This is a genomic window from Nocardioides panacisoli (assembly GCF_039537325.1).
Classification (GTDB): Bacteria; Actinomycetota; Actinomycetes; order Propionibacteriales; family Nocardioidaceae; genus Nocardioides; species Nocardioides panacisoli.
In genome coordinates this window covers 54,728-111,180 of sequence record NZ_BAABAH010000011.1, presented here as the reverse complement: position 1 = coordinate 111,180, position 56,453 = coordinate 54,728, and the positions used below count along the sequence as shown (strand labels likewise).

Annotated in this window: 53 protein-coding genes (2 of these 53 running past the window's edge); 36 read left to right on the top strand and 17 right to left on the bottom strand. The window is 71.4% G+C overall.

All coding sequences use genetic code 11. The annotated features are described in order from the left end of the window. Positions 1-1,374: the 5' portion of an aminopeptidase P family protein gene (locus tag ABD709_RS15100; protein ID WP_344776848.1), read on the bottom strand. Its footprint begins 42 nt before the window's first position; the window shows 1,374 of its 1,416 coding nt (coding positions 1-1,374); it begins with the start codon at positions 1,372-1,374; its stop codon lies off the left edge, out of view. 70 nt (positions 1,375-1,444) lie between these two features. Between ABD709_RS15100 and ABD709_RS15095 the strand changes: the two genes are divergently transcribed. From ABD709_RS15095 to ettA, 5 genes are all read left to right on the top strand, one after another. Beyond that, entirely contained in the window at positions 1,445-2,566 is a 1,122-nt protein-coding gene (locus tag ABD709_RS15095) for a PrsW family intramembrane metalloprotease (protein ID WP_344776846.1), read from the top strand. Then, entirely contained in the window at positions 2,563-4,293 is a 1,731-nt protein-coding gene (locus ABD709_RS15090) for a dynamin family protein (protein WP_344776844.1), read from the top strand. Before ABD709_RS15095 ends, ABD709_RS15090 begins: the two co-directional genes overlap by 4 nt. An 11-nt stretch (positions 4,294-4,304) precedes the next feature. Then, positions 4,305-5,918 (top strand): GTPase, encoded by a 1,614-nt coding sequence (locus tag ABD709_RS15085; RefSeq protein ID WP_344776842.1) that lies wholly within the window; start codon positions 4,305-4,307, stop codon positions 5,916-5,918. A 163-nt stretch (positions 5,919-6,081) separates the two neighbouring features. Continuing rightward, positions 6,082-6,582, top strand: coding sequence for a single-stranded DNA-binding protein (locus tag ABD709_RS15080; RefSeq protein WP_344776840.1), 501 nt, complete (start codon positions 6,082-6,084; stop codon positions 6,580-6,582). Between the two features lie 69 nt (positions 6,583-6,651). Next, complete coding sequence (gene ettA / locus ABD709_RS15075) at positions 6,652-8,334, top strand: energy-dependent translational throttle protein EttA (RefSeq protein ID WP_344776838.1); 1,683 nt, start codon at positions 6,652-6,654, stop codon at positions 8,332-8,334. Between the two features lie 3 nt (positions 8,335-8,337). On the opposite strand, the gene ABD709_RS15070 is transcribed toward ettA, so the two are convergent. Both ABD709_RS15070 and ABD709_RS15065 read right to left on the bottom strand, forming a co-directional pair. Then, positions 8,338-8,856, bottom strand: coding sequence for a MarR family winged helix-turn-helix transcriptional regulator (locus tag ABD709_RS15070; protein ID WP_344776836.1), 519 nt, complete (start codon positions 8,854-8,856; stop codon positions 8,338-8,340). A 16-nt stretch (positions 8,857-8,872) separates the two neighbouring features. Continuing rightward, positions 8,873-10,090, bottom strand: a complete 1,218-nt coding sequence (locus ABD709_RS15065) for an acetyl-CoA C-acetyltransferase (protein WP_344776834.1) — start codon at positions 10,088-10,090, stop codon at positions 8,873-8,875. A gap of 103 nt (positions 10,091-10,193) precedes the next feature. Between ABD709_RS15065 and ABD709_RS15060 the strand changes: the two genes are divergently transcribed. After that, the gene (locus ABD709_RS15060; protein WP_344776832.1) at positions 10,194-11,105 is read left to right on the top strand and encodes an acyl-CoA thioesterase; all 912 of its coding nucleotides are present in this window, start codon (positions 10,194-10,196) and stop codon (positions 11,103-11,105) included. 190 nt (positions 11,106-11,295) lie between these two features. Here ABD709_RS15060 and ABD709_RS15055 read toward each other — a convergent pair whose 3' ends face one another. Both ABD709_RS15055 and ABD709_RS15050 read right to left on the bottom strand, forming a co-directional pair. Beyond that, on the bottom strand, positions 11,296-11,679 hold the full coding sequence (locus ABD709_RS15055; protein WP_344776830.1) for a globin: 384 nt from the start codon (positions 11,677-11,679) through the stop codon (positions 11,296-11,298). Between the two features lie 7 nt (positions 11,680-11,686). After that, the gene (locus tag ABD709_RS15050) at positions 11,687-12,670 is read right to left on the bottom strand and encodes a mechanosensitive ion channel family protein (protein WP_344776828.1); all 984 of its coding nucleotides are present in this window, start codon (positions 12,668-12,670) and stop codon (positions 11,687-11,689) included. Positions 12,671-12,755: 85 nt separating this feature from the next. On the opposite strand from ABD709_RS15050, the gene ABD709_RS15045 reads away from it, so the two are divergent. Further along, entirely contained in the window at positions 12,756-13,112 is a 357-nt protein-coding gene (locus tag ABD709_RS15045; RefSeq protein ID WP_344776826.1) for a hypothetical protein, read from the top strand. Between the two features lie 27 nt (positions 13,113-13,139). Then, positions 13,140-13,493 carry a DUF5130 family protein gene (locus ABD709_RS15040; protein ID WP_344776915.1) on the top strand — a complete coding sequence of 118 codons (354 nt, stop codon included), beginning with the start codon at positions 13,140-13,142 and terminating at the stop codon, positions 13,491-13,493. A 106-nt stretch (positions 13,494-13,599) separates the two neighbouring features. On the opposite strand, the gene pepN is transcribed toward ABD709_RS15040, so the two are convergent. Then, positions 13,600-16,170, bottom strand: a complete 2,571-nt coding sequence (gene pepN / locus ABD709_RS15035) for an aminopeptidase N (RefSeq protein ID WP_344776824.1) — start codon at positions 16,168-16,170, stop codon at positions 13,600-13,602. A 164-nt stretch (positions 16,171-16,334) separates the two neighbouring features. Between pepN and ABD709_RS15030 the strand changes: the two genes are divergently transcribed. The 7 genes from ABD709_RS15030 (at position 16,335) to ABD709_RS15000 (ending at position 23,909) form a co-directional block, all read left to right on the top strand. Beyond that, the gene (locus ABD709_RS15030) at positions 16,335-17,990 is read left to right on the top strand and encodes a CHAP domain-containing protein (protein WP_344776822.1); all 1,656 of its coding nucleotides are present in this window, start codon (positions 16,335-16,337) and stop codon (positions 17,988-17,990) included. Between the two features lie 53 nt (positions 17,991-18,043). Beyond that, a complete protein-coding gene (locus tag ABD709_RS15025) occupies positions 18,044-18,679 on the top strand; it encodes a mycothiol-dependent nitroreductase Rv2466c family protein (RefSeq protein WP_344776820.1) in 636 nt (211 codons plus the stop codon). A 38-nt stretch (positions 18,680-18,717) separates the two neighbouring features. Then, positions 18,718-19,251 (top strand): TIGR03086 family metal-binding protein, encoded by a 534-nt coding sequence (locus ABD709_RS15020; RefSeq protein ID WP_344776818.1) that lies wholly within the window; start codon positions 18,718-18,720, stop codon positions 19,249-19,251. Between the two features lie 39 nt (positions 19,252-19,290). Next, positions 19,291-20,457, top strand: coding sequence for a peptidoglycan recognition protein family protein (locus ABD709_RS15015; protein WP_344776816.1), 1,167 nt, complete (start codon positions 19,291-19,293; stop codon positions 20,455-20,457). 55 nt (positions 20,458-20,512) lie between these two features. Beyond that, positions 20,513-22,309 carry a methionine--tRNA ligase gene (gene metG, locus ABD709_RS15010; RefSeq protein WP_344776815.1) on the top strand — a complete coding sequence of 599 codons (1,797 nt, stop codon included), beginning with the start codon at positions 20,513-20,515 and terminating at the stop codon, positions 22,307-22,309. A 14-nt stretch (positions 22,310-22,323) separates the two neighbouring features. Continuing rightward, positions 22,324-22,974 (top strand): ion channel, encoded by a 651-nt coding sequence (locus tag ABD709_RS15005; RefSeq protein WP_344776813.1) that lies wholly within the window; start codon positions 22,324-22,326, stop codon positions 22,972-22,974. Between the two features lie 83 nt (positions 22,975-23,057). Then, positions 23,058-23,909: a GNAT family N-acetyltransferase gene (locus ABD709_RS15000; RefSeq protein WP_344776811.1), complete on the top strand. Its 852-nt coding sequence runs from the start codon at positions 23,058-23,060 to the stop codon at positions 23,907-23,909. Here ABD709_RS15000 and ABD709_RS14995 read toward each other — a convergent pair. Then, positions 23,884-24,318 carry a DUF2000 family protein gene (locus ABD709_RS14995; RefSeq protein ID WP_344776809.1) on the bottom strand — a complete coding sequence of 145 codons (435 nt, stop codon included), beginning with the start codon at positions 24,316-24,318 and terminating at the stop codon, positions 23,884-23,886. The two genes, ABD709_RS15000 and ABD709_RS14995, sit on opposite strands and share 26 nt — an antisense overlap. 49 nt (positions 24,319-24,367) lie before the next feature. On the opposite strand from ABD709_RS14995, the gene ABD709_RS14990 reads away from it, so the two are divergent. From ABD709_RS14990 to secA, 4 genes are read left to right on the top strand one after another with little or no spacing between them, the layout of a single operon-like run. After that, positions 24,368-25,165: a helix-turn-helix transcriptional regulator gene (locus tag ABD709_RS14990; RefSeq protein ID WP_344776807.1), complete on the top strand. Its 798-nt coding sequence runs from the start codon at positions 24,368-24,370 to the stop codon at positions 25,163-25,165. Positions 25,166-25,192: 27 nt separating this feature from the next. Beyond that, positions 25,193-26,545 (top strand): bifunctional tetrahydrofolate synthase/dihydrofolate synthase, encoded by a 1,353-nt coding sequence (gene folC, locus ABD709_RS14985; protein ID WP_344776805.1) that lies wholly within the window; start codon positions 25,193-25,195, stop codon positions 26,543-26,545. Then, positions 26,542-26,907, top strand: a complete 366-nt coding sequence (locus tag ABD709_RS14980; protein ID WP_344776803.1) for a DUF4233 domain-containing protein — start codon at positions 26,542-26,544, stop codon at positions 26,905-26,907. Before folC ends, ABD709_RS14980 begins: the two co-directional genes overlap by 4 nt. Before the next feature lie 39 nt (positions 26,908-26,946). Then, positions 26,947-29,826, top strand: coding sequence for a preprotein translocase subunit SecA (secA, locus tag ABD709_RS14975; protein ID WP_344776801.1), 2,880 nt, complete (start codon positions 26,947-26,949; stop codon positions 29,824-29,826). Positions 29,827-29,923: 97 nt separating this feature from the next. Here the strand turns inward: secA and ABD709_RS14970 are convergent, their stop codons facing one another. The 3 genes from ABD709_RS14970 to ABD709_RS14960 are packed head-to-tail and all read right to left on the bottom strand — an operon-like array spanning position 29,924 to position 32,318. Beyond that, complete coding sequence (locus ABD709_RS14970; RefSeq protein WP_344776799.1) at positions 29,924-31,135, bottom strand: SGNH/GDSL hydrolase family protein; 1,212 nt, start codon at positions 31,133-31,135, stop codon at positions 29,924-29,926. Positions 31,136-31,191: 56 nt separating this feature from the next. Continuing rightward, the gene (locus tag ABD709_RS14965) at positions 31,192-31,683 is read right to left on the bottom strand and encodes an Rv3235 family protein (protein WP_344776797.1); all 492 of its coding nucleotides are present in this window, start codon (positions 31,681-31,683) and stop codon (positions 31,192-31,194) included. 2 nt (positions 31,684-31,685) lie between these two features. After that, on the bottom strand, positions 31,686-32,318 hold the full coding sequence (locus ABD709_RS14960; protein ID WP_344776795.1) for a LysM peptidoglycan-binding domain-containing protein: 633 nt from the start codon (positions 32,316-32,318) through the stop codon (positions 31,686-31,688). Positions 32,319-32,442: 124 nt separating this feature from the next. On the opposite strand from ABD709_RS14960, the gene ABD709_RS14955 reads away from it, so the two are divergent. Together ABD709_RS14955 and ABD709_RS14950 are read left to right on the top strand one after the other, a co-directional pair. Then, complete coding sequence (locus tag ABD709_RS14955; protein WP_344776793.1) at positions 32,443-32,979, top strand: hypothetical protein; 537 nt, start codon at positions 32,443-32,445, stop codon at positions 32,977-32,979. A gap of 41 nt (positions 32,980-33,020) precedes the next feature. Continuing rightward, a complete protein-coding gene (locus ABD709_RS14950) occupies positions 33,021-34,520 on the top strand; it encodes a sulfatase-like hydrolase/transferase (RefSeq protein WP_344776791.1) in 1,500 nt (499 codons plus the stop codon). A 1-nt stretch (position 34,521) separates the two neighbouring features. On the opposite strand, the gene ABD709_RS14945 is transcribed toward ABD709_RS14950, so the two are convergent. From ABD709_RS14945 to ABD709_RS14930, 4 genes are read right to left on the bottom strand one after another with little or no spacing between them, the layout of a single operon-like run. Then, positions 34,522-34,857: a sec-independent translocase gene (locus tag ABD709_RS14945; RefSeq protein ID WP_344776789.1), complete on the bottom strand. Its 336-nt coding sequence runs from the start codon at positions 34,855-34,857 to the stop codon at positions 34,522-34,524. Between the two features lie 34 nt (positions 34,858-34,891). Then, positions 34,892-36,067 carry an Mrp/NBP35 family ATP-binding protein gene (locus ABD709_RS14940; RefSeq protein WP_344776787.1) on the bottom strand — a complete coding sequence of 392 codons (1,176 nt, stop codon included), beginning with the start codon at positions 36,065-36,067 and terminating at the stop codon, positions 34,892-34,894. Positions 36,068-36,076: 9 nt separating this feature from the next. After that, positions 36,077-36,643 (bottom strand): DUF1003 domain-containing protein, encoded by a 567-nt coding sequence (locus ABD709_RS14935; RefSeq protein ID WP_344776785.1) that lies wholly within the window; start codon positions 36,641-36,643, stop codon positions 36,077-36,079. Beyond that, a complete protein-coding gene (locus ABD709_RS14930; RefSeq protein ID WP_344776783.1) occupies positions 36,636-37,907 on the bottom strand; it encodes a magnesium transporter MgtE N-terminal domain-containing protein in 1,272 nt (423 codons plus the stop codon). The genes ABD709_RS14935 and ABD709_RS14930 overlap by 8 nt, the downstream gene beginning before the upstream one ends. A gap of 31 nt (positions 37,908-37,938) precedes the next feature. On the opposite strand from ABD709_RS14930, the gene ABD709_RS14925 reads away from it, so the two are divergent. The 9 genes from ABD709_RS14925 to ABD709_RS14885 all read left to right on the top strand — a co-directional run bounded on the left by ABD709_RS14925 (position 37,939) and on the right by ABD709_RS14885 (position 47,850). Next, positions 37,939-38,325: a hypothetical protein gene (locus tag ABD709_RS14925; RefSeq protein WP_344776781.1), complete on the top strand. Its 387-nt coding sequence runs from the start codon at positions 37,939-37,941 to the stop codon at positions 38,323-38,325. Positions 38,326-38,428: 103 nt separating this feature from the next. Further along, positions 38,429-39,784 carry a phospholipase D-like domain-containing protein gene (locus ABD709_RS14920; RefSeq protein WP_344776779.1) on the top strand — a complete coding sequence of 452 codons (1,356 nt, stop codon included), beginning with the start codon at positions 38,429-38,431 and terminating at the stop codon, positions 39,782-39,784. Positions 39,785-39,971: 187 nt separating this feature from the next. Further along, positions 39,972-41,834 carry a hypothetical protein gene (locus tag ABD709_RS14915; RefSeq protein ID WP_344776777.1) on the top strand — a complete coding sequence of 621 codons (1,863 nt, stop codon included), beginning with the start codon at positions 39,972-39,974 and terminating at the stop codon, positions 41,832-41,834. Between the two features lie 5 nt (positions 41,835-41,839). Then, positions 41,840-42,898: a hypothetical protein gene (locus tag ABD709_RS14910; protein WP_344776775.1), complete on the top strand. Its 1,059-nt coding sequence runs from the start codon at positions 41,840-41,842 to the stop codon at positions 42,896-42,898. Beyond that, positions 42,895-43,845, top strand: a complete 951-nt coding sequence (locus tag ABD709_RS14905) for a glycosyltransferase family 2 protein (RefSeq protein WP_344776773.1) — start codon at positions 42,895-42,897, stop codon at positions 43,843-43,845. The genes ABD709_RS14910 and ABD709_RS14905 overlap by 4 nt, the downstream gene beginning before the upstream one ends. Before the next feature lie 14 nt (positions 43,846-43,859). After that, on the top strand, positions 43,860-45,443 hold the full coding sequence (locus tag ABD709_RS14900; RefSeq protein WP_344776771.1) for a LicD family protein: 1,584 nt from the start codon (positions 43,860-43,862) through the stop codon (positions 45,441-45,443). Between the two features lie 38 nt (positions 45,444-45,481). Then, complete coding sequence (locus tag ABD709_RS14895) at positions 45,482-45,745, top strand: DUF6752 domain-containing protein (RefSeq protein WP_344776769.1); 264 nt, start codon at positions 45,482-45,484, stop codon at positions 45,743-45,745. 12 nt (positions 45,746-45,757) lie between these two features. Further along, complete coding sequence (locus ABD709_RS14890) at positions 45,758-46,864, top strand: type 1 glutamine amidotransferase family protein (protein ID WP_344776767.1); 1,107 nt, start codon at positions 45,758-45,760, stop codon at positions 46,862-46,864. Then, positions 46,861-47,850, top strand: a complete 990-nt coding sequence (locus ABD709_RS14885) for an endonuclease/exonuclease/phosphatase family protein (RefSeq protein WP_344776765.1) — start codon at positions 46,861-46,863, stop codon at positions 47,848-47,850. The genes ABD709_RS14890 and ABD709_RS14885 overlap by 4 nt, the downstream gene beginning before the upstream one ends. A gap of 32 nt (positions 47,851-47,882) precedes the next feature. Here the strand turns inward: ABD709_RS14885 and ABD709_RS14880 are convergent, their stop codons facing one another. Together ABD709_RS14880 and ABD709_RS14875 are read right to left on the bottom strand one after the other, a co-directional pair. After that, complete coding sequence (locus ABD709_RS14880; protein ID WP_344776764.1) at positions 47,883-48,899, bottom strand: hypothetical protein; 1,017 nt, start codon at positions 48,897-48,899, stop codon at positions 47,883-47,885. 18 nt (positions 48,900-48,917) lie between these two features. Further along, positions 48,918-50,117 (bottom strand): acyl-CoA dehydrogenase family protein, encoded by a 1,200-nt coding sequence (locus ABD709_RS14875; protein ID WP_344776762.1) that lies wholly within the window; start codon positions 50,115-50,117, stop codon positions 48,918-48,920. Between the two features lie 141 nt (positions 50,118-50,258). Between ABD709_RS14875 and ABD709_RS14870 the strand changes: the two genes are divergently transcribed. From ABD709_RS14870 to ABD709_RS14855, 4 genes are read left to right on the top strand one after another with little or no spacing between them, the layout of a single operon-like run. After that, entirely contained in the window at positions 50,259-51,017 is a 759-nt protein-coding gene (locus tag ABD709_RS14870) for an ABC transporter ATP-binding protein (RefSeq protein WP_344776760.1), read from the top strand. Further along, complete coding sequence (locus ABD709_RS14865) at positions 51,014-51,775, top strand: ABC transporter permease (protein ID WP_344776758.1); 762 nt, start codon at positions 51,014-51,016, stop codon at positions 51,773-51,775. The genes ABD709_RS14870 and ABD709_RS14865 overlap by 4 nt, the downstream gene beginning before the upstream one ends. 14 nt (positions 51,776-51,789) lie before the next feature. Then, positions 51,790-52,551 carry a MerR family transcriptional regulator gene (locus tag ABD709_RS14860; protein WP_344776756.1) on the top strand — a complete coding sequence of 254 codons (762 nt, stop codon included), beginning with the start codon at positions 51,790-51,792 and terminating at the stop codon, positions 52,549-52,551. A 6-nt stretch (positions 52,552-52,557) separates the two neighbouring features. After that, positions 52,558-53,601, top strand: a complete 1,044-nt coding sequence (locus tag ABD709_RS14855) for a MaoC family dehydratase (protein WP_344776754.1) — start codon at positions 52,558-52,560, stop codon at positions 53,599-53,601. Here the strand turns inward: ABD709_RS14855 and ABD709_RS14850 are convergent. Further along, positions 53,588-54,061: a DUF6174 domain-containing protein gene (locus tag ABD709_RS14850; RefSeq protein ID WP_344776752.1), complete on the bottom strand. Its 474-nt coding sequence runs from the start codon at positions 54,059-54,061 to the stop codon at positions 53,588-53,590. The two genes, ABD709_RS14855 and ABD709_RS14850, sit on opposite strands and share 14 nt — an antisense overlap. 50 nt (positions 54,062-54,111) lie before the next feature. On the opposite strand from ABD709_RS14850, the gene ABD709_RS14845 reads away from it, so the two are divergent. Together ABD709_RS14845 and ABD709_RS14840 are read left to right on the top strand one after the other, a co-directional pair. Further along, positions 54,112-54,681, top strand: a complete 570-nt coding sequence (locus ABD709_RS14845; RefSeq protein WP_344776750.1) for a histidine phosphatase family protein — start codon at positions 54,112-54,114, stop codon at positions 54,679-54,681. A gap of 80 nt (positions 54,682-54,761) precedes the next feature. Beyond that, positions 54,762-56,453, top strand: the 5' portion of a protein-coding gene (locus tag ABD709_RS14840; protein WP_344776748.1) for a CASTOR/POLLUX-related putative ion channel. The gene runs 273 nt beyond the window's last position; the window shows 1,692 of its 1,965 coding nt (coding positions 1-1,692); its start codon is at positions 54,762-54,764; its stop codon lies beyond the right edge, outside the window.

The following is a 56,453-nucleotide window of genomic DNA, read 5'->3' as shown; positions in this document are numbered from 1 at the left end:
GCGGGGGAGTCCGGCGGAGAGGTTGCGCACGCCGTCGGCGGTGACGACGACGTCGTCCTCGATCCTGATGCCGATGCCGCGCAGCTCCTCGGGGACGAGCAGGTCGTCCTCCTGGAAGTAGAGGCCCGGCTCGACGGTGAGCACCATGCCCTCGGCGAGGGTGCCGTCGCGGTAGGAGGCCGGCGCGGCGCGGCCGCAGTCGTGGACGTCCATGCCGAGCATGTGGCTGGTGCCGTGCAGGGTCCAGCGGGCGTAGACCTTGGAGTCGGGGGAGAGCGCCTCGTCGACCGAGACCGGCAGCAGGCCCAGGTCGGACAGGCCCTCGGCAAGGACCGCCATGGCAGCGTCGTGGCCGGCGAGGAACCGCTCGCCGGGGCCGAGGGCGGCCATCCCGGCCTCCTGGGCCCGCAGGACGAGGGAGTAGAGGTCGCGCTGGACCGGCGTGTAGGTGCCGCTCACGGGGAGCGTCCGGGTGACGTCGGCGGTGTAGAGGTTGCGGCCCTCGACACCCATGTCGAGCAGCACCAGCTCGCCGGGCGTGATCGGGCCGGTGTTGTCGATCCAGTGCAGGGTGGTGGCGTGGGCGCCGCCGGCGACGATCGAGTCGTAGCCGAGGTCGTTGCCCATGGCCCGTGCCCGACGGAAGAAGGTGCCCTCGAGCCAGCGCTCGCCGTACTCGAGGACGCGGTCCCACTCGCGGACCGAGTCCTCGAAGCCGAGCGTGGTCGCGTCGCACGCGGCCTGCAGCTCGGCCAGCTCCCACTCGTCCTTGACCAGCCGCATCTCCGAGGCGACCCGGGCCAGCTCCTCGTCGCGGTTCTCGTCCTCGGCCACCATCCGGTCGACCTCGGCCGACAGGCCGCGGTGGACCCGGGTCTTCGCCGTGGTCTCCAGGACGGCGGCGAGCTCGTCGACGTGGTGCACGGGCAGGCCGAGCGCGGCCTCGAGCTCCTCCAGGGACGGCCGGGGGCCGACCCACAGGGCGCCGTACTGCCGGTCGCGGAAGAACTCGTCGCTGTCGCGGCCGGCACGCGGGCGGGCGTACAGCGCGGCCTCGCCGTCGGGCTCGACGACGAGCACGGCGTCGCTGGTCTGGTTGCCGCTGAAGTAGGTGTGCGCGGTGTCGGGGCGGAACCGGTAGTCGGTGTCGGCGGCCCGGACCTTGAAGCCGCCTGCCGGGAGCACCAGCCGCTCGCCCGGGAAGGTGGCCGCCAGCCGGGCGCGGCGCTCGGCCGCGCGGGGCGCGATCGGGTGCCGCGGGACGTCCCTCGTGCGCTCCGCCCAGCCGGTGCGCATGAACGCGGCGTACGCCTCGGGCACCGAGGGGTCGTGGACCTCGGTCTTGGGCTGGTTCGAGGGCGAGTTCTCGTTCACCACATCACTCTAACTTCCGCGGGCAGCGGGCAGAACCGGGCAAAGGAGAGCGTCCCGATAGGCTTCGGCCATGCCCCCGGTACGCCGCGACAGCGTTGCCTTCACGGTCGTGGTGACCGTGACGGTGGTGCTCTGCGCTGCCGTGATGCTGTTCCTGCTCGGGTTCGCGGGCGCGCCCGGGACCGTGCTCCTCGCCACGGGCTTCGCCGCGGTACCCGTCGGGCCGGTGGTGGCGGCGTACATGTGGCTCGACCGCTACGAGCCAGAGCCGAAGTCGCTGCTGGTCATGGCGCTGCTCTGGGGGGCGTTCGTCGCGACCGCCACGGCCGTGGTGATCGACGGCGTCGGTGGCGTCCTCGCGGGCCTGAGCGACAACGCGTCGCTCGCGGTCGTCGCCCCGCTGACCGAGGAGGCGACCAAGGGTCTGTTCCTGTTCCTCCTGCTGTGGTGGCGACGCGCAGAGGTCGACGGCATCCTCGACGGCCTCGTCTACGCCGGGATGGTCGGCATCGGCTTCGCGTTCACCGAGAACATCCTCTACCTCGCGGCGGCGTACAACGGGACGGACGGCACGGCGCCCGGCGGTCTCGCGGGCGTGACCGGGACCTTCGTCATCCGCTGCCTGTTCAGCCCGTTCGCGCACCCCCTGTTCACCTCGTTCACCGGGATCGGCATCGGCATCGCCATCGGCTCGCGGAGGCCGGCGGTCAGGGTGCTCGCGCCGCTCGGCGGCTACCTGTGCGCGGCACTCGCGCACGGCGTCTGGAACTCGTCCACGATCTACGGCTTCGGGAGCTTCGTGCTCGTCTACCTCGTCCTCATGCTGCCCGTCTTCGTCGGCTTGGTGTCGATGGCGATCTGGGCGCGCAACTGGGAGCGGCGGATGCTCACCGAGAGCCTGCAGGACGCAGCGGCCCGCGGTCTGATCCCGGCCACCGACATCGGGTGGGTCGTCGACCTGCGTGCTCGCCGGCTCGCCCGGCGACACGCTCGGGGCGCGGGCGGCCGCGACGCGGAGCGCGCCGTGGCGGACTACCAGCAGGCGGCGGTCGAGCTCGGGTTCCTGCACAGCCGGCTGCTGCGCGGGACCGCGCCGCGCGACTGGCAGGCACGAGGCCAGGACTTCGTGGCGCGCATCGCCGCGGTCCGGCCGCGGTTCGCCTTCCCCGGACAGGTGGTGCCGCAGCGATGAAGCACACCAAGGACGTCCTCTCCGACGGGAAGATGCTCACCGAGACGGTGCGGCTGCGCGGCGCCCTCCAGGCCGCGCCGCTGCCGCTCGACCTCCCGGGGGCCGCACCGCTGCGAGAGGCGCGGGCGATGATCATCGACCAGCTCGAGGACTACGTGATCCCGCGGCTGATGTCGCTGGAGGCGCCGCTGCTGGCGGTCGTGGGCGGCTCGACCGGAGCCGGCAAGTCGACGCTGGTCAACTCGCTCGTGGGCCACCGCGTGACCGCGCCCGGCGTGCTCCGCCCGACGACGCGATCGCCCGTGCTCGTGCACCACCCCGACGACGGCGCGTGGTTCGGCCCCGACCGGCTGCTGCCCGAGCTCAAGCGCGTCGACCACGCGACCGACGACCCCGACTCGATCCAGCTGGTGGCGACCGACGCCATCCCTGCCGGGCTCGCCATCCTCGACGCGCCCGACGTCGACTCGGTGGAGGAGCGGAACCGGATCCTGGCCGGGCAGCTGCTCGCCGCCGCCGACCTCTGGCTGTTCGTCACCTCGGCCGCGCGCTACTCCGACCAGGTCCCGTGGGAGTACCTCAAGCAGGCGGCCGAGCGGTCGACCGCCGTGGCGATGGTGCTCGACCGGACGCCCGCGGACGCCGTGCAGACCGTCTCCACGCACCTGGCGCGGATGATGTCGGCGCGCGGCCTCAAGGACTCGCCCCTGTTCGGCGTCGCGGAGGGCCCGGTCGACGACGACGGCCTGCTGCCGGCCGGCCACGTCGCCGAGATCCGGACCTGGCTCGAGGCGCTCGCCCACGACGCCGCGGCGCGGCAGGCGATCGTGAACCAGACGGTCGAGGGCGCGATCCGCACCATCACCTACCGGGTCTACCCGATCGCCGACGCGGCGACCGAGCAGGTCGGGGCCGTCGGCGGACTGCTGCGCCTGGCCGACGAGCAGTACGACGTCGCCGTCCGCGAGCTCGCCCACGCGACCACCGACGGCACCCTCCTCAACGGCGACCTGCTGGTGCGCTGGAGGGAGTACGTCGGCAGCGGCGAGCTGCTCAGCTCCCTGGAGGCCAAGGTCGGCTTCGTGCGCGACCGGCTGGTCAACGCCATCAAGGGCAAGCCGCAGCAGGCCGAGCGGGTCGCGGTCGCGGTCGAGACCGGGCTGGAGACGCTGATCGTCGAGCGCGCCGAGCGCGCCGCCGCGGCGGCCGCGAAGGCCTGGGAGACGACCGACTACGGCGCTGCGCTCGTCGCGCCGGGCGGACCGTGCGCGCAGCTCACCCGCGCCTCGCGGGACCTGCGTCGCCGTACCTCCCTGGAGGTGACCGCCTGGGTCGAGGAGCTGCAGGAGCTGGTCCGGGTCGCGAGCGGCGACGTGCGGAACACCGCGCGGTTCCTGGCCTTCGGCGTGCGTGGGCTGGGCGTGACGGTCGCCGTCCTGGCGCTGGCGGGAGACGACCCGGCCGAGGACTCGGTGCGCCGGGGTCGCGAGATCCTGGCGACGCTCGTGGGCCAGCAGGCGACCAGCGAGCTGGTGGCGACCGCCCGCGACCGGCTGCGGCCGCGGCTCGAGGCTTTGCTCGCGGGGGAGCGCGCTCGATACCTTGCCCCTGCCGACCAGTGGGAGCTGAAGCCCGAGGCCGGCGAGAACCTACGCGAGGCGGCCCGCCGCGTCGACGACCTGCGGTTCGCTGCTGCGAGGCGAACCGGTCCTGGAGGACATCTGTGAGCAGTACCAGCGTGCCTGGAGCCGACGCCGACGTGGCGGCCCAGGAGCAGACGCAGGTGCGCCGGATGGCGACCGCGGGCACCGTCATCGGCAACCGGATCAGCGGGCTGGAGTCGGCGCTCGCCGCCGCCCGCGGCCGCCTGGACCCGGCGCTGCTCGACGACATCGAGACCGGCTCCACCCGCGCGGCCGACCGGCTGCGGCTCTCGGCGCGGCACACCGTCGTCGCCATCGCGGGCGCGACCGGTTCGGGCAAGTCGTCGACGTACAACGCGCTCACCGGCCTCGAGCTGTCGTCGACCGGCGTTCGGCGGCCCACGACCTCGTGGGCGACCGCGTGCGTGTTCGGCACCGAGGGAGCGCAGGAGGTCCTCGACTGGCTCGGCATCCCGCCGCGGCACCAGACGATGCGCGACTCGATGCTCGACACCCGGCAGGACGACCGGGTGCTCGACGGCGTGGTCCTCATGGACCTGCCCGACCACGACTCCACCGAGCTCTCCCACCACCTCGAGGTGGACCGGCTGGTCGTCCTCGCGGACCTGCTCGTCTGGATCCTGGACCCGCAGAAGTACGCCGACGCGGCGATCCACGACCGCTACTTCGCGCCGTTCACCACCCATCAGGACGTCATGCTGGTCGTCCTCAACCACATCGACACCGTCCCGGAGGACCGGCGGCAGGCGATGGTCGACGACGTACGCCGCCTGCTCGCGGCCGACGGGCTCCCGGACGTGAAGGTGATCCCGATCAGCGCCCGCGCCGGCCTCGGCGTCGAGGACCTGCGCGCCGAGATCGTGGCCCGGGTCGACGCCAAGCGGAGCACGACGGCGCGTGCCGAGGCCGACCTCGCGAACGCCGCCCGGCGGCTGGAGGAGGCCGGTGGCACGGCGCCCACGCGCGAGCTCAGCGCGCGGCGCGTGCAGCAGCTCGAGGCATCGGTCGGCGAGGCTGCCGGGGTGCCGGCCGCGACCGCGGGTGTCGAGCGGAACGTCCGTGCCCGCGCCGGCCGGGCCACCACGTGGCCGCCGCTGGCGCCGTTCTGGGGGAGCACGCCGCCCCGGCCGTCGGTCGAGGGTGTGCAGCGGTCCGTCGTCGACACCGAGGTGCGCAGCCTCGCCGACGAGGTCAGCGAGGGGCTCACCGCACCGTGGGCGCACGCGGTGACCGGGGCCGCGACCGCGCGGCTCCCCGAGCTCGGCGACCAGCTCGACGCCAGCCTGTCCGGCGTCGACCTCGGGCTCGACCGCGTGCCGGCCTGGGTGCCGCTGCTGCGGGTGGTCCAGTGGGTGCTGCTGCTCGTCGCCGTCGTCGCCGGCGCGTGGTGGGCGGTGACCGGGCTCGACCTCGTCGAGCTCTCGGGCGATCTCGGCTCCCCGCCCGACGTCGCGGGCGTCCCGCTGCCCGGCTTCGCGTTCGCGGCCGCCCTCCTGCTGGGGCTGCTGCTCGCCCTCGTCGCGCGGCTGCTGGTCACGCGCCTGGCCCACGCCCGCTCCGCGGAGGCCGCCGACCGGCTCCAGGACGTGGTGTCGAAGGCCCTCGAGCCGACGGTCGTCCGGCCGGTCGACCAGGAGCTGCGGGCCTACACCGCCTTCCGGACCGGCGTCGGCGCCGCGCTGCGCTGACCCGCACCTCCCCGGGCACCGACGGAGCCACCAACCGTCCACAGGTGGCGCCCGCGAGCACGTTCTCCACAGGGCCGGCCGCGGCCGGCTCCGCAGTGTCGGACTCCCGCAGTGGACTCCTCGGCGACCGGTCGCGCCCGCGACCGCAGCGAGAGGAGTCCACATGTCCAGCGACGCGATCGTCACCATCCAGGGTTGGGTCGGCACCGACCCGCAGACCTACCCGGCCGGCGACGGCTCGGTCACCCGGTTCCGGGTGGCCCACACGCCCCGCCGCTACAAGCGAGCGACCGGGGAGTGGATCGACGGTGAGTCCCAGTGGTTCGGGGTGTCCGCCTGGCGGCAGCTGGGCGCGCACTGCCAGCGCTCGGTCCACAAGGGCGACCCGGTCCTGGTCCACGGCCGGCTCAGCCAGCGCACGTTCACCAACCGCGACGGGATCGAGGTGACGTCGCTGGAGCTGGAGGCCTTCGCCGTCGGTCACGACCTCAACCTCGGCATCACCTCGTTCAGCCGGACCGTCGGGGCGGTCCAGCCGCGCAACGAGTCGCGCCGGGAGGAGCCGAGCGAGGCCGACATCCCGTCGTCGTGGGGAGTTCCGGGCGCGGAACGGGCGGGCAGCGAGCCGGAGCCGGAGCGGCAGCGCGAGGAGCCTGCCGCCTGAGGTCCGTGGCCGGGTGGGCGGTCATCCCCGAAGCGGGGGAACCGGCCGCCCGCCACTAGGCTCGTGGGCATGGCTGAGTACGTGTTCACCCTGCGCAACGTGCGCAAGGCCCATGGCGACAAGGTCGTCCTCGACAACGTGACCCTCTCGTTCCTGCACGGGGCGAAGATCGGTGTCGTCGGACCCAACGGGGCGGGCAAGTCCTCGCTGCTCAAGATCATGGCCGGGCTCGACCAGCCCAACAACGGCGACGCCATCCTCGACCCCGGCGCGACGGTCGGCATGCTCCAGCAGGAGCCGCCGCTGACCGAGGGCAAGACGGTGCTCGAGAACGTCGAGGAGGCCGTCGGCGAGATCAAGTCGAAGATGAAGCGGCTCGAGGACGCCTACATGGAGATGGGCGAGCCCGACGCCGACCAGGACGCCCTGATGGCGGAGACCGGCGAGCTGCAGACCTTCCTCGACAACTCCAACGCCTGGGACATCGACAGCCGGCTCGAGCAGGCGATGGACGCGCTGCGCTGCCCGCCGTCGGACGCGCTGGTCGACAACCTCTCCGGTGGCGAGCGCCGCCGGGTCGCGCTCTGCAAGCTGCTGCTCCAGCAGCCCGACCTGCTGCTCCTCGACGAGCCCACCAACCACCTCGACGCCGAGTCGGTGCAGTGGCTCGAGGGCCACCTCAAGTCCTACCCCGGCGCCGTGCTCGCCGTCACCCACGACCGCTACTTCCTCGACAACGTCGCCGAGTGGATCGCCGAGGTCGACCGCGGCCAGATCCACGGCTACGAGGGCAACTACTCCACCTACCTGGAGACCAAGAAGGACCGCCTGAAGATCGAGGGGCAGAAGGACGCCAAGCGCGCCAAGATGCTCGAGAAGGAGCTGGAGTGGGTCCGCTCCAACGCCAAGGCGCGGCAGACCAAGAGCCGCTCCCGCCTCGCGCGCTACGAGGAGCTCGCCGCCGAGGCCGACCGCGCCCGCAAGATCGACACCGCCGACATCAACATCCCGCCCGGCCCGCGTCTCGGTGACGTCGTCCTCGAGGTGAAGGGGCTCACCAAGGGCTTCGAGGGCCGCACGCTGTGGGACGACGTGTCGTTCACGCTGCCGCGCGCCGGCATCGTCGGCATCATCGGCCCCAACGGCGTCGGCAAGACCACGCTGTTCCGGATGATCACCGGCAGCGAGGAGCCGGACTCGGGCGAGCTCAACGTCGGCCAGACGGTCAAGATCTCCTACGTCGACCAGAGCCGCGGCGGCATCGACCCCAACAAGAACGTCTGGGAGGTCGTCTCCGACGGGCTCGACCACATCAAGGTCGCGAACTTCGAGATGAACTCACGCGCCTACGTCGCGTCGTTCGGGTTCAAGGGGCCGGACCAGCAGAAGAAGGCCGGCGTGCTGTCGGGCGGTGAGCGCAACCGTCTGAACCTCGCGCTCACGCTCAAGCAGGGCGGCAACATGCTGATCCTCGACGAGCCCACCAACGACCTCGACGTCGAGACCCTGTCCTCGCTCGAGGACGCGCTGCTCGACTTCCCGGGCTGTGCGGTGGTCACCTCGCACGACCGGTGGTTCCTCGACCGGGTCGCGACCCACATCCTCGCGTGGGAGGGCGACGACGAGAACGAGGCGAAGTGGTTCTGGTTCGAGGGGAACTTCGCGTCCTACGAGGAGAACAAGGTCGAGCGGCTCGGTGCCGACGCGGCCCGCCCGCACCGGGTCACCCACCGGCGCCTGACCAGAGACTGATCGCTAGCGCAGCTCGCGCTCGGGGTGGTCGCCGATGAGGTGGTCGCTCACGGCGTCCATGACGCGGCCGACGGCGGCGAAGTCGTCGGGGTCGACGAGGTCCACCAGGTAGGCGCGCACGCTGGCGACGTGGCTGGGGGCCACGTTGCGGAGCAGCAGGTCGCCACGGTCGGTCAGCTGGCAGAGGACGCCGCGGCCGTCGTCGGGGGAGTCGCAGCGCGACACGAGGCCGCTGGCCTCCATCCGCTTCACGGTGTGGGTGACCCGGCTGCGGCTGTGGGCAAGCGAGTCGGCGAGGCGCGCCATCCGGAGCTCGCCGCCGGACTCCGAGAGGCGGACCAGGATCTCGTACTCGGCCATCGAGATGCCGTGCTGACGGCGCAGGTCCTCGTCGAGCCGGTCGAGCAGCAGGGTCGTGCCGAGCAGGAGGGCGCGCCAGCAGTGCTGCTGCTCGGCATCGAGCCAGCGCGGCTCGCGCTCCGTCCAGGCGTCGCGTGTCGACTCCCGAGCCTGCCCGTCCATCCGGGCAGTGTACGACTCAGCCGAGCCGCTCCAGGATCAGCGCCATGCCCTGCCCGCCGCCGACGCACATCGTGATCAGCCCGGTGGTCTTGTCGTGCCAGTCCAGCGAGTTGAGCATCGTGTTCTGGAGCCGGGCGCCGGTCATGCCGAACGGGTGGCCCACCGCGATCGCGCCGCCGTTGACGTTGAGCCGGTCGAGGTCGATGCCGAGGTCCTGGTAGGACGGCACCACCTGCGCAGCGAAGGCCTCGTTGATCTCGACCAGGTCGATGTCGCCGATGCTCATGCCGGCGTGGGCCAGCGCACGCTTGGTGGCCTCGACCGGACCGAGACCCATGATCTCGGGGGACAGGCCGCTGACGCCCGTGGAGACGATCCGGGCGAGCGGGGTGAGGCCGAGCTCGGCGGCCTTGGTGTCGGACATGATCACGACCGCCGCGGCGCCGTCGTTGAGCGGGCAGCAGTTGCCGGCGGTGACCACGCCACCCGGGCGGAACACCGGGTCGAGCCCGGCGATCTTCTCGTAGGTGACGCCGGCGCGGGGGCCGTCGTCGGCGGAGACGACCGTGCCGTCGGGGGCGGTGACCGGCGTGATCTCGCGGGCCCAGAAGCCGTCCGCGATGGCCTTCTCGGCGAGGTTCTGTGACCGGACGGCGAACTCGTCGAGCTCCTTGCGGTCCAGACCGCGCATCGTGGCGACGTTCTCGGCGGTCTGGCCCATGGCGATGTAGGCGTCAGGGAGGACCCCGTCCTCGCGCGGGTCGTGCCACTTCTCGTTGGTCTCGGCCGTCTTCTCGGTGCGCGCCTTGGCCTCGTCGAAGAGGTGGTTGTGGGTGTCCGGCCAGTGGTCGGAGGTGCCCTTGGCGAACCGCGAGACCGTCTCCACCCCGGCGCTGATGAAGACGTCGCCCTCGCCTGCCTTGATGGCGTGGAACGCCATCCGCGTGGTCTGGACCGAGGAGGCGCAGTAGCGGGTGATCGTCGCGCCCGGCACCAGGTCCATGTCGTTGATCGTGTTGACGATCTTGGCCATGTTGTTGCCGGACTCGCCGCCCGGCAGGCCGCAGCCGAGGTAGAGGTCGTCGACGCTGTTGGGGTCGAGCGCCGGGACCTTGTCCAGCGCGGCCCTCACGATCGTCGCTGCGAGGTCGTCGGGCCGGAAGTCCTTCAACGAGCCCTTGTTGGCGCGTCCGATGGCGGACCGGGCGGCGGCGACGATGACGGCCTCGGGCATGAGGAGCTCCTTGCGATCGCGGAGGCGGACGGCGGTCAGCCTAGTGGCAGTGGAACCGGTTGCAGTGGCCGGTCCACGTGAGGTGTCTGACACCATGCCTCGCGTGCGGCACCGTTATGTCTGCCCCCTGCGCTGGGCCGATCTGGACCTGCTCGGCCACGTCAACAACGTCCGGTACGTCGACTACCTGCAGGAGGCGCGGCTCGACCTCCTCCGTGCCCACCGCGAGGCGAGCGGCGCCACCGGGCCGGGCGACGACCCCGCGGACGGCATCATCGTGATCCGGCACGAGGTCACCTACCTGGCCCCGCTCGGCTTCCGCCTGCGCCCGGTGCTGATCGAGTGCTGGGTCACCCGGGTCCGCCACGGGTCCTTCTCGATGTCCTACGAGGTGTTCCACGAGGCCGCCGACGGCACCCGCACCGTCTACCTGCGGGCGACGACGCTGCTGGCGCCCTACCGCCTCGACGAGGAGCGGCCACGACGGCTCAGCGAGGAGGAGCGCGCGGCGCTGTCGGCGTACGTCGAGCCGGCCGACCCGGTCGAGCGGCCGGAGCCGTTCCGGGTGGCACGCACACCCGAGGGCCACTACCCGGTGCACGTGCGGTTCTCCGACGTCGACGTCTACCGGCACGTCAACAACGTCGTGTACTTCGAGTACTTCCAGGAGGCGCGGATCCGGCTGTTCAGCGCCCTCGGCCGGGGCCTGACCGACGTGCCGCCCATCCAGGTGGTCGTCGCGCAGGCCGACGTGGACTACCTCGCGCCGATCCTGCTCCGTGCCGAGCCCTACGACTGCTGGACCCAGATCGCCCGGGTGGGCAACCGCTCGCTCACGGTGGAGTCGGAGATCCTCGACGACGAGCGGGTGCTCGCGCGGGCGCGGGTGGCGCTGGTCTTCTTCGACGGTGCCAGCCAGCGGGCCGTCGAGCCGCCGGCGGCGTACCGGGAGCGGCTGCTCAGCGCGGTGCCCGGGGCCGGGGAAGCCTCGTCAGCACCCGCCGGGCGACCCTGAGCACCACCGGTCCTTCGTGGCGTCCGGCGACCCCGGGGACAGGGGGGTCGCCGGACGCAGGGGAGGCGTCGGAATGTGGGGTGTCCGGCGCCTCACACCTGCTACCTGTCGCGGGGCGGGGCGGTCGTTACCTGCGCTCGCAGATTCGCCGAGCGGTCTAGACCGCCGTCCCGGGAAGCCGGGACCGTGCTCAACCCGGCGTGTTCACCATGAAGGTCGCGGCGTGCGTGACGTACTCCCAGAACTGGGCGTCCTGCTCCGGGGTCAGCCCGACCGAGTCGAGCGCCTCGCGGAAGTGCATCAGCCAGTGCTCCCGCGCCTTGCTGTCCACCGCGAACGGAGCGTGCCGCATCCGCAGGCGCGGGTGCCCGCGCCGCTCGGAGTACGTCGTCGGGCCACCCCAGTACTGCACGAGGAAGTGCAGGAACCGCTCCTCCGCCGGGCCGAGGTCCTCCTCGGGGTAGAGGGGTCGCAGCACCTCGTCCTCGGCCACGCCCTCGTAGAACCTCGCGACGATCCGCCGGAAGGTCTCGAAGCCGCCGATCTCCTCGTAGAACGTCTGCTCCCCGGTCACCGGTCCATCATCCCGGGTCGGTGGTGGCCTCGGCCTCGGCACCCCCGCTGTCGTCCCGCTGCCAGATCACCCGCTGGGTGAACGGCACCTCGATGCCCTCGTGGTCGAACCGGGACTTGATCCGCTGGCGCAGCGCGCGGGCGACCGCCCACTGCTGCAGCGGTGCGGTCTTGACCAGCACCCGCACCGTGATGCCGTCGGGGGACATCGTCTCCACGCCGGTCACCTCCGGCTCCTCGATGATCACGTCGCGGTAGTCCTCGTCCTCCCACAGGTCGTGGGCGATCTCGCGCAGTACCCGTTGCACGCGCACCAGGTCGGCGCCGTACCCGACGCCGACGTCCACGACGGCGCGCGCCCAGTTCTGGCTCTTGTTGCCGACCCGCAGGATCTCGCCGTTCGGGACGTACCAGACCGTGCCGTCGAGGTCGCGCAGCCGGGTCATCCGCAGGGTCACCACCTCGACCGTGCCGGACGCCTCTCCGACGTCGACGACGTCACCGACGCCGTACTGGTCCTCGAGGAAGATGAAGATGCCGGCGAGGAAGTCCTTCACGAGCGACTGGGCGCCGAAGCCGAGGGCCAGGCCGATGATGCCGGCACTGGCGATGATCGGCGCGATGTTCACGCCCAGCTGGTCGAGGATCATCGTGCCGATCACCGCGAGCAGCACGACCGTGATGATGCTGTTCAGCACCCCGGCCATCGTCTTCGCCCGCTGCCGGCGCCGTGCGGTCGCCGGGCTGTCCGAGCGCTCCGGCAGTACGCCGTGCTCCGCGCGGCGGGCGATCCGGTCCACGATGCGCTGCAGGACCCAGCGGATCAGCAGGCCCAGCAGGACCAGCGCCAGGATCGCCAGCGGCTTCCCGATCAGGACGTCGGCCCAGTCCGCGAGGTCTGCGTTGCCGGTCCAGTCGTAGAAGAGCCTGCAGACACGCTGGCCTTCGGCACAGGTCGAGGTCAGGGGGAGGGACAGCAGGGTCGTCGGCACGGCCCCAGTGAACCAAAGCGGTCGCCGCGGACGCGGGGACGGGCCGAGGTGCCGGACGGCGCGCGGGACCGATAGCCTTTGCCCCGTGACCAGTCACGCCGTTCGCCGCGCAATCGCCGCTGTCAGTGCCATCTCGGCCGGCCTCGTGGTCCCCGTGCTGCTTGCCGGGCCGGCCTCCGCCGACCCGCCCACCAGCTGGCCGACGGCCCCGTCGGTCGACTTCCTGCAGGTGCTGCTGCTGTTCGTCGGCATCCCGGTGCTGATGATGATCGTGATCGGCGCGATGGTGATGGGTCCGTCCCTCGCCCGCGGCGAGTCGCTGTCGCCGCACGGCGCCGAGGAGGAGGCCCAGTGGCTGGGCGGCCCCCGCAAGGCGGCCGGCGAGCTGGCTGCGCCCGACTCCGAGGGCTCCCAGGCCGGCGGCGCCGGCGGCACCTGGTAGTCAGGCCGGAGGGGAGCAGGCGTGGCGATGAGCCTGAGCGCGAAGGACCGCGCCGCCCTGGACGCGACGATCCGCGCCGCCGAGCAGGCGTGTCGCGCCGAGATCTCCGTCTACGTCGGCCCCGTCGACGGCGGCGACACCCGGGCGTTCGCGACCAGCCTGCACAACACGCTGGTCGCGCCTGCGCGCAGCATCCTGATCATGGTCGATCCCGAGCGCAAGGCGCTCGAGGTCGTCACCGGCGGCTACGTCCGCCGCAACCTCACCGACGACGAGTCGTCACTCGCGGTCGAGGAGATGTCGCGGTCGTTCGCCGACGGCGACCTCGCGGGCGGTCTCACCCGCGGCATCCGCCTCCTGGCCGACCACGCCCGCTCCTGATCCATCGTCGAGTGGGCCCCGACGCCCGGTCGAGTGGGCCCCACTCAACCGAGCCGGACCCCCTTCTCGACCGGGCCGGGGCCCCTTCTCGGTCGGGCGGAGGGGCCTACTCGGCGTCCTTCTGCTGGGCGGCGAGGGCCCGGGCGACGTCGGAGCGGGCCTCGCGGACGTAGCGGACCGCGCCGGGGTTGAGGCCGTCGGTGCCGGCGGCGAGCCAGGCGTCGACCTTGTCCAGCGTCTCCTGGGTGGCGAGCACGCGCGGGAAGATGAACTCGAGGGCCTTCTGCGCCCGGTGGGCGCCGAGCCGGTCCCAGATGCCGGGGACGGCCTCGAGGTAGCGGTCGACGTACGGCGCCAGCACGTCCTCCTGCCCGATGCGCGGGAAGGACATCACCACGGCGAGCGCCGTCTCGTTCGGCGTCGCGCCGTCGAGCATCGCCAGTCGCCAGCCCTCGGCCTTCGCCTCCGCGGTCGGCCGCGCGGCGCGGGCACCGGCCGCCTTCTCCTGGCCCATGATCGTGTTGTCGCGCTCGAGCTCGGCCGCGATCCGGTCCTCGTCCTCGCCGAGGCGCGCGAGGTTGTTGATCAGCAGCCACCGGAGGTCCTGGTCGACGGCCAGGCCGTCGATCTCCAGGGTCCCGTCGAGGAGCCCGCGCAGGTCGGCGACCGCCTCAGGGGAGTGGGCGATGCCCGCGAAGGCCCGGGCGAGGCTCAGCTGCTGCTCGCTCGCCGGCTCGGCACCGCCCAGCAGCTCGCGCACGCCGCGCTCCCAGCGGGTGCGCAGCGCGGCGCGGTGCTCCGGCGCGCTGTACTGGTTGACGGCCTGGAACGCGAACGCCGGCAGCATGCTGATCGCCCAGGCGTCGGTCTCGGCCGCGAAGTTCGCCAGCACCAGCTCGACGTACTCGGTCGCGGACATCTCGGCGTCGCGGGTCATGTCCCACGCGGCGCCCCACACCAGAGCGCGGGCAAGGGAGTCCTCGAGCCGGGAGAGGCTGGCGACGGCGGTCCGCAGGGACTGCTCGTCGAGCCGGATCTTCGCGAAGGTCAGGTCGCCGTCGTTGAGCAGCAACAGGTCGGGCCGGCGCTTGCCGACCAGCTCGGGCAGCTCGGTCCGCTCGCCGGCGATGTCGACCTCGACGTACTCGCGGCGCACCGGCCGGCCCTCGCCGTCCAGGTCGTAGAGGCCGATGCCGATGCGGTGCCGGCGCAGCGTCGGGTGCTCCGCCGGCGCCGACTGCCGTACGGCGAACGCGCCGTAGGTGCCGTCCTCGGCGACGTCGAACTCCGGCGCCAGCGTGTTGGTGCCGGCGGTGCGGAGCCACTCCTGGGCCCAGCCGCTCAGCTCCCGGCCGGACGCCTTCTCCAGCGCGTCGAGCAGGTCGTCGAAGACGGTGTTGCCCCACGCGTGGTCACGGAAGTAGCCCCGCAGGCCCTCGAAGAACGGCTCCTGGCCCACCCACGCGACGAGCTGCTTGAGGACCGACGCGCCCTTGGCGTAGGTGACCATGTCGAAGTTCGTCTCGATCGCGTGCAGGTCGGGGATCTCCGCGGCGATCGGGTGGGTGCTCGGCAGCTGGTCCTCGCGGTAGCCGCGCTGCTTGCGCGCGTTGGCGAAGCCGGTCCAGGCGTCGGTGTAGGACGTCGACTCGGCGATGCTGTGGTAGCAGGCCCACTCGGCGAACGACTCGTTGAGCCACAGGTCGTTCCACCACTTCATGGTGACCAGGTCGCCGAACCACATGTGCGCCATCTCGTGGTGGATCAGCGAGGCGCGGAACTCATAGATCGACTTCGCCATCCGCGAGCGCGGGATGTACTCGTCCTTGATGGTGATCGCCCCGGCGTTCTCCATCGCGCCCATATTGTACTCCGGCACGTAGAGCTGGTCGTACTTGCCGAACGGGTAGGGCGAGTCGAAGGCGTCCTCGAAGAAGGCGAAGCCCTGCTGGGTCAGCAGCACGATCTCCTCGCGGTGCGCGTCGAGCGCCTCCTTGAGCGACTGCCGCGCGTAGTGACCGAGCGGGATGTCCCCGTGCTTGCCGCGGTAGACGTCCTGCACCTCGTAGTAGTCGCCCGCCACCACGCAGGTGATGTACGTCGACATCCGCTTGGTCTCCGGGAAGCTCCAGACCGCGAAGCCCGTCTCGGCCGCGGGCACCGGCTCGGGCGTGGCGGCGTTGGAGACGACCTTCCAGTGCGCCGGCGCGGTGACGTTGAACGTGAACACCGACTTGAGGTCGGGCTGCTCGAACGTCGTGAACACGCGGCGGGCGTCCGGCACCTCGAACTGCGAGTAGAGGTAGACGCGGCCGTCGGCCGGGTCGACGAAGTGGTGCAGCCCCTCACCGGTGTGCGAGTAGGCGCAGGTGGCGCGGACCACCAGCTCGTTCTCGGCCTCCAGGCCGGCGAGCGTGATCCGGCTGTCGGCGTAGACCTGGGACGGGTCGAGCGCGACACCGTTGAGGGTGATCTCCTCGATGGTCGCGTCGACCAGGTCGGCGAACGTCTCGGCCCCCGGCTCGCGGCAGGTGAAGCGCAGCGTGGTGGTGGAGCCGAAGGTCTCGACGCCGTCGCGCTCGGCCTGGGTGAGGTCGAGGTCGACGGTGTAGGAGGTCACGTCGATCAGCGCGGCTCGGGCGGTGGCCTCTTCGCGCGTCAGGTTCGTTCCGGGCATGCCGATCATCCTTGCACCGCCCGCCAGATTGTCTGACATCGGTTGCAGCGGGCGCGAATCACAACGGTGTAAGTACTGAAAGTCAAGCGCGACACGCCGATACGGGTGATGTTTCTAGTGGTTTTTGTTGCGATATGTGACTGATGTGCCCCAAGGTGGAGTCCATGCGTCGAGTGAGTCGGATCCTCGGATACGGGTGTGCGCTGGTCACCAGCGCCCTGGTCGGAACCCTCCTGGTGGTCCTGGGGGTCACGCACCAGCAGGCCCCCGAAGCGACCCACCCCACAGCGTCGAGCTCCTACTACTTGTGCACCGGCTACGCCGGCTGCCGGGCCGACGGCTACTCCGACGCCGGGTACGGCGCGCACAGCGGCACCATGTACTGGCGGATGTACTCCGGCCACAACTGCACGAACTACGCGGCGTACCGGATGGTCAAGGCCGGCATGCCGAACGTGCGGCCGTGGACCGGTGGCGGCAACGCCAGCGAGTGGGGCCTGGAGATGAAGAAGATCACCGACCAGCGGCCCGCGGTCGGAGCGATCGCCTGGTACGCCCGCTACGACGGCGGCGTCGGCTCGGCCGGCCACGTCGCGTACGTCGAGAAGGTGATCTCCTCGACCGAGATCGTCATCTCCGAGGACAGCTGGGGCGGCGACTTCCACTGGCAGCAGATCACCAAGGACAGCGGCCACTGGCCGACCGGGTTCATCCACTTCACCGACGCCAAGAGCCTCTCCAACACCGCGGCCCCCTCGATCGAGGGCACGCCGCAGGTCGGCGCCGAGCTGACCGCCCAGAAGGGCAGCTGGTCGCCGGCCCCGGACTCGTTCACCTACCAGTGGCGCGCCGACGGTGACCCGATCAGCGGCGCGACGTCGTCCACGTACACCCCGACGGTGGACGACAAGGGCAAGACCCTCACCGTCGCGGTCACCGCGAAGAAGAGCGACTACGCCGCCGCGACCACGACCTCCGCGCCGACCGAGAAGGTGGCCCGCGGCGAGTTCCAGGTCGAGGCGCCGCCGACCGTGAGCGGCGACCCGATGGTGGACGAGACGCTGACCGCGACGCCGGCCTCCTGGTCGCCCGCCCCGGACACGACGGTCTACCGCTGGCTCCTCGACGGGCAGGTCCTCGACGGCGCCGACGGCCCGACGCTGACCCTCACCCAGGACATGGTGGGCAAGAAGATCCAGGTCACCACCGCCGCACGCAGCGCGGGCTACGTGAACCGTCCGGTCCGCTCGGAGGCAGTCGGCCCCGTCGCGGTCGGCGAGATCACCGTCGACCAGCCCTACGCGGTCGCCGGTCAGACGCGGGTCGGCCAGCAGCTGCGGGTCACGCCCGGCTCCTTCACGCCGGCGGACGCGGCGCCGGCCTACCAGTGGCTGCGGGACGGCGAGGAGATCGCCGGCGCCACCGCGCCGACCTACACCGTCACCGGCGACGACCTCGGCGCCCGCCTGAAGGTCCGCGTGACGCTGACCCGGCGCAACTACCTGCCCTACACCGAGGACCTCGCGTTCGACGACGCCGTGACGACCCGTCCGACGGTGGACGTCGTCCCGGTCGGCCGGCCCGAGCGGGCCGTGGTCAAGGTGCACGTCACGGCACCGGGCGTCGACGCTGCGGACGGCCAGGTCGTCGTCACGGTGGCCAAGCAGCAGCAGACGGTGCAGCTGGTGGACGGCAGGGCACGGGTGGTCCTCACCGGCGTCGCGCCGGGCAAGCGCACCGTGTGGGTGCGCTACGCGGGCACCTCGACGATCGAGCCCGGCCGGGCCCAGGCGACGGTGCGGGTTCTGCGCCGCCCGTAGCAAAACGCCGGTCGCCGGGAACAAGTCCTCCGCGGTGGGTGGTTGAACCCTGCATGACCTCTGCTCGGGAGCGCAATCGCGCTGACTTCTGGTTCGACCCGCTGTGCCCGTTCGCCTGGATCACCTCGCGCTGGATGCTCGAGGTGGAGAAGGTCCGCGACGTCGACGTCGCCTGGCACGTGATGAGCCTGGCCTACCTCAACCAGGACAAGGACATCTCCGACGACTACCGGGCGATGCTGGATCCGGCCTGGGGCCCGGTGCGGGTCCTCGTCGCCGCCCAGCACAAGCACGGTGACGACATCCTGCTGCCGATGTACAACGCCTTCGGGCAGCGGCTGCACCTCGAGGGCCGCACGCTGCACGAGCAGGAGGACCGGGGCCGGGCCCTCATCGAGGAGGTCCTCGCCGAGGTGGGTATCGAGACCGACCTGGTGGAGGCGATGGACGACTCGTCGCTCGACGACGCGGTCGCCCGCTCGCACCACGAGGGCATGGACCAGGTCGGCAACGAGGTCGGTACGCCGACCATCGCCGTCAACGGCACGGCGTTCTTCGGCCCGGTGCTCTCGAAGATCCCGCGCGGGGAGGACGCCGGCCGCCTCTGGGACGGTTGTGTCGCCGTCGCGTCGTTCCCCTACTTCTACGAGCTGAAGCGGTCGCGGACGGGCGAGCTGGACTTCTCCTGAGGGTTCACCCGCCATCGCGCTCCGCCTAACGTGGGGCCATGTCCACAAGTGACGACGTACGCGTGCTGGTGCACGCCCTCGACCAGGCCGCCGACGAGCTCGACCACGTCCACGCCGACCAGCTGACCGGGCCGACGCCCTGCGGGGACTGGGACGTGGCCGCGCTCGCCGACCACCTGGTCGCCGCGCCGGCGAAGTTCCTCACGATGATGCGGGGGGAGCAGCCCGACTGGGCGGCGCCGCCGCCGCACGTGCGGGAGGGCTGGGGTGCGGAGTTCCGGGTGCACGCCGACGACCTGAGCCACGCCTGGCACGAGCTCGAGGGCGACCCGCCGACGCCAGCGGCGTGGCAGGTCGCCGAGATCGCGGTGCACACCTGGGACCTGGTCTCGGCGCTCGGCCGGCCCACCGACCGGCTCGACCCGGAGGTCGCCCAGGTTGCCCTGAACTTCATGCGCGCGAGCCTCGAGCCGGAGAAGCGCGGCCCTGCGTTCGGCCCCGAGCAGACCCCGGCGCCGGACGCCGGGCCCTACGAGACCCTTGCCGCTTTCGCGGGACGCGCCGCCGGGTGAGTCGATTTCGGCGGCTCATGAATTGCATCCTCGTTGATCATGGGTATCTCGGATTCGTCTCTTCCCCGTCGTGACCTCGCGCGCCTGACGGCCGCGGCGGTCGCCGTACCGACCCTCGGCGCGCTGGCCGCGCCCGCTCCCGCCGGCGCAGCCCCCGGCACCCGCAAGGTCCGGCTCCGCCCCGACCGTGGCTCCGTCGTGTCGGCGGCCGACGTGCGCCTCGACGGCCTCGAGGGCACCGCGCGCACCGCCGGCGGCCTGCGCACCCCCGTGCTGGAGACCGACCGGTTCTCGATGCTCGGTGTCACCTGGCGGTCGGGGACCGGCTCGGTACGGGCACGGGTGCGCCGCACCGATGGACGCTGGTCCGAGTGGCAGCCGCTCGCGCCGCTGCACGACACGCCGGACCACGGCAGCGAGGAGGCACGACACACGCCGCGTGCCACCGACCTGCACTGGTACGGCGACGCCGATGCCGTCCAGCTCGAGGTCGCCGGCGACGCCCGGGAGCCGGTGCTCTCGCTGATCGACCCGGGCCGGCGACCCGAGGACGCGATCGAGCACGAGTCCCCGCGCGAGCTGGCCGACACCGACAACACACCGCGCCCGCACCTGCTGACCCGGGCCGACTGGGGTGCCGACCCGCGCCTGCGGGACGGGACCCAGGTCGTCAACAAGACGATGAAGCAGGTGCACATCCACCACACCGTCAACGCCAACGACTACCACCGCAGGGACGTGCCGGCGCTGATCCGCGGGATGTACCGCTACCACACGCAGACCCTGGGCTGGTCCGACATCGGCTACAACTTCCTCGTCGACCGGTTCGGCCGGATCTGGATCGGTCGGAAGGGCAGCGGCCACAAGATCGTCCGCGGCGCCCACACCCTCGGTTTCAACCACAAGTCGATGGGTGTCTCGGTGATCGGCAACTTCGAGGTGGCCAAGCCCAACAAGGACATCCTGCGTGCGCTCGTCCGGCTCGCGGCCTGGCGGATCGACAAGTACGACCTGCGACCGCGCGGCACCGTGATGCGCCAGTCGTCGGGCAGCGACAAGTACCCCGCCGGCACCTGGGTGCGGCTGCCGGTGATCGACGGCCACCGCGACACCAACGACACCGCCTGCCCCGGCAGGCACCTCTACGCCGAGATCCCGCACATCCGGCGGGCGGTGCACCGGCGGATCCAGGGGTTCCACAGCTGACCGCGGCCGGAGGCCGGGGCGATGACGGCTCGCGCCCGTCAATAGGATCGGGCCCATGAGCAAGGTCCTCTGCTTCACCGCCTGGCCGTACGCCAACGGCCCGCGTCACATCGGCCACGTGGCCGGGGTGTACGTCCCTGCCGACATCTTCGCCCGGCAGGCCCGGATGGCGGGGCACGACCTCATCATGCTGTCCGGCTCCGACGAGCACGGGACGCCGATCCTCATCGCGGCCGACGAGGCCGGGCTGACCCCGCAGGAGCTCGCCGACCAGAACCACCGGCTGATCGTCGAGGACTTCGCCGCGCTGGGCATGACCTACGACCTCTACACCCGTACGACGGCGCGCAACCACCACCAGGTGGTGCAGGAGCTGTTCCTCGGCGTCTACGAGAACGGCTACTTCGTCGAGCAGACGACGTACGGCGCCATCAGCCCGTCGACCGGGCGGACCCTGCCGGACCGCTACATCGAGGGCACCTGCCCGATCTGCGGCTACGACGGGGCCCGCGGCGACCAGTGCGACAACTGCGGCAACCAGCTCGACCCGCAGGACCTGAAGAACCCGCGCTCGCGGATCAACGGCGAGGTGCCGGAGTTCGTCGAGACCCAGCACTTCTTCCTCGACCTGCCGGCCCTCGCCGACGCCCTCGGCGAGTGGCTCGACGGCCGCGAGGCCAGCGGGCTGTGGCGGCCCAACGTGATCCGGTTCTCCAAGAACATCCTCGACGAGATCAGGCCGCGCGCGATGACCCGCGACATCGACTGGGGCATCGCCGTGCCGCTGGAGGGCTGGCGGGAGAACCCGACCAAGAAGCTCTACGTCTGGTTCGACGCCGTCGTCGGCTATCTCTCCGCCACGGTGGAGTGGGCCCGCCGGCTCGGCGAGCCGGAGCGGTGGCGCGAGTGGTGGAACGACCCCGAGGCGCTGTCCTACTACTTCATGGGCAAGGACAACATCACCTTCCACAGCCAGATCTGGCCCGCGGAGCTGCTGGCCTACAACGGCCAGGGCGCCCGCGGCGGGAGCCCGCGCGAGCTGGGTGAGCTGGACCTGCCGACGGAGGTCGTGAGCTCGGAGTACCTCACGATGGAGGGCAAGAAGTTCTCCTCCTCCAAGAAGGTCGTCATCTACGTGCGCGACCTCGTCTCCCGCTACCAGGTCGACGCGTTCCGCTACTTCGTGGCGGCCGCGGGCCCGGAGAACCAGGACAGCGACTTCACCTTCGCCGAGTTCGTGCGCCGCACCAACGACGAGCTCGTCGCGGGCTGGGGCAACCTGGTCAACCGGACCGCGAACCTGATCCACAAGAACTTCGGGGAGATCCCGGCGGCGGGCGAGCTGACCGACGCGGACCGGGCCGTGCTGGCGACCACCGAGCAGGCCTTCGACGTGGTGGGCGACCTGGTCTCGCGCAAGCGGTTCAAGCAGGCGATCGGCGAGGCGATGCGGGCCGTGGCCGAGGTGAACAAGTACGTGTCGGACCACGAGCCGTGGAAGCTCAAGGGCGACGACCAGCGCGAACGCCTGGGAACCATCCTGCACGTCACCGCCCAGGGCGTGGCCGACCTCAACCTGGTGCTGGCTCCGTTCCTGCCGTTCTCTGCGAACGAGGTCGACAAGGCGCTCGGGGGCGAGGGCGCGGTCGCGCCGATGCCGCGGATCGACGAGGTCACCGACCTCGACGACCCGTCGCGGGCCTACCCGGTCGTCACGGGCGACTACTCCGGCTTCCCCGCGTGGCGCCGGCGCCCGATCGAGCCGGGCACCCCGGTCGGCAAGCCGACCCCCATCTTCACCAAGCTCGACCCGTCGGTCGTCGAGGAGGAGCTCGCCCGGCTCGGCGGCTGAGCCAGGCGGTCCCGATGACTGGCATGCGCCCGATCCGGTGGATGGCGGAGCACCCCAACGCGCTCCTGCTCGGTGGGCAGGTGTTCGTGCTGCTCGGCTATCCGGGGCTCGGTGACACGACGCTCGGGCGCGCCGTCCTGGGCGTGGTGCAGCTCCTGGTCGTGCTCAGCGCGGTCGCCGCGGTCCGCCGCTCGCCGGCGCTCACGTGGGTCGCTCTCGTCTTCGGTGCGCCCGCGACCGTGTTCGCCGTGTGGGAGTCGGTCTCGCCCGGCACCGACTGGGTGGTCCTCGTCTCGGCGTGCTGCCACGTTCCGTTCTACCTGTTCGTCAGCTATGCGCTGATCCGTTACGTCTTCAACGACGACGAGGTCACCCGCGACGAGCTGTTTGCGACCGCGGGCGCCTTCACGGTCGTGGCGTGGGCGTTCGCCTACGCCTACGCAGCGGTGCAGGTCATCTGGCCGGGCTCGTTCGGCGCCGACCGGACCTGGTTCGAGCTGCTCTACCTCTCCTTCACGACGCTCACCAGCGTCGGGCTCGGTGACTTCGGCCCGGTCGGTGACCACGCGCGGTCGGTCGTGGTGCTCGAGCAGATCGGTGGCGTTTTCTACGTCGCCCTCGTGGTCTCCCGGCTGGTCGGTCTGACGATCCGCAGGAGCCGCTGATGGCAGCCTCCTAGGAGGTCCGCTTCACGGGCGATGCCGGTGAGTTCCTCGAGCGCGCGGGCGAGTGGCTCGCGCGCGAGCCGGTGACGTCGACGATCCTGTCGACCATCGCCGAGCGCGCCCGCGGACTGGCGGAGCTCGGTGACGACCCGAGCACGTCGGCGCCGTACTGGTGGTTCGCGACGGTCGCGGACGGGGGCGACCTCGTGGGCGTCGCGATGCGCACGGCGCCGTTCGAGCCGTACCCGCTCTACCTGCTGGCGATGCCCGACGACGCCGCGGCCGCTCTCGCGGACGGGGTCCTCGACCGCGGCGAGGAGGTCGGCGGCGTCAACGGGCTGCGGCCCGCGGCCGACGTGTGCGCGGAGCGGGTCGCCGAGCGCACCGGCTCGACGGTTCTGGTGGCGATGCACACCCGGTTGTTCGAGCTCGGTGAGCTGGTTGCGCCCGCCCCGGTGCCCGGCCGGCTGCGATCGACCCGGCCCGACGAGGTGGACCTCGCCCACGACTGGCTGGTGCGGTTCTTCGGCGACGCGGACGAGCAGGCCGGCCGCGAGCGCGGCGCCGGGCACGCCGAGACCGCCTCGGTGGCCGACATCGAGCGCAAGATCCGGGAGGGCACGCTCTGGTTCTGGGTGGGCGCGGACGACGTCCCGGTCTGCATGGTCGGAGCGAACCCGCCGGCCTTCGGCGTCACCCGGATCGCGCCGGTCTACACCCCGCCGGAGCACCGTGGGCGCGGCTATGCGAGCGCGGCGACCCACGACGTCTCGCGGCTGCTGCGCGACAGCGGCGCGCGGGTCACCCTGTTCACCGACCAGGCCAACCCGACCTCGAACCGGATCTACCAGGCGCTCGGCTACGCGCCGGTCGCCGACACCGTCGACCTCCGGCTCGCACAGCCCCCGCTCACGGGTGGAGCGAGCAGCCCTTGAGCACCTTGTCGACGGCGTTCCTCGGGCCGTGCAGCGCGATCCCGACCAGGTCCAGGTCGGCGCCGTGCACGGCACGGACCGTCGCCCGGTTGGCGGCGTCGTGGCCGGTGCGGAACATGTCGCGCGTGTAGACCGCCAGCGGGAGGTCCCTGCGCAGCGCCCGCTCGCGCGCCGTGCCGATCGCCTCCTTGCTGCCCTCGAACACCAGCACGGGCACCCCCAGCAGCCGGAGGTACGCCGTCCCGTCGGCGTCCTCGTAGGGCTCGCCGACCAGCTGGGGCCACTCGGTCGCGACGCCGCTCGCGAGGAACGCGGTCACGTTGAGCCGCTGCCAGGTCTCGAGGTCCTCGCGCACCACGATCGCGACCTTGGTGTCGAACGGCGGGGTCAGGATGTCGTCGTCGGTCACCCGGTGATCGTCGGCCGACGGCCGGCCCGACGTCTTGTACGTTCCTGACATGGAGCCTGCCCCGGTCGTCCGGGCGTGGCGACCTCCGGTACCGGGCGTCGCGGAGGTGCTGCACGCGCACTTCCCCCGGCACGCCTACCCGATGCACGTCCACGACACCTGGACCGTGCTGATGGTCGACTCCGGCACCGTGCGCTACGACCTCGACCGGCACGAGCACGCGACCGGCAGCTCGTTGGTCACCCTGCTGCCGCCGGGCGTCGCCCACGACGGACGCTCGGTCGCGGAGGGCGGCTTCCGCAAGCGGGTGCTCTACCTCGACGCCGACCGGATCGACCCGGCCCGCGTCGGCCGGGCGGTCGACCACCCCGACTGGGGGGACGGCGCGCTCCGCGACGAGCTGGACCTGGTGCACCGCGCGCTGGCCCGCCCCGGTGAGGAGCTGGAGGTCGAGGGCCGGCTCGCCCTTGTCACCGACCGGCTCTCCCGGCACCTCGCCCGCGGCCCGGTCGAGGTGGCGACCGCTCCCGAGCCCCGGCTGGCACGCCGGTTCCGTGACCTCCTGGACGAGCACCTCGTCGACGGGGTCACCCTCGAGGAGGCGGGGCGGCTGCTCGGCCGGCACCCTGCCCACCTGGTGCGGGCGTTCGGCCGGGAGACCGGCGTCCCGCCGCACCGGTACGTCGTCGGCCGGCGCCTCGACGCCGCGCGGCGGCTGCTGCTCGCCGGCGAGCGCCCCGCCGACGTCGCGGTGGCGGTCGGCTTCCACGACCAGGCGCACCTCACCCGCCACTTCAAGCGGCTGCTCGGCGTACCCCCGGGCCGCTACGCGGCGTCGGCGCGCTGACCCGGTCGCCGTAGACTCTCGCAAGCCATGAGTGAGCCTGTCGCGCGTTCCGCCGAGACCTTCGCCGAGGCCGAGGACGCCCTCCTCTCCCGGTGGCCCGAGACGCGCCTGGAGCCGTCCCTGGACCGGATCCGGGCCTTCACCGAGCTGCTGGGGGATCCACAGCGCGCCTACCGCTCGATCCACCTGACCGGCACCAACGGCAAGACCTCCACGTCCCGGATGATCGACACCCTGCTGCGCGCCCTGGACCTGCGCACCGGTCGGTTCACGAGCCCGCACGTGGAGCGGATGAGCGAGCGGATCAGCATCGACGGCGAGCCGCTGGACGACGAGGCCTTCGTGCGCGCGTTCAACGACATCGCGCCGTACACGCACCTGGTCGACGACCAGGAGGCGCATCCGCTCTCCTTCTTCGAGGCGATCGTCGGGATGGCCTACGCGGCGTTCGCGGACGCGCCGGTCGACGTCGCCGTCGTCGAGGTCGGCATGGGCGGCTCGTGGGACGCGACCAACGTCATCGACGCCGACGTCGCGGTCGTGACGCCCATCGCCGTCGACCACACCGCCTACCTCGGCACGACGCCCGCCGCGATCGCCCAGGAGAAGGCCGGGATCATCAAGCCGGGCGCCATCGCGGTGGTCGCCCAGCAGCCCGCCGAGGCGATGGCGGTCCTGACCGCGCGCGCCGCCGAGGTGGGCGCCACCCTCGCCCGTGAGGGTCTCGAGTTCGGCGTCGTCGACCGCCAGCCCGCCGTCGGCGGCCAGCTGGTCACCCTCCAGGGCCTCCGGGGCCGGTACGACGACCTGTTCCTCCCGCTCTACGGTGCGCACCAGGCCCAGAACGCCGTCGTCGCGCTCGCCGCCGTGGAGGCGTTCCTGAGCACCGACCAGCCGCTCAGCGACGAGGTGGTCCGCGCGGCGTTCGCGGAGGTGACCTCACCGGGTCGCCTCGAGGTCATCCGCCGGAGCCCGACGATCGTCCTCGATGCCGCGCACAACCCGGCGGGGGCCGAGGCGACCGCTGCCGCCCTGGAGGACTCCTTCCAGTTCAGCCCGCTCATCGGTGTGATCGGCGTGATGGCCGACAAGGACCACGAGGGCCTGCTCGCGGCGTTCGAGCCGCTCCTCGAGCACGTCGTCGTCACCCAGAACTCCACCGCGCGTGCCCTCCCGGCCGAGGACCTGGCGGCGGTGGCGCGGGAGGTGTTCGGGGCGGACCGGGTGTCGGTCGTGCCGCGTCTCGCCGACGCCATCGACGAGGCCGCCGGGCGGGCCGAGTCCGGCTCGGGCGACTCGCTCAGCTCCGGCGCCGTCCTGGTGACGGGGTCGGTCGTCACCGTCGGCGAGGCGCGGACCCTCCTCGGCGGGCGGAAGTGAGGGACCCCAAGCGCGCGATGTGCGCGATGGTGCTCGCCCTCGAGGCGATCACGCTCGCCCTGACCACCCCGGTGATGATCAACCTGGGCGACATCGCCACCGGGCAGGCGCTGGCTGCCGGTCTCGGGCCGGCAGCCCTGTCGCTGCTGACGGCGGGGCTGCTCCGTGCGCGCTGGGGCTACTGGCTCGGCCACCTGGTCCAGGTGATCGCGATCGCGATGGGCTTCCTGGTGCCCATGATGTTCGTGCTCGGCGTCGTCTTCGCGGTCCTCTGGGGTGCCGCCTACGGCGTCGGACGCAAGATCGAGCGCGAGCGGGCGGCGGCGTACGCCGCCTACGAGGCCGAGCAGGAATCCCAGTAGGAATCGGACGAGCACCGCTCCCCAAGTACAGTTGCGGCCGTGCCCGTCATCATCGACAAGCTCCTGCGCATCGGCGAGGGAAAGATCCTCCGCCAGCTCGAGTCCATCGCCAAAGCCGTCAACGCCATCGAGGACGACTTCGTCGCCATGTCCGACGACGAGCTGCGAGGGATGACCGACGAGTTCCGGAAGCGCCTCGAGGAGGGCGAGACCCTCGACGACATCATGCCGGAGGCCTTCGCCACCGTGCGTGAGGCGGCCAAGCGGGTGCTCGGCCAGCGGCACTTCGACGTCCAGATCATGGGCGGCGCCGCGCTGCACCTCGGCAACATCGCCGAGATGAAGACCGGTGAGGGCAAGACGCTGGTGTCGACCCTCCCGGCGTACCTCAACGCGCTCGAGGGCAACGGCGTCCACGTCGTCACCGTCAACGACTACCTGGCCAAGTTCCAGTCCGAGATGATGGGTCGCATCCACCACTTCCTCGGCCTGTCGGTCGGCGTGATCGTCCCGGAGATGCGCCCCCCGCAGCGCCGCGAGGCCTACGCGTGCGACATCACCTACGGCACCAACAACGAGCTCGGCTTCGACTACCTGCGCGACAACATGGCCTCCTCGATCGAGGAGTGCGTCCAGCGCGGCCACAACTTCGCGATCGTCGACGAGGTCGACTCGATCCTCATCGACGAGGCGCGGACCCCGCTCATCATCAGCGGCCCGACCCAGGACGAGGTCAAGTGGTACGGCGAGTTCGCGAAGATCGCGGCCAAGCTGACCAAGGACGTCGACTACGAGGTCGACGAGAAGAAGCGCACCATCTCCGTCCTCGAGGCCGGCATCACCAGGGTCGAGGACCACCTGGGCATCGAGAACCTCTACGAGTCGGCGAACACCCCGCTGATCTCCTTCCTGCACAACTCGATCAAGGCCAAGGAGCTGTTCCGCAACGACAAGGAGTACGTCGTCATGGACGGCGAGGTCCTGATCGTGGACGAGCACACCGGCCGCATGCTCGCCGGGCGTCGCTACAACGACGGCCTGCACCAGGCGATCGAGGCCAAGGAGGGCGTGAAGGTCCGCGAGGAGTACCAGACGCTCGCGACCGTCACCCTCCAGAACTACTTCCGCATGTACGACAAGCTCTCGGGCATGACCGGCACGGCGCTGACCGAGGCGTCGGAGTTCGACAAGATCTACAACCTCGGCGTGGTCCCGATCCCGACCAACAAGCCGATGGTCCGCATGGACCAGCCCGACCTCGTCTACCGGACCGAGGAGGCCAAGTACGACGCGGTCGTCGACGACATCGTCGAGCGCAACGAGAAGGGCCAGCCGGTCCTCGTCGGCACCGTCTCGGTCGAGAAGTCGCAGTACCTCTCCGACCAGCTGAAGAAGCGCGGCGTCCCGCACTCGGTCCTCAACGCGAAGGTGCACGCCGAGGAGGCGAAGATCGTCGCGATGGCCGGCCACAAGGGCGCGGTGACCGTCGCCACCAACATGGCCGGTCGAGGCACCGACATCATGCTCGGCGGCTCCTTCGAGTTCCTCGCCGACCAGGAGCTGCGCAAGCAGGGTCTCGAGCCGACCGGTGAGACCGCGGAGCAGTACGACGCGGCGTGGCCCGCCACCGTCGAGCGGCTCAAGGAGCAGGTGGCCAAGGAGCACGACGAGGTCAAGGAGCTGGGCGGCCTCTACGTCATCGGCACCGAGCGTCACGAGTCCCGCCGCATCGACAACCAGCTGCGCGGTCGTTCCGGTCGCCAGGGGGACCCCGGCGAGAGCCGCTTCTACCTGTCCCTCCAGGACGAGCTGATGCGGCTGTTCAAGTCCGACTGGGTCGACCGGGTCCTGCTGCTGCTGAAGATCCCGGACGACGTGCCGATCGAGAACAAGCGCGTCACCAACGCCATCGCCAACGCGCAGGGCCAGGTGGAGGCGCAGAACTTCGAGTCCCGCAAGAACGTCCTCAAGTACGACGACGTCATGGACCGCCAGCGCAAGGTGATCTACGGCGAGCGTCGCGAGGTCCTCGAGGGCGTCAACCTCGAGGAGCAGGTCCGCACGTTCATCGACGACGTGGTGACCGGCTTCGTGTCCGGCTCGCTCGACGACTTCGCCGAGGAGTGGGACCTCGAGCAGCTCTGGACCGACCTCAAGCAGTTCTGGCCGGTCTCGATCAGCCACAAGGACCTCGTGGAGGACGCGGGCTCCCTGTCCGCGCTGCACAAGGACGACCTGATCGAGAAGCTCAGGGAGGACGCGCACGCGGCGTACGACGCCCGCGAGGCCGAGGTCGGCGAGGAGGTCATGCGCGAGCTCGAGCGGCGCGTGCTGCTCTCGGTCCTCGACCGCAAGTGGCGCGAGCACCTCTACGAGATGGACTACCTGCGCGAGGGCATCTACCTGCGCGCCTACTCGCAGCGCGACCCGCTGGTCGAGTACCAGCGCGAGGGCTTCGACATGTTCGCCGCGATGATGGACGGCATCAAGGAGGAGACGGTCGGCTTCCTCTTCAACCTGGAGGTCCAGGTCGAGGACGAGCAGGAGTTCCACTACCACGCCGACGGCAGCCGGCACGACGGCCCGGTGCACGAGGGCGCGTTCGCCGAGCCGCCGGTCGGTGTCGGTGCCGGCGGCCCGAACCTCGGTGAGATCTCGTCGAAGCTCAAGGGCGAGGCGCCGCAGATCAAGGCCAAGGGCCTCGAGCTGCCCAAGCAGCCCGAGAACCTCTCCTACACCGCGCCGGACGAGCTCGGCGGCGAGGCGACCAGCGCGACCACGGTCACGAAGTCGCCCGACGACGAGTTCGCCGACATCGGCCGCAACCAGCTGTGCCCGTGCGGCTCGGGGAAGAAGTACAAGCGCTGCCACGGCGCCCCCGGCGGCCCTCCCATGGACACCACCGCCCGCGTGAGCTGAGTCGAATCGAAGGTTTGTAGGGGTTGAGTCGAGGATCGCTCCGGCCGCCGGCCGGAGCGATCCTGATCTCAACGCCGAGAGACCCTCGATTCAACTTCTACTGGAGGGTCATGCGGGGTTCTCCGTTGAGGAGGCCGGTGCCGGTGCGGACGCAGGTGCCGCCCTTCGGCGTGCCGGCGTTGTAGGCCTGGCGGACGCAGGACCGGACCGCGAGCTGACCCCAGTAGTTCGGGTGCAGCGACTCCTGGATGTAGTAGGGGCTGCTGGAGCAGCAGGTCGTCACCGTCCGGATCTGGTTGATCCACTCGGTCTTGTCGACCGCGCCTGCGCTCTGCCAGCTGCTCAGCCCGACCTCCTCGTAGAGGCCGACGCCGGACTCGCACAGCCGGCGGCCGTTGAACGTGCTGGACAGGTTGAGGACCTTGGCGTTGCTGATGCCGGCCTGGGTGATCGCGCCGGTGACGGTGCTGTTGATCGTGGGGAGCGCGGTCCCGTTGGCCCAGTCGGCGTCGGCGTTCCAGAACCCGCAGCCGCCGGTGCTCTGGCGGGTGTAGCCGCTCTGGCTGTAGCGGAACCCCGAGCCGTTGGGGATCGGTGACGGGTAGGTCTGCACGAGCATCGTCCACTGGGTGTCGGCGTACCCGTCGTTGCGCATCGCCGTGCGGACGTTGGTCAGGGCGGCGGCGATCCGCGACCTGACCGCGCTGATGTTGGCGGAGGTGAAGTTGCTGGTGACGCTGCTGTCGTCCTTGCAGTAGTCGGGCCACCACGACGGGGAGGCGAGGAAGTCCTCGACGCAGTCGGTGACGATGTCGGCGAAGTTGAAGTCGTTGCCGCCGATCGACACGACGACCATCTTCACGTTGTGGCTCGCAGCGAAGGTCTGCAGCGCCTGGGCCTGGCCGACGCCGGCGGAGCCGCTGTAGAAGTCGAGGCCCGGCTTGAAGTAGGTACCGGTGCTGGTCGTGGTCTCCGCGCCCGAGCAGGCGAGGTTCAGGCTGTTGACCCCGCCGCCGATGTGGATCTCGGCGCTCTTGCTGCGGTGGCAGCGCTCGATCGACTCGCCGGTGCCCGACGCGTTGTCGTAGTACGCCGTCGAGCCGAGCGCGTCGGCGCGAGAGCTGCTGTCGTTGGACGACCCGGCCCAGCGGCCGGCCTCGCCGGAGATGTAGGAGTCGCCGACCGAGACGACCCACGGGGTGCCGGACCCGGGACCGTCGGCGTGCGCAGGTGCCGCGGTGAGCGGCGCGGTGAGGAGCGTGAGGACGAGAGCAGCGGCGCCGAGAGCGGGCGCGAGAACACGTTTCATGAGCAGGCAACATAGTGACGCGCGTCACTCGCTGGGAAGACCTGGCGGCGCGTTGCTCAGGAGAAGTCCAGGGCCGTGCAGATCCAGCGCTGGTCGCGGCGCTCGAACCGTACGGCGATGGCGCGCGACCGCTCGCCGTACCGCACGTGGACGCCGGCCTCGACGACGTCGTGGCTGACGAAGCAGGTGTGCACGCTGCGGACCTGCGGCCGCACCTGCTGGACGCGCGACAGGCCGGGCTGGTGACCGCCGGCGCGGCCGACGAGCAGGGCCCGCCGGTGCAGGTCGGCGTACACGTCCGGTGCGGTCCAGCGCAGCAGCTGCGAGACCGGGCGGTCCCCGCCCACGATCTCGACCGCGGCCTGCGCGAAGCGGCGCGCCCACTCCTCGATCGAGGCCCTCAGCCGCCGCTCGATCGGGACGATCGCCGCGGCTCGCGGGGGCCGGGCCGACATGGGCGGCTCGCTGCGGGGGAGCAGGGCGAGCGCCAGGGTGCCCTGGGTGCTCGCGACCGGGACGGGGACCCGGAGGTCGGTCATCGCTTCCATCTTCACTCCTGGTGGGTCGGCGGCAGCTGGAGCCGCTGGTCGGGCCGGATGAGGTCGGGGTCGTCGCCGATCACGGCGGCGTTGCGCGCCTGGATGCGGCGCCAGTACGCCGCGACGCGCGCGTCGGTCGCCCGGGGGCCCAGGGCGCGCTCCGCGATCAGCCACAACGAGTCGCCCGGGCGAACGCGGACCGTGGCCGGCCGCCCCGTCTCGGCCGGCGCGGGGGCGAGGCGGTGTGGGGCGGCCGTGCCGACGGCGCGGTCGGGGAGCGGCAGGCCGTCGAGCGGGCTGACCGGGTGGGGCGCGGCGCCGGCAGGCGCCGCCGTGCCGGTCAGGACCGCGACACCGCAGGCGGCGAGCACCAGGCGGCGCAGGGCGCCGGCGCTCGGCCGGGCCGCGTGCCGGTCGCGGACGACCTCGAGGACGACCGAGGTGGTCACCAGCCAGAGCCAGCCGGCGGCGGCGAGGGCCGCGGCCGCGCAGCCGGCGACGAGCAACCCGGCGAAGTCGTCCCGCGGTGCCGGCGCGACGAGGACCGGCGTGGTGACCTGGACGAGCGCGCCGACCGCGGCGGTCACCGTGAGCCAGACCAGGCAGGGCCGCGCGACGGAGCGAGAACGCGAGCAGATCGACATCCCGAGAGATCCTTGCGTTTGCGTTTGTTTGCGTCAGTCAACGGCGATTGAAGGGCGGTGTCAACGGTCTCTCCACAGCCGCCGAGGCGGGGCCGCACGGACGCTCGTGAAAGGGTCGGGAACCATGGGTTGGGAGGACGAGCTGTTCGCGTTGTTCGACGACCTCGAGGCCGAGGCCGGCTCGTTGCACGCGGCCGAGCGGGACGCGGAGGTCGCCGACCGGAGCCGCGCGGAGTACCAGCAGGTCACCCTCGCCAGCCGGCTGATGGCCTCGCTCGGCACCGAGGTCACCATCGACGTCGTCGGGATCGGCCCGCTCACCGGGAGCGTCGAGCGGCTGGCCGAGGGCTGGCTGCTGCTGTCGACCGGCGACCACGACTGGGTCGTCAACTCCCGCCTGGTCGGTGCCGTGACCGGTGCGTCGGTACGCTCGGTCCCCGAGGTCGCCTGGTCACCGCTGACCAGGCTCGGGCTCGGGTCAGCACTCCGCAGGATCTCGGAGGCCGGCGAGCGGTGCCTGCTCCACCTCCGTGACGGGAGCCGTCACGAGGGGACGCTCCGCCGCGTGGGCGCGGACTTCTGCGAGCTGGCCGAGGGTGAGGAGCGACGGGTCGTCCTCGTCGCCTTCGACGCCCTCGCCGCCGCCCAGTCCCGCGCGTGACCACAGAGAACGACGGCCCCGTAAGGACAAGGACCGAGGTTGTGAGACAGCGGGCAGTGCTCCTCGCCCTGATCGTGGCGACCGTCGCCGGGGTCGGGTTCACGTTCGTCGACGGCGGACCGGTCGGTGACGGCGCGACGCGTCCCACGACGACGGCGATGGCCCCGGACCGGCCCAACATCGTGCTCATCCTCACCGACGACATGCGGACCGACGAGCTGCAGTACATGCCCAGCACCCGGCGGCTGCTGGCCGACCAGGGCACGTCCTACACGAGCGCGATCTCGCCGCACCCGATGTGCTGCCCCGCCCGGGCGGAGCTGGTGACCGGGCAGTACGCGCAGAACAACGGCGTCAAGCACAACCTGGGGCCGTTCGGCGGCGTGCACGCCCTGCGGCACCCGAACGACAACATCGGCGTCTGGATGCAGGACGCCGGCTACCGGACGGGCTACCACGGCAAGTTCCTCAACGGCTACAGCCGCGCGTTCGGCAGGGTCGCCGGCTGGAACGTCTGGGACCCGATCGTGGCCGGCACGACCTACCTCTACTGGCGCTCGGTGTGGTTCGACGGCGACAGCTACCACCACCGCTACATCACCCACGTCACCGCCGAGCGGACCAAGAGCATGCTCGACACCCTGGACCGCGGGAGCGCGCCGTTCTTCATGGTCGTCAACCACACCGCGCCGCATGCCCGCACCGGGGACGTGGTGAAGAAGCCGGCGTACGAGCCCCGCTACGGGAGGCTCTTCGACCACCTGCAGCCCGACTTCACGCGCAAGCCGTCCTACTTCGCGAAGGACCCGGCACTCCCGCACGACCTCTACGACCGGTCCTTCGACCGGAAGGACGAGCTGGTCCGCGCCCGGGCCCGCGCCCGGGCCCTGCGGTCCGTCGATGACGACGTCCGGCTGCTCGTCCACCAGCTCGCCGCAGCCGGCGAGCTCGACGACACCTACATCGTGTTCACCTCCGACAACGGCTTCGTGCTCGGTGAGCACGGCCTGCACGGCAAGAACCTGATGATCGACGAGTCGCTGGACGTCCCGTTGATCGTGCGCGGTCCCGGGATCCCCGCCGGCGCCGTCAACCGCACGCCGGTGACCCTGGTCGACCTCGCCGCGACCTTCCTGCACTGGGGCCACGCCGTTCCCTCGGCGGCGCGACCGTCCGACGGACTGCCGATCACCGAGCCCGCGGCCCTCGCCAGGCGGGACACGATCCTGGTGCAGGCCGGCGACTCGTCACGGGCCGACCACGGCTGGTGGTACCGCGGCGTCGACACCCGGCGCTACCTGTACGCCGTCCATCCGCGCGACCCGTCGGTCGGGGTGCTCTTCGACCGTGAGCGCGACCCGTTCGCGATGCGCGACGTGCTGCACGACCCTGCCTACGCGCCCGTGCGCCGCGAGCTGGCCCACCGGCTCGCCGTGCTCGAGCACTGCAGCGGCGAGAGCTGCAACCGGGTGTTCGGCCCGGTCCCCGATCCGCTGCCTCAGCCGAAGAAGGGGCGTGCCGCCGAGCCCGAGCGCCGGTAGCTCAGGTCGCCTCGCCGTCGTACGGCGGCCGCTCGCCTGCGACGAGCGGACGACGCCCGGGCCGCCGGGCGGGGGCGGGGTCGTCGTCCTCGTCGGCGAGCGCCTCGGCGATGTGCTTGCGGACGATCGTCCGGGGGTCCAGGTCGCGCAGCTCGAGGTCGGCGTACTCCGGGCCCAGCTCGGAGCGCAGCTCGTCGCGGGCGTTGTTGGCGAAGTTGCGCACCTGCCGGACCAGCCGGGCGGCTTGCCGCGCGAGGTCGGGGAGCTTGTCGGGCCCGAAGACCAGGATCGCGATGAAGGCGATGACGACGAACTCGCTCAACCCGATGTCGAACATCGCCGCCCCCGTCCTTCCTCGATCGATCCAGGACTCAGAACCGGCTGCTCGGCGTGAGCCCGAGCTGCATGCCGGCGAGCCCGCGGCCGCGGCCGTCCAGCCGGGCGGCGATCTCGCTCAGCTCGACCGCCGCGGGAGCCGTGGGATCGGCCTCGACGATCGGCTTGCCCGCGTCACCGCCTTCGCGGAGCGACGGGTCGAGCGGGATGCGGCCGAGCAGCGGGACGTCGTAGCCGAACCGCGCGCCGAGCGTCGCGGCGACCCGCTCGCCGCCACCGGCGCCGAAGATCTCGAGCCGGTGCTCCTTGCCCTCGGCGGTGCAGTGCGGGCAGGGCAGGTAGCTCATGTTCTCGACGACGCCCACCACGCGCTGGTGCATCATCGAAGCCATCGTGCCGGCGCGCTCGGCGACCTCGGCCGCGGCCTCCTGCGGCGTCGTGACGACGACGACCTCGGCGCCCGGCAGGTGCTGGCCGAGGGAGATCGCGATGTCGCCGGTGCCGGGCGGCAGGTCGAGGAGCAGCACGTCGAGGTCGCCCCAGTAGACGTCGGAGAGCATCTGGACGAGCGCGCGGTCGAGCATCGGTCCACGCCACGCGACCACCTGGTCGCGGCGCGGCTTGAGCATGCCGATCGAGATCACGGACACGCCGCTCGGCGTGGGCACCGGCATGATCAGGTCGTCGACCTGGGTGGGCCTGGTGTCGGCCATGCCGAGCATCGCGGGCACCGAGTGGCCGTAGATGTCGGCATCGATGAGACCCACCTTGCGGCCCGCCTGCGCCAGCGCGATCGCCAGGTTGACGGTGACCGACGACTTGCCGACGCCACCCTTGCCGCTCGCGATCGCGAAGACCTTGGTGAGCGAGCCGGGCTGCGCGAACGGGATGTCGCGCTGCGCCTGCCCGCCGCGGAGCTGCTCGTGGAGCCCGGAGCGCTGCTCGGAGGTCATCACGCCCAGGTCGAGGTCGACCCGGGTGACGCCCGGGACCGCGCCGACCGCGGCGGTGACGTCGCGGTTGATGGTGTCCTTGAGCGGGCATCCGGCGACGGTGAGCAGGACCCGTACGGCGACCACGCCGTCCTCGGCGATCGTGACCTCGTCGACCATGCCCAGCTCGGTGATCGGACGCTTGATCTCGGGGTCGTTGACGGTGGCGAGCGCCTCTTGGACCTGCTGAGGCGTGGGGACCTGCTGCGACGTACTCACACAGCGAGTCTAAGGACTGGGCCTGGGCGCCCGGTCCTCGCCGTCAGCGTGAGACTCCGCACTGCCCGCCTCTGCGCTCGCCTCAGCCTGAGCGGCGCGCTCGTCGAGCTCGGCGAGCAGAGCCCGCAGCTCCGAGCGGACGTAGTCGCGGGTCGCGACCTCGCCGACCGCCATCCGCAGCGAGGCGACCTCCCGGGCGAGGAACTCCATGTCCGCGTGCGCACGCGCGTTCGCCTGGCGGTCCTGCTCGGCGACCACGCGGTCGCGGTCCTCCTGACGGTTCTGCGCGAGCAGGATCAGCGGGGCGGCGTACGACGCCTGCAGGCTCAGCATGAGCGTCAGGAAGATGAAGGCGTAGGGGTCGAAGCTCACGTCGTCGGGCGCCAGCGAGTTCCACCCGATCCAGACGATGACGAAGATCGTCATCCAGATCAGGAACTTCGCGGTGCCCATGAAGCGCGCGAACCGCTCGGCGAAGCTCCCGAAGGCGTCCGAGTCGTAGCTCGGTCGGCGGACCAGCTTCCGCCGGACCGTCCGCGGGGTGTCCAGCCGCTCGCCGGTGCGCCGCTCAGCCACGGATCGACCCGGTCCCGGAGGAGCGCACCGGCGCACGGTCGCGCCAGTTGGCGGGGAGCATGTGGTCGAGCAGGTCGTCGACGGTGACCGCGCCGAGCAGCCGGCGGTTCTCGTCCACGACCGGTGCGGCGACCAGGTTGTAGGTCGCGAGGTGGGCGGCGACGTCGTCGATCGTCGCCTCCGGCGGCAGGCTCTCCAGCGACTCGTCGAGCGCGCCGGCGACCAGGGACGACGGCGGCTCGCGCAGCAGCCGCTGGATGTGCGCCACGCCGAGCAGCTTCCCGGTCGGGGGCTCGAGCGGCTGGCGGCAGACGAAGACCATCGAGGCCAGCGCGGGCGTGAGGTCCGGGTTGCGGACGTGGGCGAGGGCGTCGGCGACGGTGGCGTCCGGTCCGAGGATCACCGGCTCCGGCGTCATCATGGCGCCGGCGGTGTTCTCGACGTACTTCATCAGCCGGCGGACGTCCTCGGCCTCCTCCGGCTCCATCAGCTGGAGGAGCATCTCCTGCGTCTCGGGCGGGAGGTCCGCGACCAGGTCGGCGGCGTCGTCGGGGGACATCTCCTCGAGCACGTCGGCGGCCCGCTCGGAGTCGAGGCGCTCGAGGATCTCGACCTGGTCCTCCTCGGGCAGCTCCTCGAGCACGTCCGCGAGGCGCTCGTCGTCGAGAGCGAGCGCGACCGCGGCCCGCCGCTCGGCCGGCAGGTCGTGGAGGATGTTCGCGGCGTCGGCGGGGCGCATGTCGTTGAGCGCCGCGATCAGGTGCGTCGCGCCCTGCTTGTCGTCGGTGCGGGTGAGGCCCCGCACGTCGCTCCACTCCGCGACGTGGGTCTGCCCGCGTCGACGGAGCCCCTTCGCCGGCTCGCGCACGGCGACCCGGCTCAGCACCCAGTCGCGGGTGCGGGTGTGCTCCATGGCGACGTCGTAGACCGTGCCGGTGACCCCGCTGCTGGTGATGGTGACCGTCCGGTCGAGCATCTCGCCGATGACCAGGGTCTCGGTCGAGCGCTGCTCGAAGCGGCGCATGTTGAGCAGCCCGGTCGTGTAGACCTGCCCGCTGTCGATGTTGGTCACCCGCGTCATCGGGACGAAGATCCGCCGTCGCCCGAAGACCTCCGCGACCATGCCCAGGACGCGCGGCTGGGCGCCCTCGCTGCGCACGGAGACGACCAGGTCGCGGACCTTTCCGACCTGGTCGCCCTGGGGGTCGAAGATCGGGAGGCCCACCAGCCGGGCAGCGTAGACACGCGACGGGGTGACGCTCACCCGGGCAACGCTAGTGCCTTACTGTGGTCACATGGAGGTTGCCATGCGACCGAGGACGCGTGTCCTCGCCGCGGTGGGGATGGCAGCGGGTCTGCTGCTGATGTCCTCGTGCGGTGAGGACTCCTCGTCGACGGCGGACGACCCGTCCACCGCTTCGTCCAGCCCGACGTCCGACAGCGGGTGGCCGGCGTGCTCCGACGTGTGGGTCGACGGCGGCACCATCCCGAAGTCCTACAAGGGATGTGTCGGCGACGACGGCACCGAGGTGAAGGCCGACAAGCAGACCTGCTCCTCGGGGCAGGTCCTGGTGACCTACGACGACTCCTTCTACGGCGTCGTCGGGGGGCCGGTCAACCAGGCCGACTCCTTGAAGACCGATTCCGGATACAAGGGCGCACGAACAGCCTGTTTGGCATGATCTGGCCTTCCTGGGGGACGCGCCACGTGCGGGCGCACACCGGTCGGAGCCGGTCCCGAATCCCCTGCTGCCCGACACCGGGTCCCAGTCGAGGAGTGGAGCAATGAGGAAGTACGTCGTCGTAGGAGTGATCGCCGCTGTGCTGGCGACACCGACCGTGGCGGTGCCGGAGGCGACCGCCCTGGCCGCGTCGGTCGCCGGCCGCGAGGGTCACCACGACGGTGGCCGCTCCGGCGGCTTCACCGAGACCAAGACCCATCACGGCAAGAAGGCGCAGGACGGCAAGAAGGGGCACGACGGGGGCAAGAAGCACCTGCACCGCGGTCGCGCTTTCCACGTCGCGGACGGGGTGCTCTTCAACACGCCGTTCAGCGACCAGTTCCGGATCATGTCGAAGCAGCTGCGCGAGATCAGGCACACCTTCAGGGGCGAGAAGATCCGCATCATGAGCTGGAACTTCCAGAGCAACGCGGTGACGAACGCCCTCATCAACGCCCACCAGCGTGGTGTGAGCGTCCGGGTCTTCATGGCCCGCACGCTCGTGAACCCGAACTTCCGCCGGCTCGCCAATGCCCTCAAGCAGGGCAACCGGCACCGTCCCAAGACCATGCGCAGCTGGGCGCGCACCTGCGACCACTCCTGCCGCGGCAAGGGCGGCGCGATGCACTCGAAGTGGATGACGATCAGCAAGTCGGGCACGACCCAGTGGGTGGTCGGCGAGGGCTCCGCCAACCTCACGACGGCGGCGGCCGTCAACCAGTGGAACGACTGGCTCACCACGACCGGCAACCGCACGATCTACCGCGGCTTCCAGAAGGTCTTCCGGCAGGCCACCCACGACCGCAAGTACCCCGCCGTCCAGTTCCGCACCGGCAACATCGTCACCTGGTTCGCCCCCCGCCCGGGCCGCGCCGACCTCGTGATGAAGATGCTGGACAACGTGCGGTGCTCGGGCGCGAGGGGCGCCGGGATCAACGGGCACACCGCGATCCGCATCGCCTCCGCCGTGATCCAGGGCCCCCGCGGGCAGCGGATCGCGCACAAGATCAAGGACCTGCAGAACGCCGGCTGCAACATCCGGATGCTCTACACCCTGTCGACCAACGAGGTGCTCAACATCCTGCACGGCGTCCCGCTCCGGCACCTCGCCTACGACACCGACGGCGACGGCGCCTTCGACAACTACCTGCACATGAAGGCGATGTCGATCAGCGGCAACTACGGCGGGGACCGCGGGACACACATCGTGTTCAACGGCAGCGCGAACTGGTCGCCGATCGGCACGATCTCCGACGAGCAGGGGATGATCGTCCGCGACGAGGCGCTGGAGAAGCAGTACGGCAAGTGGATCACCAGCCTCTACAACCACGCTCCCGCGGGCCGGCTCACGACTCCGCAGTACTACCGGAGCCGCGGCCTCCCGAACCCCTACAAGGGTCTCGAGCTCGAGCTCCGTTAGTCCCTGCTGAGCGACACGACCGCGGACGGCAAATGCGCCGTCCGCGGTCGTGATTTTCCTAGACTCGCAGCGGCCAACCGATCTCTTCCCCGATCCAGTAGGGAGGCCTGTGGTGTCGTCTGCCGGCAACCGCCGTGGCACGTCCTTCCCCCTCGCTCTCGCGGTGCTTGCGGCCGTGGGAGCCCTCGTGGCCGGAGTCCTCGCCGCCGCCCCCGCGGGAGCCGACGACTCCGGCCACGCCTCGGCGCGCCGGGGGCCGGCGCTCTCGGGTTACGACGAGGTCTCTGCGGGCGGCGAGTACAGCTGCGGGATCATCGGCGGCGCGCTGTTCTGCTGGGGCCGCAACACCTGGGGCCAGGTCGGCAACGGGGAGCGCACGGCGACCGTCGACGAGCCGCACCGCGTGGGCAGCTCGACGTCCTGGAAGCGGGTCGCGGCCGGCGGTGCGACGACCTGCGGGATCCGCGGCGACGCCCGAAAGCTCTACTGCTGGGGGCTGAACAACCGCGGCCAGGTCGGCGACGGGACGCGCGAGGTGCGGCTCGAGCCGCACCGCGTGTCCGGCAAGGGCTGGCGGACGATGGACGTCGGCTGGTACCACGCCTGCGGCATTCGCGGCGACGCGGGCAAGCTGTTCTGCTGGGGCGACAACCAGTACGGCGAGCTGGGCCAGGGCAACACCTCCCAGAGCCTGAAGAAGCAGCGCGTCCCGGGCCGCTGGATCTCGGTCAAGACCGAGGGTTGGACGACCTGCGGGATCAAGTCCGACCACTCGCTCTGGTGCTGGGGCCGCAACCTGCTCGGCCAGGTGGGCGACGGCACCTGGGCCGACCGCACGCGCCCGACGAGGGTCGGCGGGAGCACCAAGTGGGCCGAGGTCGACCTGAGCTGGACGAGCACCTGCGGCCGGCGCCGTGACAACTCCGTGTGGTGCTGGGGCCGCAACGACCGCGGCGGCCTGGGCGACGGCGGCACCGACGCGCACAACCAGCCGACCGCGGTCCTCGGCCAGCACGACGCCCGCCGCATCTCGGTCTTCGAGGGCGGTGCCTGCCTGCTCGACATGCAGCAGCACACGTGGTGCTGGGGCGACGACCGCTACGGCCAGGTCGGCGGCGACACCGCGACGGTGACGAGGCCTCGCCAGCGGGTGGGCAGCTACCGCGACATCGACTCCGGCTGGCTGCACACCTGCGGCCTCGGAGACGCCGTCGTCTGCTGGGGCAGCAACGAGCACAGCCAGCTCGGCCGCGCCGCGGACTCGCCTCGTTCCCGCTTCCGCGCGCGGCCCCAGCCCGGCCGCCGCGGCGCCGACCTGACGCTGCGGATCGGACAGATGAACGCACTGGGCGAGCACCACTCCGGGCCCTACCGCGACGCCGACCGGTTCGCCCCCTCCCGGCTGCGCTCGGAGTGGGAGATCCAGACGATGCTGAACCAGCACATCGACGTGCTCGCGACCCAGGAGGCGTCGGCGGGGCAGATCCAGGCGATGCTGACCGCGGGTCAGGGCCGGTTCGCGGCGTTCCCCGACCCCTCGCGCGACCGGTTCAGCACCGAGTCGACGCTGATCTGGGACAAGACCAGGTTCGCGGCGGTCCACAAGCACGTGATCCGCACCATGTTCATCACCCACAAGCTCCCGCGACCGTACGTCGAGCTGCGCGACAGGGTGACCGGACGCGAGTTCTGGGTGATGGGCATCCACAACGCCGGCTGGGACATGCAGCGCCAGCGCAACGTCGCGGTGGCCGACCAGATCGCGAAGCTCAAGGAGCTCCAGGCGAGCGGTCTGCCGGTCTTCTACCTCGGCGACTTCAACGAGCGCAAGACCGTCTTCTGCAAGGTGGTCAAGCAGACCAGCCTGCGTTCCGCGAGCGGTGGCCGGCTGGCTCAGGACGGGACCTGCGTGCCGCCGCGCAACATGCGGGTCGACTGGATCTTCGGGCCCAAGGACGCCGAGTGGTCCGGGTTCAACTTCAACCGCGCGCCGATGGTCGCGCTGACGACCGACCACCATCTTGCGGTGAGCAGCGTCCGAGTACCCTGACCGGCGTGGCTGGGCGTCTCGTGCTTCACCTGGGGTCGATGAAATCGGGGACCAGCTTCCTCCAGAACGCCCTCGGCCACAACAAGGACCTGCTTGCCGAACGTGGCGTGCTCTTCCCCGGCCCACGCTGGCGAGCGCAGGTCAGCGGCGTGCGCGACGTGATCGCGACCGGCGGCCCCGGCCAGCCGGCGACCGCGCCGGACGGACCATGGCAGCGGCTGGTCGAGGAGATCAACGCCTGGCCGGGCACCGCGGTGGTGTCGATGGAGTTCCTCGCCCCCCGTTCGGAGCAGAAGATCGCCCAGATCCGCGCTGCGTTCCCCGACACCACCGTCGAGGCGGTGCTCACCTGCCGCGACCTCGGCCGGAACATCCCTGCGATGTGGCTCGAGGCCGTGCAGAACGGCGGGACGACGCCCTGGGGCCAGTACCTCGACTCGGTCCGCCAGCGCAGGTCGGGCGACCGCGTCGCGCGCAACTTCTGGAAGCACCAGGGCATCCCCGAGATCGCGGCCCGTTGGACCAAGGGCCTCGGCGACGACCGGCTCACGCTGGTGACCCTGCCGCCCAAGGGTGCGGACCCGGACGTCCTCTGGCGCCGGTTCGCCGACGCAGCCGGCTTCGACGCGGACGGGTGCGACCTCGCCGTGCGCGCCAACCCCGGCATCGGGCTGACCTCCGCGCTGGTGCTGCTCCGGCTCAACCAGGCCTACCACGAGGAGCTCGGCAAGATGCCGCCTCTCTACGACACCTACGTGAAGCACAAGCTGGCCAAGCGCGGCATGGTCTTCCGCAGCAAGGAGGAGCCGCGGCTCGGCCTGGACGCCTCCTGGGTGGTCAAGGCGGGGGAGAGCCAGATCGAGCGGCTGCAACGCGCGGGGCACCGGGTCGTCGGCGACCTGTTCGACCTGCGTCCGGTGCCGGTCAAGGGCATCCACGCCGACCAGGTCACGCAGGAGGAGGTCCTCGACGCCACCGTTGCGGCGCTCGCGCGTTCCCTCGAGTCGTGGGCGGAGTCCGATCGGAGCCATCGCCGGCGCCGACGTACGGGGGAGGACGCATGAGCAGCCGCCTGCCCTGGGGCAACCGTCGGGCAACGCCGGCCGAGGAGGTCCCGCTCCCACGAGAGCGCGAGCCCGGTGAGCTTCCGCTGGTCGCGGCAGTGACCATGGCCCGCGACGAGGGCGCGATGATCCGGCGCTGGGCCCAGCACTACATCCGCGAGCTCGGCGCCGAGAACGTCTTCGTCATCGACGACCACAGCTCCGACGGGTCGACCGACGACCTCGGCTGCACGGTGCTGCGCTATCCCTACCTGCGCAAGTACAACTTCGAGGTGTCCCGCATCGGGATCCTCAACGGCCTGTCGTCGAGCCTGCTCTACGCCTATGACGCGGTCCTGTTCGCCGATGCCGACGAGTTCGTGGTCGCGGACCCGCAGCGCCACGCCGGTCTGCGGCAGTTCGTCGCCACGACCGAGGGGCGCGACGCGGTCGGGGTGATGGGCTTCAACGTGGTCCACGACCTCGAGCGCGAGAGCGCGCTCGACTTCGACCGGCCCTTCCTCGAGCAGCGCCGCTTCGCGAAGTTCGTCCAGCTGATGTGCAAGCCCAGCCTGAAGTGGAACCGGATCGACTGGGGACGCGCCTCGCACGGCATCAAATGCCCCTACCAGATCGACGATGACCTCATCATGTTCCACATGAAGTTCGCCGACCTCGACCAGCTCAAGGCCAGCGCCGCCAACCGGCACGCCCTCAACCAGGGCGAGAACCGTGCCAAGGGCACCAGCTGGGAGCAGTCCGGCGACTCGATGGTCGCCATCCTGGAGCAGATCAACGCCGACCTCGACCCGGAGGCCGTCAAGCGGTTCCGGCCGCGCCAGGAGCTCGTCGACGGGATCGTCCAGGTGCGCGGTGACCTGTGGAAGGCCGTGGGCGACGGCCAGGTCGTCGCGATGCGGAAACGTCCCTTCGCCCGGATCCCCGAGCGGTTCGCGTCCCTGGTGTGAGCAGCGGGCAGCAGGTGACCGAACCCGGAGAGACGGTGCGGCTCGGGCTGGCCGGCATCGCCGTGTCGACCGACCCCGATCGCGTGCTCGACGTCGTCTTCGACGGCCGGCGGGTGTGGTCGTTCCGGGCCGACCAGGCCGGTACGCCGCGCGCCGCCGACACCGGTGACGGACCCGAGTGGTGGGTGCCCTGGCCCAAGCAGCTCGCGCAGCACCTCAAGGGCGTCGCCGAGGTCGTGATCCGCGACCAGGAACGCACCGTGCTCGCGACCGAGGAGCTGCACTTCGGCTCCAGCGACGAGCGGGTCCGGATCGAGGACCGGATGGGCCGGCCGCTCATCATGGACTCCAAGGGCCGGCTCTCGCTGCCCTTCGAGGGCAACGAGGACGCGACCGGGGCGCTGCTCGGCGCTGCGCACGCGGTGCTCGGGGTGCTGGAGGACGCGGGCCTCGAGGGCTTCCTCGCCTACGGCACCCTGCTCGGAGCGGTCCGCGGCGGTGCGTTCATCGGCCACGACAACGACGTCGACCTCGGCTACATCAGCGAGCGCAGCCAGCCCGTCGACGTGGTGCGCGAGTCGCTCCGGCTCGAGCGCCGGCTGGTCCGGGCCGGCATGGAGGTCGAGCGCTACAGCGGCGCCGGCGTGAAGGTGTTCGTCTACGACGACTCCGGCATCCGGCGTGGCCTCGACGTCTTCGGCGGCTTCTGGGACGGTGGGCTGCTCGCGTTCCTCGGCGAGATCCACGCGCCGTTCCGGCGCGAGTGGCTGCTGCCGCGCTCGACGGTCACCCTGGAGGGGGAGGAGTTCCCGGCGCCGGCCGAGCCCGAGCGGCTGCTGGAGCTCATGTACGGCCCGGGCTGGCGGATCCCCGACCCGACGTTCGTCTTCGACCCCGGTACGGCGGCGCGCGAGCGGTTGAGCCGCTGGTTCCGCGGGGTCCGCGACCGGCGCAACCAGTGGGACGCCTGGTACCACGCCGCCAAGCTCCAGCGGCCCTTCATCAAGCCGCACCACGTGGCGCGGCTGCTGCACCGCGCCGAGCCTGCGGGCTGCACCGTGGTCGACGTCGGCTGCGGGCGCGGCCAGGACATGGCGTTCCTGGCCAGCGAGCGGCACCCGACGATCGGCCTCGACTACTCGCTCTACGCCACCGACTACCACCTCGAGCGCTCCGCGCTGCACGGCTGGCCGTTGCGCGCCGAGCTGGTGAACTTCCTCGAGCTGCGGCAGGTGCTGGGCTGGGGAGCCCGGCTCGCGCGCGAGATCGAAGGTCCCCGCGCGGTGCTCGCGCGGCACTTCGTGGACTCGACCTCGCGGCGCGGCCGTGAGGGGCTGTTCCGCTTCTCCTCGATGGTGCTGCGCGGCGGCGGCCGGCTCTACCTGGAGTTCTTCGCCAGCGAGGACCCGCGAGAGGCCGAGCCCGACGACCTGGTGTGGGAGGTCGACCACCGGGACGTCGCCGAGGACGCGATCGCACTCGGCGGGACGATCGAGGAGACGACCTGGTTCGAGCCGAACTGGTTCGAGCTGCCCTGGCGGACGTCCGAGTGGGACCCGAAGCCACGCGGATGCCGGATGACGATCACGTGGGCGTGATGATGGTGCCCTCGTGCAGGTGGAAGGGGAACTGATCGATGCCGAAGGCTGAGGAGACCGAGGAGCAGCTGAGCGGGAGCCGCTGGCTGCTGGCCGGCACGTTCCGCCGGATGACCGGGCTGCGGCAGCTCGAGGACCGCGTCGCGGCGCTCGAGGCCGAGGTGCGCACCATCGACCCGGTGCACGTGCGGCTCGCGGAGCTGATCGACCTCGTCCAGGAGCTGCTCCTTCCCGTGGCGCAGCAGGACCAGGACAAGGTCGCGGCACTGGTGGAGAAGTACACCGACGAGCTCGGCGCCTGACCCGTTCCCGCCATGCAGCGCGTCTTCCTCCACATCGGCCTGCCGAAGACCGGCACGTCGTACCTCCAGTCGATCGTGTGGCCGCAGCGCGACCGGCTGGCGGAGCTGGGCGTTCTCGTGCCGGGCCGGGAGAAGCGCGACCACCTGCTGTCCTCGCTGATCGTCCGGGGCGACCCGGCCGTGGCCCGCCGCGGCCCGGGCGCGGATCGCGCCTGGGCGGTGGTCTGCGCGGAGGTCGCGGCCCACGCGGGCACCTCGCTGGTGAGCCACGAGTTCTTCTGCTCGGCGTCGGCCGAGCAGTGGGCGCGGGCCGTGGCCGACCTCGCGCCCGCGGAGGTGCACGTCGTCGTCACCGCACGCGAGCCGCTCGGCCTGTTCTCCTCCAGCTGGCAGGAGTCGCTGAAGAACCGCAGCACCACGGCGCTCGCGGACTACGGCCGCTCCGAGTCCGACGACCCGCGGGTGGTCTGGGACTGGCGGGCGCTCGACCTCGGGCTCGTGCTCGGGAGGCTGCGGGACGCCGTACCCGACGAGCGGGTGCACGTCGTGGTCTCGCCCGGTCCGGGTGACCCCCGCGACGAGCTGTGGCGGCGGTTCGCCGGCGTGCTCGGCGTCGACCCGGAGGCGGTGCCGCACGAGCGGGCGTTCCCGAACGCGTCGATGGGCGTCGTCGAGGCCGAGCTGCTGCGCCGGCTCAACGCGCACCTGGGCGAGTTCCACTCGGCCCGGGAGCGGGCCCGCTGGATCCGGACGTTCCTCGCCGACGGCCTGCTCGTGACCCCGGACGCGGAGCGGTTCTGGCCCGACGACGACCAGGTCGCCGACGCCCGGCAGCGCGGCGAGCGCGCGCTCGACGTCATCGGCGCCGGCCGCTACGACGTCGTCGGCGACCTCGCGCGGCTGCGGGTTCCCGACGACCTGCCGGCCCGGCGGCACCCGGCCGACGTCACCGAGGCGGAGCTGCTCGCCGCCTCGGTCCGGCTCAACGGCCAGCTGATGGGGGAGGTGCGCCGCCGCTCGGACGCGGGAGAGCGCCACCGGCGGACGCCCGCCCCCTCCTCGGCGCGCCGCGCCTACACTCGGCTGATGCGCCGGGTCGGCCGTGGGGACAGTGGATGAGCCGTCACAAGGCCGCGCCGGACCAGTCCCCGCTGCTCCTCGTCCTCGGGTTCGTGCTGATCGCGGGCCTGCTGTTCGGCCTGTTCAAGCTGGTCGGTCCGGGCGGTGACGACACCGCCGACGTCAACGCCGTCCTGAACCGGTCGACACCCTCCGACGACGCGCGCTCACCGCAGCTGCGTGTTCAGGAGGGCGAGACGCTGGAGCCCTCGCCGGCCGCGACCTGCGAGGACGTGGACGTCGACACCGACATCACGGTGCTGTCCTACAACATCAAGTCGGCCCGGATCAGCGGCGGCATCGGAACCTTCCTCGGCATCATCCGCAGCTCCGGGGCGGACATCGTGCTCCTCCAGGAGGTCGACAAGAACCGGTCCACGTCGGGCCACGTCGACCAGGCCGGCTGGCTGGCCGCCAACCTCGGCGGCTGGTCGGACGCGTTCGGCACCAACGTCGACTACGGCGGCGGGCTCTACGGCACCGCGATCATCTCCCGGTTCCCGATCGTGAGCTATGAGAACACCCACCTGCCGAACGGGCCGGGCGGGCAGCAGCGCGGGCTCCTGCACGCGGTCGTCGACGTCGACGGCGTCGAGCTCAGCCTCTACGACACCCACCTGCAGAACAAGATCGACTACCTCAAGGTGCGGCAGGCGCAGGCGATCGCGCCCATCATCGCCGCCGACGACCGGCCCAAGGTGCTCGCCGGCGACTTCAACTCCCAGGTCCAGGACACCCCGCTGCGCACCATCATCGGCGGCACCGGCATGCACGACACGTGGGGGGCGGTCGGTGTCGGCAGCGGCCTCACGCACCCGTCGTCGCACCCACGGGGCCGGATCGACCTGCAGCTCTACGGCGGCGACGGGCTCACGGCGATCACGTCCAGCGTGCTCGCCACCACGGCCTCGGACCACCGGCCGGTGCGGGCGGAGTACACGTTGTCGGGTGCTTCGTCGAAGGTCTGCGGCGACCTGTTCGGCTGACCCGACGCGGTGGGGATCTCCCCAGGTAGGCGTCAGGTCAGCCGGTCGGCGACGGCGGCGGTGAGGGCGGTGGTGGCGGCGCGCAGGCGGGTCTCGGCGTCGACGTCGGCGGGGGTGGCGCCGGGCACGTCGACGGGGTCGAGGTCGGCGAGGTCGCCGACGACGCGGATGCCGAGGTCGCGGACGGCGGCGACGGTCTGATCGGTCTGGGTCCGGACCCAGTCGGCGACCTCGAGGCCGAGGCGGGGCTCGGACTTGGCGAGGGCGGCCAGGGCGGTCTTGGCGACGACCTGCTTGCGCAGTCGCTGACCGATCGGGAACGCCAGGCCCCGGGCGTCGAGGGCCTCGTTCAGCTCCCGCAGCACCATCGCGGAGGCGAGGCCGAGGGACTCGTTGGCGCGGGGCACGGGGAGGGTCGGGTCGATCGGGAACCCGGTGGCGTCGATGAAGCGCTCGGTCAGGGCCGAGGACGGGGCTCCCGGGTGGGGAAGGGTCACCAGGGTGACGTTGTCCTTCCCGACGCGGGCGGCCCAGTCAGCGACGATCCGGAGGAGGTGCTGCTGGCGCCAGAAGGTGCCGGCGGCGGTCTTGCGGTCGGCATGGCCGCGGTCGGTGCCGGGCGCAGCGTCGCGGGCGCCGGCGTAGTAGTCCTCCCAGGTCCAGCTGCGACCGTTCTGGATGGTCTCCTGCCACATCGAGACCAGCGTCCGGTTGAGGTCGCGGGCGGTGACCACCACCTGGACCTCGGTGCCCTCGAAGGGCTCCAGCACGCGCTCCGCGGCCGGGTCGAGGGCGGGGCCGAGGAACTCCATCGAGATCACCGCGTCGCCGCGGTGGTTCGCGATCTGCTGGGACATCGACTTCCAGACCGGGCGCGGGCCCTTGCGGGACAGCGCCTGCTGGACGGCGGTGACCTGGTCGTTCCACCCCGTGCCGGGCACCAGGACGTCGCGGGCCTCGAGCAGCTCCTGCTGGGCGAACAACAGGGCCTGCAGGAAGCTCGTCCCGGACTTCATGGTGCCGACGTGCAGCACGACCCGGCGAGCCACGCCGTACCTCCTCGGGGATCAGGCGTTGAGCTTGTAGTCCTTGAGCAGCGAGCGCCCGATGATCATCTTCTGGATGTCGGAGGTGCCCTCGCCGATCAGCATGAACTTGACCTCGCGCATCAGGCGCTCGATCTCGTACTCCTTGGAGTAGCCGTAGCCGCCGTGGATCCGGAAGGAGTCCTCGACGACCTCGTTGGCGTACTCCGAGGCGACCATCTTGGCCATGCCGGCCTCGACGTCCATCCGCTTGCCGGTGTCCTTGAGGCGGGCGGCCCGGACCATCATGGTGTGGGCGACCTCGACCTTGGTGGCCATCTCGGCGATGCGGAACAGGATCGCCTGGTGCTCGGCGATCGCCTTGCCGAAGGCCTTGCGCTGCTGGGCGTAGGCGACACCGAGCTCGAACCCGCGCCAGGCCAGGCCGCACGCGCGGGCGGCCACGTTGACGCGGCCCACCTCGACGCCGTCCATCATCTGGAAGAAGCCCTTGCCCGGCTCGCCGCCGAGGATCTGGTCGGCCGAGATCTTGTGGTCCTCGAGGATCATCTCGGTCGTCTCGACGCCCTTGTAGCCCATCTTCTCGAGCTTGCCGGGGATCGTGACGCCCTGGGCGGTCTCGCCGAAGCCGGGCTCCTTCTCCACCAGGAACGTCGTCATGTTCTTGTAGACCGACTCGGCACCCTCGTCGGTCTTGACCAGGGTCGCGACCAGCGTCGACGTACCGCCGTTGGTCAGCCACATCTTCTGGCCGGTGATCGAGTAGCTGCCGTCGTCGAGCTTGGTGGCCTTGGTCGAGACCGCGGAGACGTCGGAGCCGAGGCCCGGCTCGGACATCGAGAACGCGCCGCGGACCTCGCCGGTCGCCATCTTCGGCAGGTACTTCTGCTTCTGCTCGTCGGTGCCGTGCTGCATCAGCATGTAGGACACGATGAAGTGGGTGTTGATCACGCCGGAGACGCTCATCCAGCCGCGTGCGATCTCCTCGACCACGAGCGCGTAGGTGAGCAGGGACTCGCCGAGACCGCCGTACTCCTCGGGGATGGTGAGGCCGAAGACGCCGAGCTCCTTGAGCCCGTCGACGATGTCCTGCGGGTACTCGTCGGCGTGCTCCAGCTCCTGAGCGACCGGGATGATCTGCTCGTTCACGAACTGGCGAACGGCCTTGAGGATCTCGGTCTGGTCCTCGTTGAGGCCCTCGGTCTGGCACAGAGTCGGCATCGGGTCCCTTTCACTGCTGGTCAACCGAGCGAACTCTACCGGTGGGTCACTTCGCAGCCGTCCGGTGGACGAGTGGGACTGGTCACTCCGCTGCGGAACGGGGTTGACCTTGACGCAGCGTCAGGGTTCCACGCTCTTCCCATGACCACATCAACAGCCATCGAGACGCACGGTCTCGAGAAGACCTACGGCGACCTGCACGTGCTGCGCGGCGTCGACCTGCGGGTCGAGCGGGGCACGATCTTCGCGCTGCTCGGCAGCAACGGCGCCGGCAAGACCACGCTCGTCAAGATCCTCTGCACGCTGCTCCGCGCGGACGGTGGGACGGCGACCGTCGACGGACGGGACGTCGCCGCGCAGCCGGCCGAGGTGCGCGCCTCGATCAGCCTGACCGGGCAGTTCGCCGCCGTCGACGAGGTCCTCACCGGGCGCGAGAACCTGGTCCTGGTCGCCCGGCTGCGGCACCTGGAGGACCCCGGTTCGATCGCCGACGACCTGCTCGCACGGTTCGCCCTGAGCGACGCGGGCGGCCGGCGGGTGGCGACGTACTCCGGGGGCATGCGCCGCCGGCTGGACATCGCCATGAGCCTGATCGGGGAGCCGCCGGTGGTCTTCCTCGACGAGCCGACGACCGGCCTCGACCCCCAGGCGCGGATCGAGGTCTGGGCGATGGTCAGGGAGCTCGCCGGCCGGGGCACGACCGTGCTGCTCACGACCCAGTACCTCGACGAGGCCGAGCAGCTCGCGGACCGGATCGCGATCCTGCACGAGGGCCGGATCATCGCCGACGGCACCCTCGCCGACCTCAAGCAGCTGCTCCCGCCGGCGACCGTCGAGTACGTCGAGAAGCAGCCCTCCCTCGAAGACATCTTCCTCGCGATCACGAAGGACGACCGATGAACACCCACTTCCTCAGCGACTGCGCCGTCCTGCTCGAGCGGTCGATGCGTCACATCCTGCGCAGCCCGGACACGATCATCACGACCGCGATCACACCGGTCGCGATGCTGCTGCTGTTCGTCTACGTCTTCGGCGGCGCGATCGACACCGGGTCGGGCAGGTACGTCGACTACCTGCTGCCCGGCATCCTGCTCATCACGGTCGCCTCCGGGATCTCCTACACGGCCTACCGGCTCTTCATGGACGTCTCGGGCGGCATCTTCGAGCGGTTCCAGGCGATGCCGATCGCCCGCTCGGCCGTGCTCTGGGGCCACGTGCTGACGTCGGTCGTGGCCAACCTGGTCTCGCTGGCCCTGGTGGTGCTGGTGGCCCTGCTGATGGGCTTCCGGTCCGGCGCCGGCGTGCTCGCATGGCTCGGTGTCGTCGGCATCCTCGTGCTCTTCACGCTCGCCCTGACCTGGCTCGCGGTCATCCCCGGGCTGACCGCGAAGTCCGTCGACGGGGTGAGCGGCTTCTCCTACCCGCTGATCTTCCTGCCGTTCATCAGCTCGGCGTTCGTGCCCACCTCGGGGATGCCCGGGCCGGTGCGCTGGTTCGCCGAGCACCAGCCGGTCACCTCGATCGTGGACACCCTGCGCAGCCTCTACGCCGAGCAGCCCGTCGGCAACGACGGCTGGATCGCGCTCGCGTGGTGCGTCGGGATCCTCGTCGTCGCCTACCTGCTCGCGATGTCGACGTACCGGCGCCGGATCGCCTGAGGATCATGGGAGCCATGCTCACGATCAGCCAGCTGGCGGGCTACGCCGGAGTGACGGTGCGAGCGGTGCGGCACTACCACGCGAAGGGGCTGCTCCCGGAGCCGGAGCGCGACCACTCCGGCTACCGGCGCTACGGCGCTGCCGCAGTGGTCGAGCTGATCCGGATCCGGACCCTTGCCGACGCCGGGGTGCCCCTCTCCCGCGTGAAGGCGCTGCTGGACGCCGGGCCGGAGGAGTTCGCGGCGGCGGTGGAGGAGATCGACCACCGGCTGCGGACGGAGATCCGCGACCTGCAGCGGCACCGTGAGCGGATCGCCCAGCTCGCGGCCGGCGAGAGCCTCGCCCTGCCGCCCGAGGCCGTGGCCTACCTCGACCGGCTGCGAGGGATCGGCGTCCCGGAGGCCATGGTCGAGGCCGAGCGGGACGCCTGGATCCTGGTGGCCGCACAGCTGCCCGAGCAGATGCCGTTCTACATGGAGATGAAGGGACAGCAGCTCGACGATCCCCGGGTCGTCGAGCTGTACGCCGACCTCGCGGACGTGGTGGGCTGGCCCGCCGACGATCCGCGGCTCGCCGGCGTCGTCGACCGGCTGGTCGACCAGCTGCGAGACCTCCCGGACGGCGCCTGGGAGGACGACCAGCTCCCCGACGACCTCGCCGACCTGCTCGACGCGGTCTTCCTCGACTCGGTGCCGGCCGCACGCACGATGCTGCGCCTGCTGGAGGAGCGGGGCTGGACGGGCTGGACCAAGCTCAAACCGGTCTCCGTAGGATGACGGCCCGTGACCGCGACCAAGACGAATCCGGGCAACTTCTTCGAGGACTTCACCGTCGGCCAGGTGATCGAGCACGCGACGCCGCGCACGATCACCGAGGGAGACCGGGCGCTGTACGGCGCCCTGTACCCCACGCGGTTCGCGATCCCGTCCTCGCAGGCGTTCGCCGCGTCCGTCGGCCTCGACCCGCACCCGGTCGAGGACCTGGTCGCCTTCCACGTCGCGTTCGGCAAGACCGTCCCGGACGTCTCGCTCAACGCCGTCGCCAACCTCGGCTATGCCGAGTGCCGCTTCCACCGTCCGGTGACACCGGGTGACACGCTGCGCACGTCGTCGGAGGTCATCGGGCTCAAGCAGAACTCCAACGGCAGGACCGGCGTCGTCTACGTCCGGTCGACCGCGACCAACCAGCGCGGCGAGGTCGCGCTGGAGTGGTGCCGCTGGGTGATGGTGCACAAGCGGGACGCCTCGGCGCCCGCGCCCGAGACCGTCCTCCCCGAGCTCGCCCCGGCGGTCGCCGCGGCGGACCTGGTCGTGCCCGAGGGGCTGGACTTCTCCTCCTACGACTTCGCCGCCGCGGGGGAGCCGCACCGGTTCGGCGACTACGAGGTCGGCGAGACGATCGACCACGTCGACGGCGTGACGCTCACCGACGCCGAGCACATGATGGCCACCCGGCTGTGGCAGAACACCGCCAAGGTGCACTTCAACGTCGAGGCGCGTCCCGACGGCAACCGGCTGGTCTACGGCGGGCACGTCATCTCGCTGGCGCGGGCGCTGTCGTTCAACGGGCTCGCCAACGCCCAGCTCGTCGCCGCGATCAACGCCGGCTCGCACGTGGCGCCGGCGTTCGCCGGCGACACGGTCTACGCCTGGTCGGAGGTGCTCGACAAGGCCGAGCTCGGCGAGAGCGTGGGTGCGCTGCGGCTGCGGCTGGTCGCGACCAAGAGCCGCGAGGAGGCCGCGAGCCGGACGCTGCGCGGCGAGGACGGCAAGTACGCGCCCGGCGTACTGCTGGACCTGGACCTGTGGGCGCTCATCCCCCGGTGACGGTCACGTCGCTCAGGTAGTAGGTCACCTCGTCGTCCACCGCGTTCTTGATCGGGTCGAGGGCGATCGAGCTCGGGTAGTCCTGGCCGTCCGGCCAGTCGAGGTCCACCTGGTCGACCTCGGGGTCCGCGGCCTTGGCCAGCAGGTCGTCGATCGTGAGGCGGAGCGCCTCCGGGGCGTCCTGGCCCTTGGTGAAGCCGCGGCCGCCGTGCGCGACGACGGCGGAGGCGATCGCGTCGTCCTCGACGGTGATCCGCACCGGCTCGATGAAGGCGCAGAAGCACGCCGCCTTCAGGGTGTAGCTGTAGCTGGTCGGCCCGAAGTCCGTCCGGGTGCTGCCTGTCGTCGACGCGTCCGTGGTGGGGGACGCCGGGTCGTCGGTCGCGGTGGTGTCGTCGCTGCCGCAGGCGGCGAGGAACGGCAGGGTGGCGAGCAGGCTCGCGGCGAGCAGCGTCTTCATGGTGGGTACGACGATGCCGCATCCACCATGGTTCCGTAACACTGGAACCCATGAGCTCCGAGCCTCCCGAGCTGTGGCTGGTCCGGCACGGCCCGACCGAGTGGAGCCGCAACGGCCGGCACACCTCGGTCACCGACCTGCCGCTGCTCGCCGACGGCGAGCAGGACGCGATCGACCTCCGCGCCCGGCTGGCGGACGTGGGCTTCGTGCAGGTGCTGACCAGCCCGCGGCAGCGCGCCCGCCGTACCGCCGAGCTCGCGGGGTTCCCCGACGCCGAGGTCGACGAGGACCTGGTGGAGTGGGCGTACGGCGACTACGAGGGCCTGACCACGCCGGAGATCCGTGAGCAGCAGCCCGGCTGGACGATCTGGGAGCACGGGGCTCCGGGAGGTGAGACCCCTGCTGAGGTCGGGGCGCGACTGGACCGGGTGGTCGCGCGGGCGCGGGCCGCGGCCGGCCCGACGCTCGCCTTCGCGCACGGCCACTCGCTGCGGGCGCTGGCGGCCCGCTGGCTCGGCCTCCCCGCCTCGGAGGGCCGGCTGCTCCGGCTCGACACCGCGACCGTCTCGGTGCTCGGCTTCGAGCGCGAGCAGGCCGTCGTGCTGCGCTGGAACGCCTGAGGATCGCTCAAAGGTTCTCCCGATTCCGCCGCGCCGCGGCTGCTCCTGCGGGACCATGCGCGGGACGACGAGGAGGCGCCATGGCGCGGACTGGACAGGCCATGCGCCGGCGTACGGCGCAGGCCATCGCACAGCGCGAGGACGTCGCCCGCAAGCGGGTCGACACCGAGCCCGGGCTGGGAGCGCGGCTGCGGTACGCCTTCGACGGCACGATCTCCCGCGGCACCCCGGCGCTCATCGCCTGGCTGTTCGTGGTCACCGTCGCGTTGGTGCTCGGCTTCGTGGCCCTCGACCTGCTCTTCCGGCTCCGTGCGTCACGCCTCGGGTTCTGGGGCGAGGCGTTCTACGACCTGCTGCACGCGCTGGATCCCGGCACGGTGGCCGGTGACAGCGGCAGCTGGCAGTTCCTCGTGGCCATGCTCGGCCTCACCCTGGGCGGCCTGTTCATCGTCAGCGCCCTGATCGGCGTCATCTCGGCAGGCATCGACAACCGGATCGCCGACCTGCGCCGGGGCCGGTCGCTGGTCCTCGAGACCGACCACACGGTGATCCTCGGCTGGTCCGAGTCGATCTTCACGGTCGTGATCGAGCTCGCGATCGCGAACGAGAGCAGGCGGCGGCCCGTGGTCGCCGTGCTCGCCGACCGCGACAAGGTCGCGATGGAGGAGGAGCTGCGAGCGAAGGTGCCCGACCTGCGCGGCACCAGGATCGTCTGCCGGTCGGGGTCGCCGACCGACGTCGACGACCTGCGGATCGTGCGCCCCGGCGACGCCAGGTCGGTCATCGTGCTCTCGCCCGACCCCCACGGCGTCCACGACGTCGCCGACCCCGACGCGGCGGTGATCAAGTCGCTGCTGGCGCTGCGCTCGATCCACGCCGAGTCGTCGGGCTGCCGGGTCGTCGCCCAGCTGCGCGACCCGGCCAACCTGGCTGCGGCGCGCCTGATCGACAAGGAGGGCGACGGGCGCACCTCGCTCCTCGACGTCCGCGAGACCGTCGCGAAGCTGGTCGTCCAGACCTCCCGCCAGTCCGGCGCGGCGGCCGTCTACCGCGAGCTCTTCGACTACGAGGGCGACGAGATCTACTTCCACACCGACCACGGCCTGGACGGCAGCACGTACGGCGACGCGCTGCTCGCGTTCGAGAGCCTCTCGGTCATCGGCGTCGCCGACGCCTCGGGCACCCGCCTCAACCCGCCGATGGACACGCCGGTCAGCGGCACCACCCTGGTCGTGGTCGCCGAGGACGACGGGGTGCTCGCCACCGCACCCCGGTCCACCGTCGCGGTCGACGCCACGGCGTTCAGCGACCTCGGCCCGGAGCAGCCGCACCCGACCAGCGCCGTCCTGATCGGCTGGAACGAGCGCGGGCCGATCATCGTGCGGGAGCTCGACGGCTACGCGCCGCCGGGGTCCGAGCTCACCATCGTGACCACCCACGGCGATCCCGAGCTGCCGGCGACCGAGCGGCTCGCGGTGACCGTGGTGAAGGCGCCGACCACCGACCGGCGGGTCCTCGACGCGCACGTCCGCCAGGACCTCGACCAGGTGATCGTGCTCTGCTACTCCGACCACCTCGACGCCGAGGCGGCCGACGCCGCGACGTTGATCACGCTGCTGCACGTGCGCGACATCCTCGCCGACGCCAGCACGCCGATCGTCAGCGAGATGATCGACGACCGGAACCGGGAGCTGGCGCAGGTCGCGGACATCGACGACGTCGTCGTGAGCGGCGAGATCGTCAGCCTCGTGGTCACCCAGCTGTCCGAGGAC

What these genes read in the sequence shown, in the direction of transcription:
- ABD709_RS15030 (WP_344776822.1), top strand. Translation starts at nt 16,335, where the DNA reads ATGCGTCGAGTGAGTCGGATCCTCGGATACGGGTGTGCGCTGGTCACC.
- ABD709_RS14895 (WP_344776769.1), top strand. Translation starts at nt 45,482, where the DNA reads ATGCCGAAGGCTGAGGAGACCGAGGAGCAGCTGAGCGGGAGCCGCTGG.
- ABD709_RS14955 (WP_344776793.1), top strand. Translation starts at nt 32,443, where the DNA reads ATGGGTTGGGAGGACGAGCTGTTCGCGTTGTTCGACGACCTCGAGGCC.
- ABD709_RS15065 (WP_344776834.1), bottom strand. Translation starts at nt 10,090, where the DNA reads ATGCCCGAGGCCGTCATCGTCGCCGCCGCCCGGTCCGCCATCGGACGC.
- ABD709_RS14875 (WP_344776762.1), bottom strand. Translation starts at nt 50,117, where the DNA reads ATGCCGACTCTGTGCCAGACCGAGGGCCTCAACGAGGACCAGACCGAG.
- ABD709_RS14860 (WP_344776756.1), top strand. Translation starts at nt 51,790, where the DNA reads ATGCTCACGATCAGCCAGCTGGCGGGCTACGCCGGAGTGACGGTGCGA.
- ABD709_RS14865 (WP_344776758.1), top strand. Translation starts at nt 51,014, where the DNA reads ATGAACACCCACTTCCTCAGCGACTGCGCCGTCCTGCTCGAGCGGTCG.
- ABD709_RS15020 (WP_344776818.1), top strand. Translation starts at nt 18,718, where the DNA reads ATGTCCACAAGTGACGACGTACGCGTGCTGGTGCACGCCCTCGACCAG.
- ABD709_RS15070 (WP_344776836.1), bottom strand. Translation starts at nt 8,856, where the DNA reads ATGGACGGGCAGGCTCGGGAGTCGACACGCGACGCCTGGACGGAGCGC.
- ABD709_RS14960 (WP_344776795.1), bottom strand. Translation starts at nt 32,318, where the DNA reads ATGTCGATCTGCTCGCGTTCTCGCTCCGTCGCGCGGCCCTGCCTGGTC.
- ABD709_RS14990 (WP_344776807.1), top strand. Translation starts at nt 24,368, where the DNA reads ATGGAGCCTGCCCCGGTCGTCCGGGCGTGGCGACCTCCGGTACCGGGC.
- ABD709_RS14845 (WP_344776750.1), top strand. Translation starts at nt 54,112, where the DNA reads ATGAGCTCCGAGCCTCCCGAGCTGTGGCTGGTCCGGCACGGCCCGACC.
- ABD709_RS14925 (WP_344776781.1), top strand. Translation starts at nt 37,939, where the DNA reads ATGGAGGTTGCCATGCGACCGAGGACGCGTGTCCTCGCCGCGGTGGGG.
- ABD709_RS14920 (WP_344776779.1), top strand. Translation starts at nt 38,429, where the DNA reads ATGAGGAAGTACGTCGTCGTAGGAGTGATCGCCGCTGTGCTGGCGACA.
- ABD709_RS14870 (WP_344776760.1), top strand. Translation starts at nt 50,259, where the DNA reads ATGACCACATCAACAGCCATCGAGACGCACGGTCTCGAGAAGACCTAC.
- pepN (WP_344776824.1), bottom strand. Translation starts at nt 16,170, where the DNA reads ATGCCCGGAACGAACCTGACGCGCGAAGAGGCCACCGCCCGAGCCGCG.
- ABD709_RS15095 (WP_344776846.1), top strand. Translation starts at nt 1,445, where the DNA reads ATGCCCCCGGTACGCCGCGACAGCGTTGCCTTCACGGTCGTGGTGACC.
- ettA (WP_344776838.1), top strand. Translation starts at nt 6,652, where the DNA reads ATGGCTGAGTACGTGTTCACCCTGCGCAACGTGCGCAAGGCCCATGGC.
- metG (WP_344776815.1), top strand. Translation starts at nt 20,513, where the DNA reads ATGAGCAAGGTCCTCTGCTTCACCGCCTGGCCGTACGCCAACGGCCCG.
- ABD709_RS15005 (WP_344776813.1), top strand. Translation starts at nt 22,324, where the DNA reads ATGACTGGCATGCGCCCGATCCGGTGGATGGCGGAGCACCCCAACGCG.
- ABD709_RS15080 (WP_344776840.1), top strand. Translation starts at nt 6,082, where the DNA reads ATGTCCAGCGACGCGATCGTCACCATCCAGGGTTGGGTCGGCACCGAC.
- ABD709_RS15090 (WP_344776844.1), top strand. Translation starts at nt 2,563, where the DNA reads ATGAAGCACACCAAGGACGTCCTCTCCGACGGGAAGATGCTCACCGAG.
- folC (WP_344776805.1), top strand. Translation starts at nt 25,193, where the DNA reads ATGAGTGAGCCTGTCGCGCGTTCCGCCGAGACCTTCGCCGAGGCCGAG.
- ABD709_RS14945 (WP_344776789.1), bottom strand. Translation starts at nt 34,857, where the DNA reads ATGTTCGACATCGGGTTGAGCGAGTTCGTCGTCATCGCCTTCATCGCG.
- ABD709_RS14890 (WP_344776767.1), top strand. Translation starts at nt 45,758, where the DNA reads ATGCAGCGCGTCTTCCTCCACATCGGCCTGCCGAAGACCGGCACGTCG.
- ABD709_RS15025 (WP_344776820.1), top strand. Translation starts at nt 18,044, where the DNA reads ATGACCTCTGCTCGGGAGCGCAATCGCGCTGACTTCTGGTTCGACCCG.
- ABD709_RS15040 (WP_344776915.1), top strand. Translation starts at nt 13,140, where the DNA reads ATGAGCCTGAGCGCGAAGGACCGCGCCGCCCTGGACGCGACGATCCGC.
- ABD709_RS14850 (WP_344776752.1), bottom strand. Translation starts at nt 54,061, where the DNA reads ATGAAGACGCTGCTCGCCGCGAGCCTGCTCGCCACCCTGCCGTTCCTC.
- ABD709_RS15015 (WP_344776816.1), top strand. Translation starts at nt 19,291, where the DNA reads ATGGGTATCTCGGATTCGTCTCTTCCCCGTCGTGACCTCGCGCGCCTG.
- ABD709_RS14965 (WP_344776797.1), bottom strand. Translation starts at nt 31,683, where the DNA reads ATGGAAGCGATGACCGACCTCCGGGTCCCCGTCCCGGTCGCGAGCACC.
- ABD709_RS14970 (WP_344776799.1), bottom strand. Translation starts at nt 31,135, where the DNA reads ATGAAACGTGTTCTCGCGCCCGCTCTCGGCGCCGCTGCTCTCGTCCTC.
- ABD709_RS14905 (WP_344776773.1), top strand. Translation starts at nt 42,895, where the DNA reads ATGAGCAGCCGCCTGCCCTGGGGCAACCGTCGGGCAACGCCGGCCGAG.
- ABD709_RS14885 (WP_344776765.1), top strand. Translation starts at nt 46,861, where the DNA reads ATGAGCCGTCACAAGGCCGCGCCGGACCAGTCCCCGCTGCTCCTCGTC.